The 55475-nt window shown below is 65.5% G+C and carries 61 protein-coding genes (2 of these 61 running past the window's edge); 12 read left to right on the top strand and 49 right to left on the bottom strand.

The genetic code is table 11. The features are described from left to right. The 5 genes in view from QM741_RS14965 to QM741_RS14945 are tightly spaced (at most 22 nt apart) and all read right to left on the bottom strand, a layout consistent with a single transcriptional unit that may run on beyond the window. Nucleotides 1–373, bottom strand: partial view of an SDR family oxidoreductase gene (locus tag QM741_RS14965; RefSeq protein ID WP_415208467.1) — the 5' portion only. 539 nt of this gene lie to the left of the window's left edge; the window shows 373 of its 912 coding nt (coding positions 1–373); its start codon is at nt 371–373; its stop codon lies off the left edge, out of view. 19 nt (nt 374–392) lie between these two features. Then, a complete protein-coding gene (locus tag QM741_RS14960) occupies nt 393–1565 on the bottom strand; it encodes an acyl-CoA dehydrogenase family protein (protein ID WP_415208466.1) in 1173 nt (390 codons plus the stop codon). 16 nt (nt 1566–1581) lie between these two features. Further along, nucleotides 1582–2748, bottom strand: a complete 1167-nt coding sequence (locus tag QM741_RS14955) for an acyl-CoA dehydrogenase family protein (protein WP_415208465.1) — start codon at nt 2746–2748, stop codon at nt 1582–1584. 22 nt (nt 2749–2770) lie between these two features. Then, entirely contained in the window at nt 2771–3643 is an 873-nt protein-coding gene (locus QM741_RS14950) for an HpcH/HpaI aldolase/citrate lyase family protein (RefSeq protein ID WP_415208464.1), read from the bottom strand. Continuing rightward, nucleotides 3640–4254: a MaoC/PaaZ C-terminal domain-containing protein gene (locus QM741_RS14945; RefSeq protein ID WP_415208463.1), complete on the bottom strand. Its 615-nt coding sequence runs from the start codon at nt 4252–4254 to the stop codon at nt 3640–3642. The genes QM741_RS14950 and QM741_RS14945 overlap by 4 nt, the downstream gene beginning before the upstream one ends. A gap of 123 nt (nt 4255–4377) precedes the next feature. On the opposite strand from QM741_RS14945, the gene QM741_RS14940 reads away from it, so the two are divergent. Both QM741_RS14940 and styC read left to right on the top strand, forming a co-directional pair. Continuing rightward, nucleotides 4378–5406, top strand: a complete 1029-nt coding sequence (locus QM741_RS14940) for an NADP-dependent oxidoreductase (protein WP_415208462.1) — start codon at nt 4378–4380, stop codon at nt 5404–5406. 20 nt (nt 5407–5426) lie between these two features. Beyond that, on the top strand, nt 5427–5903 hold the full coding sequence (gene styC / locus QM741_RS14935) for a styrene-oxide isomerase StyC (RefSeq protein ID WP_415208461.1): 477 nt from the start codon (nt 5427–5429) through the stop codon (nt 5901–5903). On the opposite strand, the gene QM741_RS14930 is transcribed toward styC, so the two are convergent. The 9 genes from QM741_RS14930 to QM741_RS14890 are packed head-to-tail and all read right to left on the bottom strand — an operon-like array spanning nt 5900 to nt 15433. Further along, nucleotides 5900–7150: an acetyl-CoA hydrolase/transferase family protein gene (locus tag QM741_RS14930; protein ID WP_415208460.1), complete on the bottom strand. Its 1251-nt coding sequence runs from the start codon at nt 7148–7150 to the stop codon at nt 5900–5902. The two genes, styC and QM741_RS14930, sit on opposite strands and share 4 nt — an antisense overlap. Beyond that, nucleotides 7147–7548, bottom strand: coding sequence for a MaoC/PaaZ C-terminal domain-containing protein (locus tag QM741_RS14925; RefSeq protein WP_415208459.1), 402 nt, complete (start codon nt 7546–7548; stop codon nt 7147–7149). Before QM741_RS14925 ends, QM741_RS14930 begins: the two co-directional genes overlap by 4 nt. After that, nucleotides 7545–8000: a MaoC family dehydratase N-terminal domain-containing protein gene (locus QM741_RS14920; RefSeq protein ID WP_415208458.1), complete on the bottom strand. Its 456-nt coding sequence runs from the start codon at nt 7998–8000 to the stop codon at nt 7545–7547. The genes QM741_RS14925 and QM741_RS14920 overlap by 4 nt, the downstream gene beginning before the upstream one ends. Further along, nucleotides 7997–9535, bottom strand: a complete 1539-nt coding sequence (locus QM741_RS14915; protein ID WP_415208457.1) for an enoyl-CoA hydratase-related protein — start codon at nt 9533–9535, stop codon at nt 7997–7999. Before QM741_RS14915 ends, QM741_RS14920 begins: the two co-directional genes overlap by 4 nt. Before the next feature lie 28 nt (nt 9536–9563). Beyond that, complete coding sequence (locus tag QM741_RS14910; protein ID WP_415208456.1) at nt 9564–11120, bottom strand: long-chain-fatty-acid--CoA ligase; 1557 nt, start codon at nt 11118–11120, stop codon at nt 9564–9566. 25 nt (nt 11121–11145) lie between these two features. Further along, nucleotides 11146–11943 (bottom strand): enoyl-CoA hydratase-related protein, encoded by a 798-nt coding sequence (locus QM741_RS14905; RefSeq protein ID WP_415208455.1) that lies wholly within the window; start codon nt 11941–11943, stop codon nt 11146–11148. Between the two features lie 24 nt (nt 11944–11967). Beyond that, the gene (locus tag QM741_RS14900) at nt 11968–12735 is read right to left on the bottom strand and encodes an SDR family oxidoreductase (protein ID WP_415208454.1); all 768 of its coding nucleotides are present in this window, start codon (nt 12733–12735) and stop codon (nt 11968–11970) included. A gap of 40 nt (nt 12736–12775) precedes the next feature. Then, the gene (locus tag QM741_RS14895; RefSeq protein WP_415209135.1) at nt 12776–13984 is read right to left on the bottom strand and encodes an acetyl-CoA acetyltransferase; all 1209 of its coding nucleotides are present in this window, start codon (nt 13982–13984) and stop codon (nt 12776–12778) included. A 3-nt stretch (nt 13985–13987) separates the two neighbouring features. After that, nucleotides 13988–15433 (bottom strand): 3-oxoacyl-[acyl-carrier-protein] synthase III C-terminal domain-containing protein, encoded by a 1446-nt coding sequence (locus tag QM741_RS14890; protein WP_415208453.1) that lies wholly within the window; start codon nt 15431–15433, stop codon nt 13988–13990. Between the two features lie 163 nt (nt 15434–15596). On the opposite strand from QM741_RS14890, the gene QM741_RS14885 reads away from it, so the two are divergent. From QM741_RS14885 to QM741_RS14875, 3 genes are all read left to right on the top strand, one after another. After that, nucleotides 15597–17603, top strand: a complete 2007-nt coding sequence (locus QM741_RS14885; protein ID WP_415208452.1) for an acetoacetate--CoA ligase — start codon at nt 15597–15599, stop codon at nt 17601–17603. 32 nt (nt 17604–17635) lie between these two features. After that, a complete protein-coding gene (locus tag QM741_RS14880) occupies nt 17636–18550 on the top strand; it encodes an SDR family NAD(P)-dependent oxidoreductase (RefSeq protein WP_415208451.1) in 915 nt (304 codons plus the stop codon). Nucleotides 18551–18624: 74 nt separating this feature from the next. Continuing rightward, nucleotides 18625–19095 (top strand): MarR family winged helix-turn-helix transcriptional regulator, encoded by a 471-nt coding sequence (locus QM741_RS14875; protein WP_415208450.1) that lies wholly within the window; start codon nt 18625–18627, stop codon nt 19093–19095. A gap of 21 nt (nt 19096–19116) precedes the next feature. On the opposite strand, the gene QM741_RS14870 is transcribed toward QM741_RS14875, so the two are convergent. The 29 genes from QM741_RS14870 to QM741_RS14730 form a co-directional block, all read right to left on the bottom strand. Then, the gene (locus QM741_RS14870) at nt 19117–19437 is read right to left on the bottom strand and encodes a type II toxin-antitoxin system RelE/ParE family toxin (protein WP_415208449.1); all 321 of its coding nucleotides are present in this window, start codon (nt 19435–19437) and stop codon (nt 19117–19119) included. After that, nucleotides 19434–19712 carry a YlcI/YnfO family protein gene (locus QM741_RS14865; RefSeq protein WP_415208448.1) on the bottom strand — a complete coding sequence of 93 codons (279 nt, stop codon included), beginning with the start codon at nt 19710–19712 and terminating at the stop codon, nt 19434–19436. Before QM741_RS14865 ends, QM741_RS14870 begins: the two co-directional genes overlap by 4 nt. 100 nt (nt 19713–19812) lie before the next feature. Then, on the bottom strand, nt 19813–20958 hold the full coding sequence (locus QM741_RS14860; protein ID WP_415208447.1) for an acyl-CoA dehydrogenase family protein: 1146 nt from the start codon (nt 20956–20958) through the stop codon (nt 19813–19815). A 19-nt stretch (nt 20959–20977) separates the two neighbouring features. After that, entirely contained in the window at nt 20978–22090 is a 1113-nt protein-coding gene (locus QM741_RS14855; RefSeq protein ID WP_415208446.1) for a hypothetical protein, read from the bottom strand. A gap of 22 nt (nt 22091–22112) precedes the next feature. Then, on the bottom strand, nt 22113–22373 hold the full coding sequence (locus tag QM741_RS14850; RefSeq protein WP_415208445.1) for a cytochrome C oxidase subunit IV family protein: 261 nt from the start codon (nt 22371–22373) through the stop codon (nt 22113–22115). 5 nt (nt 22374–22378) lie between these two features. Beyond that, nucleotides 22379–23023 carry a cytochrome c oxidase subunit 3 family protein gene (locus tag QM741_RS14845; protein WP_415208444.1) on the bottom strand — a complete coding sequence of 215 codons (645 nt, stop codon included), beginning with the start codon at nt 23021–23023 and terminating at the stop codon, nt 22379–22381. Next, nucleotides 22992–23735, bottom strand: coding sequence for a hypothetical protein (locus QM741_RS14840; protein WP_415208443.1), 744 nt, complete (start codon nt 23733–23735; stop codon nt 22992–22994). Before QM741_RS14840 ends, QM741_RS14845 begins: the two co-directional genes overlap by 32 nt. 39 nt (nt 23736–23774) lie before the next feature. Further along, complete coding sequence (locus QM741_RS14835) at nt 23775–24212, bottom strand: hypothetical protein (RefSeq protein ID WP_415208442.1); 438 nt, start codon at nt 24210–24212, stop codon at nt 23775–23777. 29 nt (nt 24213–24241) lie between these two features. After that, nucleotides 24242–24397, bottom strand: a complete 156-nt coding sequence (locus QM741_RS14830; RefSeq protein WP_415208441.1) for a hypothetical protein — start codon at nt 24395–24397, stop codon at nt 24242–24244. Next, entirely contained in the window at nt 24342–25283 is a 942-nt protein-coding gene (locus tag QM741_RS14825) for a phosphotransferase family protein (RefSeq protein ID WP_415208440.1), read from the bottom strand. Before QM741_RS14825 ends, QM741_RS14830 begins: the two co-directional genes overlap by 56 nt. Nucleotide 25284: 1 nt before the next feature. After that, nucleotides 25285–26184, bottom strand: a complete 900-nt coding sequence (locus QM741_RS14820; RefSeq protein WP_415208439.1) for an SDR family oxidoreductase — start codon at nt 26182–26184, stop codon at nt 25285–25287. A 14-nt stretch (nt 26185–26198) separates the two neighbouring features. Continuing rightward, a complete protein-coding gene (locus tag QM741_RS14815; RefSeq protein WP_415208438.1) occupies nt 26199–27011 on the bottom strand; it encodes an enoyl-CoA hydratase/isomerase family protein in 813 nt (270 codons plus the stop codon). Nucleotides 27012–27069: 58 nt separating this feature from the next. Continuing rightward, the gene (locus QM741_RS14810) at nt 27070–27597 is read right to left on the bottom strand and encodes a MarR family winged helix-turn-helix transcriptional regulator (RefSeq protein WP_415208437.1); all 528 of its coding nucleotides are present in this window, start codon (nt 27595–27597) and stop codon (nt 27070–27072) included. 142 nt (nt 27598–27739) lie between these two features. Then, nucleotides 27740–29179, bottom strand: coding sequence for an aldehyde dehydrogenase (locus QM741_RS14805; protein WP_415208436.1), 1440 nt, complete (start codon nt 29177–29179; stop codon nt 27740–27742). Nucleotides 29180–29198: 19 nt separating this feature from the next. Further along, entirely contained in the window at nt 29199–29459 is a 261-nt protein-coding gene (locus QM741_RS14800) for a cytochrome C oxidase subunit IV family protein (RefSeq protein ID WP_415208435.1), read from the bottom strand. Continuing rightward, on the bottom strand, nt 29456–30031 hold the full coding sequence (locus QM741_RS14795; protein ID WP_415208434.1) for a cytochrome c oxidase subunit 3: 576 nt from the start codon (nt 30029–30031) through the stop codon (nt 29456–29458). Before QM741_RS14795 ends, QM741_RS14800 begins: the two co-directional genes overlap by 4 nt. A gap of 16 nt (nt 30032–30047) precedes the next feature. Continuing rightward, nucleotides 30048–30806: a hypothetical protein gene (locus tag QM741_RS14790; protein WP_415208433.1), complete on the bottom strand. Its 759-nt coding sequence runs from the start codon at nt 30804–30806 to the stop codon at nt 30048–30050. 66 nt (nt 30807–30872) lie between these two features. Next, a complete protein-coding gene (locus QM741_RS14785) occupies nt 30873–31679 on the bottom strand; it encodes a tyrosine-protein phosphatase (RefSeq protein WP_415208432.1) in 807 nt (268 codons plus the stop codon). Nucleotides 31680–31700: 21 nt separating this feature from the next. Then, nucleotides 31701–32645, bottom strand: a complete 945-nt coding sequence (locus QM741_RS14780) for a hypothetical protein (protein WP_415208431.1) — start codon at nt 32643–32645, stop codon at nt 31701–31703. A gap of 55 nt (nt 32646–32700) precedes the next feature. Then, a complete protein-coding gene (locus tag QM741_RS14775) occupies nt 32701–33237 on the bottom strand; it encodes a hypothetical protein (protein WP_415208430.1) in 537 nt (178 codons plus the stop codon). Between the two features lies 1 nt (nt 33238). After that, nucleotides 33239–34489, bottom strand: a complete 1251-nt coding sequence (locus QM741_RS14770) for a phosphotransferase family protein (protein WP_415208429.1) — start codon at nt 34487–34489, stop codon at nt 33239–33241. Further along, nucleotides 34489–35802: a DUF1329 domain-containing protein gene (locus QM741_RS14765; protein ID WP_415208428.1), complete on the bottom strand. Its 1314-nt coding sequence runs from the start codon at nt 35800–35802 to the stop codon at nt 34489–34491. Before QM741_RS14765 ends, QM741_RS14770 begins: the two co-directional genes overlap by 1 nt. Continuing rightward, on the bottom strand, nt 35799–38213 hold the full coding sequence (locus QM741_RS14760; protein ID WP_415208427.1) for an efflux RND transporter permease subunit: 2415 nt from the start codon (nt 38211–38213) through the stop codon (nt 35799–35801). Before QM741_RS14760 ends, QM741_RS14765 begins: the two co-directional genes overlap by 4 nt. Continuing rightward, entirely contained in the window at nt 38210–39190 is a 981-nt protein-coding gene (locus tag QM741_RS14755; protein ID WP_415208426.1) for a WD40/YVTN/BNR-like repeat-containing protein, read from the bottom strand. The genes QM741_RS14760 and QM741_RS14755 overlap by 4 nt, the downstream gene beginning before the upstream one ends. Next, nucleotides 39190–40545 (bottom strand): DUF1329 domain-containing protein, encoded by a 1356-nt coding sequence (locus QM741_RS14750; protein ID WP_415208425.1) that lies wholly within the window; start codon nt 40543–40545, stop codon nt 39190–39192. The genes QM741_RS14755 and QM741_RS14750 overlap by 1 nt, the downstream gene beginning before the upstream one ends. A gap of 13 nt (nt 40546–40558) precedes the next feature. Next, nucleotides 40559–42454: a DUF1302 domain-containing protein gene (locus QM741_RS14745; RefSeq protein ID WP_415208424.1), complete on the bottom strand. Its 1896-nt coding sequence runs from the start codon at nt 42452–42454 to the stop codon at nt 40559–40561. A 119-nt stretch (nt 42455–42573) separates the two neighbouring features. After that, entirely contained in the window at nt 42574–43665 is a 1092-nt protein-coding gene (locus tag QM741_RS14740; protein WP_415208423.1) for a 2Fe-2S iron-sulfur cluster-binding protein, read from the bottom strand. Between the two features lie 16 nt (nt 43666–43681). After that, nucleotides 43682–44797 carry an alkane 1-monooxygenase gene (locus QM741_RS14735; RefSeq protein ID WP_415208422.1) on the bottom strand — a complete coding sequence of 372 codons (1116 nt, stop codon included), beginning with the start codon at nt 44795–44797 and terminating at the stop codon, nt 43682–43684. 12 nt (nt 44798–44809) lie between these two features. Continuing rightward, nucleotides 44810–45946, bottom strand: a complete 1137-nt coding sequence (locus tag QM741_RS14730; RefSeq protein ID WP_415208421.1) for an NAD(P)-dependent alcohol dehydrogenase — start codon at nt 45944–45946, stop codon at nt 44810–44812. Nucleotides 45947–46312: 366 nt separating this feature from the next. Between QM741_RS14730 and QM741_RS14725 the strand changes: the two genes are divergently transcribed. Both QM741_RS14725 and QM741_RS14720 read left to right on the top strand, forming a co-directional pair. Further along, nucleotides 46313–47290 carry a hypothetical protein gene (locus tag QM741_RS14725; protein ID WP_415208420.1) on the top strand — a complete coding sequence of 326 codons (978 nt, stop codon included), beginning with the start codon at nt 46313–46315 and terminating at the stop codon, nt 47288–47290. Then, nucleotides 47214–49079, top strand: coding sequence for a LuxR C-terminal-related transcriptional regulator (locus tag QM741_RS14720; protein WP_415209134.1), 1866 nt, complete (start codon nt 47214–47216; stop codon nt 49077–49079). Before QM741_RS14725 ends, QM741_RS14720 begins: the two co-directional genes overlap by 77 nt. A 63-nt stretch (nt 49080–49142) precedes the next feature. Here the strand turns inward: QM741_RS14720 and QM741_RS14715 are convergent, their stop codons facing one another. Genes QM741_RS14715 through QM741_RS14705 form a run of 3 tightly spaced genes read right to left on the bottom strand, consistent with a single transcriptional unit; the run spans nt 49143 to nt 50754 of the window. Then, nucleotides 49143–49424 (bottom strand): cytochrome C oxidase subunit IV family protein, encoded by a 282-nt coding sequence (locus tag QM741_RS14715; RefSeq protein WP_415208419.1) that lies wholly within the window; start codon nt 49422–49424, stop codon nt 49143–49145. Continuing rightward, on the bottom strand, nt 49421–50011 hold the full coding sequence (locus tag QM741_RS14710; protein ID WP_415208418.1) for a cytochrome c oxidase subunit 3: 591 nt from the start codon (nt 50009–50011) through the stop codon (nt 49421–49423). Before QM741_RS14710 ends, QM741_RS14715 begins: the two co-directional genes overlap by 4 nt. Then, the gene (locus QM741_RS14705) at nt 50008–50754 is read right to left on the bottom strand and encodes a hypothetical protein (RefSeq protein ID WP_415208417.1); all 747 of its coding nucleotides are present in this window, start codon (nt 50752–50754) and stop codon (nt 50008–50010) included. Before QM741_RS14705 ends, QM741_RS14710 begins: the two co-directional genes overlap by 4 nt. Nucleotides 50755–50821: 67 nt before the next feature. Between QM741_RS14705 and QM741_RS14700 the strand changes: the two genes are divergently transcribed. The 5 genes from QM741_RS14700 to QM741_RS14680 are packed head-to-tail and all read left to right on the top strand — an operon-like array spanning nt 50822 to nt 53291. Next, nucleotides 50822–51187: a hypothetical protein gene (locus tag QM741_RS14700; RefSeq protein ID WP_415208416.1), complete on the top strand. Its 366-nt coding sequence runs from the start codon at nt 50822–50824 to the stop codon at nt 51185–51187. Nucleotides 51188–51191: 4 nt separating this feature from the next. Continuing rightward, entirely contained in the window at nt 51192–51620 is a 429-nt protein-coding gene (locus QM741_RS14695) for a YeeE/YedE family protein (protein ID WP_415208415.1), read from the top strand. Further along, entirely contained in the window at nt 51617–52036 is a 420-nt protein-coding gene (locus QM741_RS14690; RefSeq protein ID WP_415208414.1) for a DUF6691 family protein, read from the top strand. The genes QM741_RS14695 and QM741_RS14690 overlap by 4 nt, the downstream gene beginning before the upstream one ends. A gap of 27 nt (nt 52037–52063) precedes the next feature. Then, complete coding sequence (locus QM741_RS14685; RefSeq protein ID WP_415208413.1) at nt 52064–52930, top strand: MBL fold metallo-hydrolase; 867 nt, start codon at nt 52064–52066, stop codon at nt 52928–52930. A 22-nt stretch (nt 52931–52952) separates the two neighbouring features. Beyond that, on the top strand, nt 52953–53291 hold the full coding sequence (locus QM741_RS14680; RefSeq protein ID WP_415208412.1) for an ArsR/SmtB family transcription factor: 339 nt from the start codon (nt 52953–52955) through the stop codon (nt 53289–53291). Between the two features lie 13 nt (nt 53292–53304). Here QM741_RS14680 and QM741_RS14675 read toward each other — a convergent pair whose 3' ends face one another. The 3 genes in view from QM741_RS14675 to QM741_RS14665 are tightly spaced (at most 51 nt apart) and all read right to left on the bottom strand, a layout consistent with a single transcriptional unit that may run on beyond the window. Further along, nucleotides 53305–54087: an SDR family NAD(P)-dependent oxidoreductase gene (locus QM741_RS14675; RefSeq protein ID WP_415208411.1), complete on the bottom strand. Its 783-nt coding sequence runs from the start codon at nt 54085–54087 to the stop codon at nt 53305–53307. Between the two features lie 23 nt (nt 54088–54110). Continuing rightward, nucleotides 54111–55289: an acetyl-CoA C-acetyltransferase gene (locus QM741_RS14670; protein ID WP_415208410.1), complete on the bottom strand. Its 1179-nt coding sequence runs from the start codon at nt 55287–55289 to the stop codon at nt 54111–54113. 51 nt (nt 55290–55340) lie between these two features. Beyond that, nucleotides 55341–55475, bottom strand: partial view of an acyl-CoA synthetase gene (locus tag QM741_RS14665; protein ID WP_415208409.1) — the final stretch only. Its footprint extends 1425 nt past the window's final position; the window shows 135 of its 1560 coding nt (coding positions 1426–1560); its start codon lies off the right edge, out of view; the stop codon is at nt 55341–55343.

Genomic DNA, 55475 nt, shown 5'->3' with positions numbered 1-55475 from the left:
TCGAGCGCACCGCGTCGAAGCCGCGCGGGCTGATTTCGGCCGACGGGGAAATGAAGTTCGCCGCCGCATTGTTGATCAGGCCGGTCAGCGGGCCCTGCTTCCAGATCGCATCGACCATGCCATCGATCTGCTCCGGCTGGCGCACGTCGCAAATGTGGTAGTGGACCGAACCGCCATGCGCCGCGGTGGCGTTCAAATCCGCCACCGTGGCTTCGAGCACTTCCCGGCGGCGTCCGCAGATGTGGACGGCAGCGCCGTGCGCGCTGAACGTGCGGGAGAATTCCTTGCCCAATCCCGTCCCGCCGCCGGTGACGAGAATGCGTTTGCCCTGTAGCACATCGCCGCGGAACGGCCCTTGCGCGTTCGTGTTCATGCACTTTCCTCTCGTCGTTTCAGTGACCGCCGCCGTGGTGCTTGCGGTAATCCGCAAACAGCTTGCGCCCGATGATGTGCTTCATCACCTCGATCGAGCCGCCGGCGATCTTGACGATGCGCGCGTCGGCGTAGGCGCGGGAAATCGGGTATTCCCACATGTAACCCCAGCCGCCGAACAGTTGCAGGCACTCGTCGACGATCTTGCAGTGCAGGTTCGACAGCCACATCTTGGCCATCGCGGCGTCCTCGGCGTCGAGTTCGCCGCGCATGAAGGCTTGGATGCAGCGGTCGGTGAAGACCCGGCCGATCACGGCTTCGGTTTTTAGTTCGGCCAGCTTGAACTGGGTGTTCTGGAAATCGCCGATGGTCTTGCCGAACGCCTTGCGCTCGGCCGTGTAGGCCACCGTGTAATCGACGACGTGCTCGGAAACCACGGCCGAACGGATCGCCTGCGCGAGCCGTTCCTGCGCGAGCTTGGTCATCATCAGCTCGAAGCCTTTGCCTTCCTCGCCGAGCATCGCCGAGGCCGGCACGCGCATCTCGTCGAAGAACAGTTCGGAGGTGTCCTGCGCCTTCATGCCGAGCTTTTCCAGGTTCTTGCCGCGGCGGAAACCCGGCAGGCTGGTATCGATCAGGAACAGGGTCACGCCCTTGGCGCCGGCGGTGCTATCGGTCTTGGTCGCCAGCACGATCACGTCGCAGAGCTGGCCGTTGGAGATGAACACCTTCTGCCCGGAAATGACGTAGTGGTCGCCATCCTTGACGGCGCGCGTGCGGATCGCCTTCAGGTCGCTGCCGGCGTGCGGCTCGGTCATGCCGAGAGCGCCGATCGCCTCGCCCGTGACCATCCGCGGCAGCCACTGTTTCTTCTGCGCATCGCTGCCGAAGGACTTGATGTAGGTCGCGACCAGATCCGCGTGGATCAGGAAACCCGGACCGGTGAAGCCGGAGCGCGCCAGTTCCTCGAACACGACCACGTCGAACAGGTAGTCAAGCCCGAGGCCGCCATATTCCTCCGGCACCGTGCAGCACAGCATGCCTGCCTCGCCGGCCTTGCGCCACAGCTCGCGCGGCACGATGCCGTCATGTTCCCACTGGGCATGGAACGGCGCGACTTCCTTCTCGAAGAAGCGCCGCACGCTGTCGCGGAAGGCTTCGTGTTCTTCCTGGAAGAGCTCTCGCTTGATCATTTCACGCCTCCGGCGTTCAGTAGGACTTCGGAAGGTCGAGAACCTTCTCGGCGATGAAGGACAGGATCAGTTGCTCGGTGATCGGCGCGATGCGCGTCACGGTCACTTCGCGGAACAGACGCTCGACGTGGTATTCCTTCGCGTAGCCAAAACCGCCATGGGTGAAGATCGCGCGCTCGGCCGCCTCATAGCCGGCGCGCGCACCGAGGAACTTGGCCGTGTTCGCCTCCGCGCCGCAGGGCTGGTGGCTGTCGTAGAGCCACGCCGCCTTCATCGTCATCGCCCACGCCGCTTCGAGCGCCATCCAGCGCTCGGCCAGCGGATGCTGGATGCCCTGGTTCTGGCCGATGGGCCGGTCGAACACGACGCGCTCGCGCGCATACTTCGCCGCGCGGCGCAGCGCATCCTGGCCGATGCCGATGGCCTCGGACGCAATCAGGATGCGCTCGGGATTGAGGCTGTGCAGGATGTAGGAAAAGCCCTTGCCTTCCTCGCCAATGCGGTCTTCCTCGGGAATGAACAGGCCGTCGATGAAGATCGAATTGGAATCGACCGCCTTGCGCCCCATCTTCGGGATGCGCTGCACTTCGATCCGGCTGCGGTCAAGGTCGGTGTAGAAGATCGTGATGCCGTCGGTCGGGCGCTTGCAGTCTTCGAGTTTCGTCGTGCGGGTCAGCAGCATGATCTTGTTGGCGACCTGCGCGGTCGACGTCCACACCTTCTGCCCGTTGACCTTGTAGCCGCCGGGCACCTTCTCGGCGAAAGTCTTGATCGCCGTGGTGTTCAACCCCGCGTTCGGCTCGGTGACGCCGAACGCGACCTGATCCTTGCCTTCGATCAGGCGCGGAATCCAGCGCTGCTTCTGCTCGTGGCTGCCGAATACCACGATCGGGTGCGGGCCGAACAGGTTGATGTGCACGGTGGAAGACGCCGCCATGCCGCCGCCGTGGCTGGCGACCTCGTGCATCATGATCGCGGCTTCCGTGACGCCGAGGCCGGAGCCGCCGTATTCGACCGGCATGGTGATGCCGAGCCAGCCGGCTTGCGCCATCGCTTGATGGAACTCGAACGGGAACTTGCCGTCCTCGTCGCGCGCCAGCCAGTAGTCGTCGCCGAACGACTTGGCCACGGCGGCGACGCCGTCGCGGATGGCCTGATGATCTTCGGAAATCGAGAAGTCCAAGTAATGCTCCCGTTGGTTTCGCTCAGGATTCCAGGCCCAGGGTCAGGCGCGCCTGCTTGAGATGCGGCAGGTCGTACATGACGCCATCGATGCTGACCACCCCGGCGCCCGGTCCGGCGTCGAACGCGGCGACGACGCGGCGCGCCGATGCCAATTCGTCTTCGGTCGGCGAATACGCGGTGTTGATGATTTCGACTTGATCCGGATGGATCGCGATGCGTCCCTTGAACCCGCGCCGACGCGATTCGCGGCAGGCGCGTTCGAGGCCGGCGGCATCGCGGAAGTCGGCATGCAGCGTGTCGATCGCGCCGACGCCGCTGGATGCGGCAGCACACAGGCACATGGAACGCGCCAGTAGATACAAAGACGAATACGCGCCATCGTCCTCGCGGTTCGAGGCCGCGCCGATGGCGGCGGACAAATCCTCCGCGCCCCAAGTGACGCCAACCAGGCGCGGCGGCGGCGTGCGGTAGCCATCCATAGTCAACATGGCCTGCGCGGTTTCGGTCGCCACGGGCAAGATGCCGATTTGCCCCGCCGGCAAGCCCGCGTGTGCTTCGAGAGCATCCAGATAATGCGCCGCGCGCACGATGTCGGCGACCTCGCGCGTCTTCGGCAGAACGATGCCGGCTAGCCCCGCGCCGACGACGGCGGCGAGATCGGCCAGCGCAAGGCCGGAGCACAGCGGATTGATGCGCACGAACAGGCGGCTCTTGGCGCGGTTCGCATGCTCGGCCACGAACGCGGCGGCGGCGGCGCGCGCCTCGAGCTTGCGACTCGCGGCGACGGCATCCTCCAGATCGAGGATCAGCACGTCCGCGGCCGTCTCCAGCCCACGGGCGAGCTTGCGCGGCGAATCTGCCGGAACGAACAGCAGCGAGCGCAGTGCGTTCATGCCGGCTTGCGCAGCATCAGCGCCTGGCGCTTGCAGGTCGCGATTTCGATGTCGCGCTGGTTGAAGCCCTGGTGCAGGAAGGTGACGATGCCGGCATTGGGGCGCGACTTGCTTTCGCGCAGATCGAGCACCGTCGTGCGCGCGTGGATCGTGTCGCCGGCGAACACCGGCGCGGAAAACTTCACGTCGGTCATGCCGAGGTTCGCGATGGTCGTACCGAGCGTCGTATCCTGCACCGACAGGCCGATCACGAGTCCCAGCGTGAAGATGCTGTTCATCAGCGGCTTGCCGAATTCCGTGCCCTTGCAGTATTCGGCATCGATGTGGATCGCCGCTGGATTCATCGTCGCGTTGCTGAACCACATGTTGTCCGATTCGAGCAGCGTGCGGCGCAGTTCGTGCTCGAAAACCCGATTCATTTCAAATTGCTCGAACCACAGACCGGCCATTGTTGGACTCGCTCGATCGTATCCATTCCACGCGTACGCCTGGGCCGGGACGAGCCGACGCGCTGCCGGGTGAACCTGCCCAGTGGGCGGATCACGTGGCGTACGTCGCCATTCCCGTGGGATCGGATGACGCGGTGGCCCCGCATCCGAAGTCCCTCCCATTCACCTCGTCGACGTCCCGGTTTTTTGCGCCGCGTTGCAGCCCGAACGGTGCCGCCGGATTCTGTTTCTGGTCAACATCGTTTATTATACGCATGTGTACTATCTACGCAAGTGCCGCCACCCGTGACGACCACCGCAACCAACCGCCAGGTCATCCTGAAGGAACGCCCCGTGGGCATTCCGCAGGCCCGCCATTTCGAGATCGTCGAGCGCCCGGTTCCGCAACTGGCGCCCGGCACGGTTCGCGTGCGCAACATCTTCCTCTCCGTCGAGCCGGCGATGCGCGGCTGGGTGAACGCGGTCGGCAACTATTCCGAGCCGGTCGCAATCGGCGCGGTGATGCGTTCGTTCGCCGCGGGCGTGGTGCAAGCGTCGAATGTGGCGCACCTACCGGTCGGCACCTGGGTCACGGGAATGTTCGGCTGGCAAGATCATGCGGTGGTGCTGCCGGAAGAAATCGGACGCATCGTCGAAGAACGCGACCTGCCGCTCTCGCTCTCGCTCGGCGTACTCGGCATCAACGGCGCCGCCGCGCATTACGGCCTGACGCGGATCGGCCGGCCGAACCCGGGCGAGACGGTCGTCGTGTCGACGGCGGCCGGCGCCGTCGGCTCCTGCGTGGGACAAATCGCGCGCATTCTCGGCTGCCGCGCCGTCGGCATCACCGGTGGCGAAGCGAAGCGGCGGCTCTGCCTCGACACGTTCCACTTCGACGAGGCCGTCGACTACAAGGCTCCGGATTTCGAGGAAGCATTGGCGCGGGTCTGCGCGGGCGGCGTGGATGTCTACTTCGACAACACGGCCGGCCCCATCAGCGACGCCGTGCTCAAGCGCCTCAACCGCGGCGCGCGCGTCGTCGTCTGCGGCACGGCCTCGATCGCAAACTGGGATCCACCGCCGCTCGGCCCGCGCGTCGAACGGCACCTGCTGGTCAAGCGCGCGTCGATGCAAGGCTTCGTCATCTTCGACCACAAGGAATGTGAGCAGGAGGCGTTCCAGCAGATCGCAAGCTGGTTGCGCGAGGGAAAGCTGTGTCATGTCGAGGAAATCCTCGACGGCATCGAGCACGCGCCCGATGCGATCGCCGGTTTGTATCGCGGCGAGAATCTCGGCAAGCGGCTCATCCAGATCGGCGACATCACATCCACATGATTTTTATCCGGGAGGAAACCATGTTCAGTCCACTTCAACGCAAGCTCGTGGCGCACGGCGCGCTGATCCTGCTCATCGCGATGCTGGCTGGGGTCGGCCTGCTCGCTTCCTTGGTCGGCGGCATCGAATTGTGGCCGGGCCACATCGTGAACTTCGGCCTGCCGGGCAACCCTTCCTCATGGGCGCGCACGCACGTCGGCGGCATCCTCAACGCGCTGCTGATTTTCGTCGTCGCACTGCTGCTGCCGGGGCTCGGCGTCACGGAAAAGAAAGCGGGCCGGATCGGTTGGCTCATCGTCGGCACCGGCTGGGCGAACACGGTATTCTACTGGGCCGCGATGTGGGCGCCGAACCGCGCGCTGACGTTCGGCGACAACCACTTCGGCCCGGCCAGCCTCGCCGGAGTGGTCGGCCTGCTGCCCGCGCTCGTGTTCGCGATCGTTTCGCTCGTCGCAGTGGGGATGATCGCGGCGCAGGCGTGGCGCAAGTCGCCTTAGAATTTTTTGCGCATCTGCGCCCACGCATCCACCAGCGCCGGCCGATGCGCCGGCGCTGCGATGCCGATCAACGCCTCGGCGCGTGCGTCCAGCGACAGGTCGCGCACGCGCGCGACGCCATTCTCGGTGATGAAGACGTCGGCGCAATAGCGCGGCAAGGTACACAGTGCGCCTTCGCGCAGCCGCGGCACGATGCGCGAAACGCCGCCGCCGGCGGCCGTTGACCGCAGGCAGATCAGCGAGCGCCCGCCCTTCGAGGCCAATGCGCCATGCGCGAAAGCCGGCAAGCCGCCCGCGCCCGCGACGAGCTTGCCGTCGATCGCCTCGGAGTTCACCTGGCCGAACAGGTCCACTTCGACCGCGCTGTTCACTGCGACGAAATTTTCGATCGCGGCGATGGCGCGGCTGTCATGCGTCTGGCCGACGTCGGTGAACCACAGGTTCGGCAGCGTGCCGACGAACGCATGGAACATCTCGTCGCCGAGGGCGACGCCGGTGGTGATGCGCGCGAAGCGGTCGAGCGCGCCCGCCTCCCACAGATCGGCGTGCGCGCGGGTCACCATGCCGGTGTGCAGCTTCAGCCGGCGATGGCTGCGCAAGGCGGCGGCGAGCGCCAGCGGTACCGTGCCGATGCCGAATTGCAGCGTGTCGCCGTCGCGAACCAGCGTGCTCGCGTATCCGGCGATCGAGCGCTCGGCGTCGCCGATCGCGGGATCGCTGTAGGCGAGCAACGGCGCATCGGCCTCGACGTGGCCGTCGAGGTTGGCGTAGCAGACTCGGAACGTGCCCGCCGTGCGCGGCAGGCGCGGATTGATGTGCGCGATGCGTCGCTTCGCGCGCGCCCACGCCAGCGGCAGGAAATCGGCGCTCAGGCCGGCCGAGCAAAAGCCGTCGGCGTCCGGCGGACTCAACTGCGCGATCGCGACGTCCGCGGTGAACTCCGTGGACAGGTAGCGCGCGAGGCTTGCATAGTCGTGATGCAGGAGTTGCGCGCGGTTCTCCGCAAGGCCGCGCCGGATCGACGACGACATGAAGAACGCCGTCGCCCTCGCCCGCGGATGGACGGCGAGATAGTCGATCGTGTCGATGCCAGGAAATTGCACGCCGACGAAATCGACGTCGCGCGCGCGCTCCGGGTCGGCTTGCAGTTCGGATGCGAGCAGCGCCGACTCGCCCGCCAGCGCCGGCACGAACACGCGCTCGCCGGCGCAGAACGCATCAGTGAGTCGGCGCAGGGCTCGCGTCATGACGCCGGCGGCAAGGCGATGGCGGCGCTGCCGGTGACGACTTCGCCTCCCGCATGGGTCTGCCCCTGCACCTGATAGGTGGCCGTGGCGCCATTGTGTTGCACGAGTCGGGCAACGAAACGCAGTCGTTCGCCGAGCTTGGCGACGCCGGTGAAGCGCGTGTCCAGCGATTTCACCGCGGCCGGTCCGAAATGCGAAGTGAACAGGCGGCCGGCGCAGGCCATGCTCAGCATGCCGTGGATCAATGGTTTGTCGAAGCCGGCCGCGCGCGCGACGTCGGCGTCGAGGTGCAAGGGATTGTGGTCGCCCGAGGCGGCCGCGAACAGGGCGAGATCGACGGCGCCGATCGGGGCCGTTTCCATTTCGATGCGCTCGGGAAAGAATGGCGTTGCGTTCACGGCTTCCCGCTCCCCGGATTGCGCACGGCGACGTTCTGCATGCTGCGGCAGGCCGATTCGCCGCGCAGGCGGAACCGCGTTTCGATGACGATGAAGTGCAGCGCGCCGTTGCGCTTGTCGTAGATGTCGAGGATTTCGCGTGACACTTCGAGATCGTCGCCGGCATGCACGGCGTGTTCGTGCTCGAAGCGCTGCTCGGCATGCAGCACGCCGCGTAGCGGCACGCCGATGATTTTGAGCAGGTCGGCGCTGTTGCAGTGTTCGCTTTCGATCGCCTTGAGGAACGTCGGCGGCACGGGGCAGGCGTCGAAGCCGCGCGCGCGCGCCGCTTCGCGGTCCCAGAACACTGCATCGGTTTCGCCGATCGCCTCGCAGAACAGCTTGACGCGCCACGGTTCGACGCGGTGGATCGTCGGCGTGGTGCGGTAGCCGATGTAGCTGCGATCGATCATGCCGGTCCGACGCCAAGTTTGGGCGCGATGCGAACCCACGCCTGCTTGAGCGCAGGTTCCAGCGTTTCGAGCAGGCGTGCGCGATGGTTCACGAACCACGTCAGCGGCCCGCCCGTATAAGCCGGCGAGACGCTCGCGGCGCAGGCAGCCACGTCGAGGAATACCGGCTCGTCGATGCCGCCCGCATCGACGAGACGCAGTGCAAGAACGGCTTGTGCGTCGAGCGTCGCCGGCGTGGGGCGATCCGTCGCCGCGGTTTTCAATGCGGCCAGCACGCTGCTCGCGCCGTGCGTCGGCCAGGGTAACGCGCGCAGCCGCGCCGCAAGCGCGGCGAGCACGGCCACGGCGCCTTTTCCGACGCCAACGATCTCGAGCGCGCGCCCGTACTCGCCCGCAGGCGACAGCACCGCTTGCGCATCCGCAACGGCGCCGCGCAGATCGGCGACGCGAATCTCTTGCGTCGCGCCCGCGTCGTCCTCGATCGCGATCGTGCCGGCGGGCAGCGCGGCATCCGGCGCGACCTGCAGCCCGGACTTGCCGAGCGCCCTGCCCCACTCGTCGGACAGCGCGCCGTGACGCAGCCTGGAAATTTCAACGCCCGCGGGCGCGACGAGTTCCTTGTCCGCGCGCTGGCGGTTGATGAAAAGGCTGCGCACCATGTTGCCGGCGACCGGATCGAACATCAGCTGCACGAACTCGCGCATTTCGATCGCCGACGCCCCGGCGAGATCGTGCCGCGCGCCGAGCAGCACGCAATTGAGAATCGCGCGATGCGCCGGATAGTGCTCGAAGCGCTCGTCGTCGATGCCGAACGAACGGGCCAGCTCGCGCACCTGTTGCGCGGAATGCGCCGGCACATCGGCTTGCGCGAGGTGCGCGAATTTCGCCGCTAGGTCGTAGCTCCGGCCGCACAGCGCCAACGCGCGCGACCGCGCCGATTCGACGAGATCGCCCGTCGGCACGGCCTGCGCGAACACGCCGAGCGCGACCGCTTCCTGCGGCGCGAGCGAGCGGCCCGTCAAGAGCAGTTCGAGTCCTTGCCGGAATCCCGCGAGCCGGGGAAGGCGCTGCGTGCCGCCGGCGCCGGGCAACAGGCCCCAGCGCACTTCCGGCAAGCCGATCTGGATGCGCGGATCGTCGGCGACGATGCGCTCGCGGCACGCCATCGCCAGTTCCAGTCCGCCGCCGAGCGCAATGCCGTTGACGGCCGCGACCCAGGGCTTCGCCGAATCTTCCAGGCGCACGAACACCCGGCCGAGACGGCCGCACAGCTTCACCATGCCGGCTTCGTCGAGCACGCGCGCGGAATCGGAAAAGCCCGCGACCATGACCAGGTCGGCGCCGGCGAGGAAGGTCGACTTGGCCGAAGTCAACACAACGCAGCGCACGGCGGCGTCGCCCTCGACGCGGTCGAGCAGCGCGTCGAACGCGTCGATCAGATCCGCCGAGAACACGTTCATGCGCCGGCCGGGCATGTCGATGGCCGCGAGCAGCACGCCTTGCTCATCGAGGCGGGTGCGAATCAGTTCATCCACTTTCTTCTCCATCTCGTGGCGCGGCCGATCACGGCTGCGTCAGCGTTTCGCGCAGCACGCGCTTCAATATCTTTCCGGTGTTGCTCAGCGGCAGGGTCGGCGCGATGCGCACCTGCTTGGGAATTTTGTAGCCGGCAATCTGGCCGCGGCAGAAGGCGATAATCTCCTCCTCCGTGGCGACCGCGCCCTGCTTGAGCACGACGACGGCGACGACGCGTTCGCCCCAGTACGAATCGGGCGCGCCGACGACCGCGCAGGACGACACGGCCGGATGCTTCTGCACGACTTGTTCCACTTCCGCCGAATAGACGTTCTCGCCGCCGGTGACGATCATGTCCTTGACCCGATCGACGAGGTAGAGCAGGCCGTCGGCGGGGTCGCGGTAACCGGCATCGCCGGTGCGGTACCAGCCATCGTCGAGCACGGCCGCGGTCGTCTGCGGCTGGTGCAGATAGCCGCTGAACATCGCGGGCGTGCGGCAATGGAATTCGCCGATCTCGCCGTCGGGCAGTTCGTTGCCCGCCGCGTCGACGATCCTGAAGTCGATCAGCGGCAGCGGCCGGCCGCACGACTTCAGCCGCTCCTCATTGACGAGGTCGTGTTCCTCCGGGCGCAGGATCGTCATCGCGCCGCAGCTCTCGGTGGCGCCGTAGAACTGCATGAAATGGCATTTCATCTCGATCAGCCCACGCTTGAGCAACTGCGCGTTGATCGGCGACGAGGCATACATGACCAGGCGCAGCGAACTGAAGTCGGCGGTCTTCGCGGTCGGATGGTCGAGCACCATCTGGATCGCCGTCGGTGCCAGCACGAGGATCGTCGGCCGCGTCGCGCCGATCAGTTCGATCAGCTTGCCGGGCTCCATCACCGGCATGATCGACACCGTGCAGCCGTTGTAGAGCGACTGGATCGGCAGCGCCGTGCCGAGCAGGTGGAAGTTCGGCATGATCATCATCAGCACGTCGTCGGCATGCCATTGCAGCGTGGGCTCGAGGTGCTCGCACAGGCGCATGTAGTTCAGCGACTGGTGCGAGATCTCGACGCCCTTGGGATACCCGGTCGTGCCCGAGGTGTAGATGAGAAAGGCGGTATTGCGTGGATCGCCCGGCAGCATCGGATCGAGTGCGGGCGAATCCTTCACCCATGCTTCGAGCCCGCCGTCCGCGCTTGCGATCGAGTCGACCGGAATCACCTTGATCGGTTCGGCGCGGCCGGCGTTGACCTGTTCGATGACGGGCAGGAACTCCTTGTCCACGAACGCCAGCACCGGCGAGCAGTCGTCCGCGATCGGGCCGAGTTCGGTGGCCGGCAGACGCCAGTTCATCGGCAGCACCGTCGCGCCGGCCTTGCTCGCGCCGAACAGCACGTCGAAGAACGCGATCGAGTTCTTGCCGAGGAAGGCGACGACGTCGTTTTCGCGCACTCCCGCCGTCACCAGCGCGCGCGCGACGCGCGAGGTGAATTCGTCGAGTTCACGGAAGGTTCGCGTGAAGCTGCCGCAAAGCAGGGCCTGCTTGTCCGGCAGCGCCCGCGCGTAGTGCCGCAGGATGTCCGGCACCGATTGGATGTCCGCATACAGCCACATGTTTCCCTCCCGTTCGCTTCGATTCTCAGCCGGCGAATTTCTTGAAATCGGGCTTGCGCTTCTCGTTGAACGCGCGCACACCCTCCTTCGATTCCTCGCTCTGGTAGAAACCTTTCACCGCGGCAATGCCGAGGAAGGACAGGCCGCGAATGCTCTCGCTGTCGGCGTTGAACGAGCGCTTGGCGATGGCAATGGCGGTCGGCGAGAGCGCGTTGATTTCCGCAGCCCATGCCTCGCATTCGGCATCGAGTGCCTCGTGCGGCACGACCTTGTTGACCAGGCCCATCTCGAGCGCCTCCTGCGCCTTGTAGCGGCGGCACAGGAACCAGATCTCGCGCGCCTTCTTCTCTCCGACCACGCGGGCGAGATAGGCCGTGCCGAAGCCGGGATCGACCGAGCCGACCTTGGGCCCGACCTGGCCGAGCTGCGCCTTCTCAGAGGCGATGGCGAGATCGCACAGCGTCACGAACACGTTGCCGCCGCCGACCGCGAAACCCTGCACGCGCGCGATCACGACCTTGCGGCAATCGCGGATCGCGCTGTGCAGTTCCTCGATCGGCAGGCCGACGAGGCCGCGCGGGCCGTACAGGCCGTCTTCGGACAGATGCACTTTCTGGTCGCCGCCGGTGCAGAACGCTTTGTCGCCGGCGCCGCCGAAAATCACGGCATTGACCGACTTTTCCTCGTCCGCCGCGCGGAACGCGAGGATCAGTTCCTCCACCGTCTGCGTGCGAAAGGCGTTGAACACCTCCGGACGGTTGATCGTGATGCGCACGGCGTTCTCGCCGACTTCGTAGGTGATGTCTTTGTACTCATGTGCCATTGGAATGCTCCTTGGATGGAATTTTCAGCCGTGCATCGTCAAGCCACCGGACACGCTGATCGTCTGGCCGGTGATGAACGCGGCGTCGTCGCTAGCGAAGAACGCGACGAGGCCGGGATAGTCCTCGGCGACGCCGATGCGACCGAGCGGCACGCCCTTGACCATCGCGTCGCGGATTTTCTGGCCCTGCTCGCCCGTGCCGACGAAGGCGCTCATCGCCGGCGTATCGGTCGGGCCCGGGCAGATCGTGTTGATCGTGACGTTGCTGCGCGCGAGTTCGCGCGCCAGCGCCTTGCCGAACGCGATCGTTGCGCCCTTGCAGCCCGAATACACGACCTCGCCCGAGCTGCCGACGCGGCCCGCATCCGAGGCGATATTGATGATGCGCCCCGCCTTGCGTTCGGCTAGGCCCTGCGCGACCGCGTGCGTGACGTGCAGAGGCCCGAACCAGTTGATGCCGACGACCTTCTTCCAGAACGCCTCGTCGGTCTTGAGGAACGGAATCGGCGTGTCCCAGCCGGCGTTATTGACGAGCACGTCGGTCGGTCCCGCGGCGCCCTCGAATTCCTTGACGGCGGCGACGACCGCCGCGTAGTCGGTGATGTCCGCCGCGACGGCGACGGCCTTGCCGCCGGCCGCTTCGATCGCCTTCGCGGTCTCGCCCGCGGCGTCCTTGTTGATGTCGAACACGCCGACGGTCAGGCCTTCTTCGCCCAGCCGCAGCGCGATCGCCTTGCCGATGCCGCTGCCGGCGCCCGTCACGATTGCCTTCTTGCCTTTGAGACCTCGCACGTTGTCCTCCAAAATGAAATGTGGGAAATGAGTCGTTGAATCATGCGCCGAAGCGGCCGATCAGCGCGACCGCGCTGACGTTCTGGTGCGGATGACCGCCCAGGTTCTGGGTGAGCCCGACGTCAACTTTGGCGAGCTGGCGCTTGCCGGCACGGCCGAGAATCTGCTGGTAAACCTCGTAGACCATGCGCAGGCCCGACGCGCCGATCGGATGGCCGAAACATTTCAGGCCACCGTCGGGCTGCACCGGCAGCGCACCGTTCAAGTCGAACACACCGTCGAGCGCGTCCTGCACGGCCCTGCCCGGCGCGCTGAAGCCCAAGTCTTCCATCAGCACGAGCTCGGTGATCGAAAAGCAGTCGTGGACCTCGGCCATCTGGATCTGCCTGCGCGGATCGGTGATGCCGGCGTCCTTGTAGGCACGCGCCGCGGCGGTGCGGGCGGTGGCGATGTGCGCGCCGTCCCAGGTGTTGAAGCTCGCCTCTTCGCCGTTGCTGACGGAAATTTCCAGCGCCTTGATCGTGACGATGTCGGCGCCGGGCTTCAGGCCGCGCGCGATGTCCGGCGTGGTGACGATGGCGCAGGCCGAGCCGTCGCTGACGCCGGAGCAGTCGAACAGTCCGAGTGGCGCGGCGATGGTCGGCGCCTTGAGCACGTCTTCCTCGGTGATGACGTTGCGCAAGTGCGCCTTCGGATTGAGCGCCGCGTTGGCGTGGCTCTTGACCGAGACGCGCGCCATCGCGCGCTTGAGCGTGCCCGCGTCGATGCCGTGGCACGCGGAATACGCCGAGGCGAGCTGCGCGAACGCGCCGGGCGCGGTCGAGTTCGGCAGCCACAGATCGTTGCTGATGCCGCGCGTGCGCACGGGCAGTCCGCCGTAGCCGGTGTCCTTGAGTTTTTCCACGCCGAGCGCGAGCACGATGTCATAAGCGCCCGCGGCGACCGCGTAGACCGCGCCGCGCAGCGCCTCGGTGCCGGTCGCGCAGGCATTTTCGACGCGCGTCGCGGCGATGCGCGGCAGGCGCAGCGCCTGCGCCAATGGGCCGGCAGTCTTGCCGACGTTGTTTTCTTCGAGGCACACGCCGAACCACGCGGCGTCGATCTGCTTCACGTCGATGCCGGCGTCGGCGATCGCTTCGTTGAACGACTCGGCCATCAGAATCCTCGGGCGAAGCGTCCCAGCGCTCGCCGAAGCGCGTGCAGCCCATGCCGAGAATGGCGACCTTGTCGCGAATGCCGCTGGCCATATCGTTCAGTCCTCTTTGCGCACGGGAGTGGCCTTCCAGAAATAGCGCCGGAAGCCGCGCTTCGAGTCGTAGTCCTTGACGCGATAGACCATGCGCAACGGCGTGCCCACCGCGATTTCGTCGGGTGTCGAGTCGGCGAATTCCATCAGCACGCGGCCTCCGCCTTCGAAATCGACGTGGCCGAACAGGAAAGGCGGATGCGGCGTGTAGCCGAGATAGTCGCAGGTGAACGAGAGCACGCGCGCGGGCGCGTCGGCGAGGCTTGCGGGCTCCTGCGAATCTTCCGCGCGGCAGTCCGGATTGACGCAGAAGCGCAGCGACGGAAACTGCACCGTGCCGCACTTGCTACAGCGTCCGCCCTCGAAGCGCGCGATGCGCGCATGGTCGCGCCAAGCGGCCGAGAGCGCGGTCTTGTTGTCCATCTCCGCGCGCATGCCCCAGTCGAGCGCGATCTGGCCGGTGAAGGACAGGTACTTCATGTACGCGGTTTCCGCGCGGCCCGCGCCGGGCTTTCCGCCTGGACAAGGGACGCCGGTGCGCCGCAGCAGGATGGCATCGCAGCCGTTGCCGAACGCGGCGAGCAGGATCAGGTCGCCCTCTTTCGCTTCGCGCACGGCGACGTCGAGCATTGCGAGCGGCTGCGCGCTGCCGAGGTCGCCGACGTTTTCCGACTCGGTCGACACCAGCGCAGTCGCCGCAATGCCGACGCGCCTGGCGACGACTTCGTTGGTCTTGCCGGTCGGCGCCGGCATGGCGAACCGCGTGACCGCCGCGGGCTCGACGCCCGCCTGTTTCAGGCATCGCGCGATGGCATCGACCGCGATCTTGGAGTAGCCCTCGTCGCGCACCCAGCGTTCTTCCCATCCGTAGTCGGCATCGGCGCCGGTTTCGCGGAAGCGATCGACGAAATCGGCCTGCACGGACACCGACGCCACGTGCGTCGCAATTGGATTGCCCGTGCCGACGACGGCCGCGGCCGCACCGTGGCCGAGCACCAGTTCCTGCGCGCTGGCTGGCCGCGGCACGCGGCGCTCGGAAGCGACGAGGAGTTCGATGCCGGCCTGCGGTTCGCGCAACGCGCGCAGCAGTTCCGTCGAAGCGGCGCGCAGGGACGAGGCGACGTCGCGTGCGACGGCGTCGGCCGGCGCGCCGATCGCTGCGGCGACAATGCCGCCGTTGAGGCGGTCGGCGAACGGCAGCGTGGTCGAAGCCAGCGAGATCGACGAAGGCGCGACGCCGGGCAGGCCGCGCAGCACGTCGCGCGCGGCTTCGACCGCCATCGTGACGGCGTCCTCGTCCCAGTTCGCGATCGCGCGCCGGCCCCTGGCCAGGCCCTTCAGTCCCGGCGCCATCCAGCGGTGCGCGGCAAAGATTTCGGCGCGCTCCAAACGAAGAAGCGGCACGTATCGGCTCGTGGCGAGCAGGCCGAAGCCGGCGTCGGTTGCGTGCATGACCTCGACTGTCCCTCCCCGAATCGTCGCGATCGGGTCTTGAATTATTTAGTGTGGCATATGATACACTAGCGAACTATAAACATTCAAACCCTATTTTCGGGGCGCGGCGATGCGCTCCCCGGCAAGGGTCGGCGAAGAACGACGGAAGGGAGGGCACGACGTGCCGCAAACGCGCGCGACGAGCGCGAACACGATAGAGCTGCGCGACTGGATCCACCGCCGCGACGGCACCCTTCTGGACGATTACGCCGCGCTGCATGCGTGGTCCGTCGAGGACATCTCGCGCTTCTGGCGCACGCTGTGGGACTACTTCGATCTGCGCTCCCCGTCCGTCCCGGACCGCGCGATCACCACGACCGCGATGCCGGGCGCGAAGTGGTTCGAGGGCGTGCAGGTCAACTACGCCGCACAGGTGCTGCGCCACGTCGCCGCGAACTCCGCTCCCGGCGCGCCGCCGGCGATCGTGTTTCGCAACGAGGCCCTGCAGCGCGAAGGGCGCACGCTCGAAATCGCCTGGCCGGAACTGGCCGCGCGCACGGCCGCCGTCGCCGCGTCGCTGCGTTCGCTCGGCGTGAACACTGGCGATCGCGTCGCGGCCTATCTGCCGAACACGCCCGAAGCGGTCATCGCCTTCCTCGCCTGCGCGTCGATCGGCGCGATCTGGAGCGTGTGCGCGCCGGACATGGGCGCGGCCACCGTGCTCGACCGCTTCCGCCAGATCGCCCCGAAGGTGCTGATCGGCTGCGACGGCTCGGTGTACGGCGGCAAGGTCAACGATCGCCGCGCGCTGATCGCGCAACTGCTCAAGGAACTGCCGAGCATCGAATCAGCCGTGATCGTGCCCAACCTTGCCGACAGCGGCGCGCCCGCGGCGCCGTTCGATGCGGGCGAATGGAAAGGCCGCGTGCTGGGCTGGCACGAGTGCGTCGAATCGCGCGGCGCGGCGGCGCCGACCGCGTTGCCGTTCGACCATCCGCTGTGGATCCTCTACAGCAGCGGCACGACCGGCCTGCCCAAGCCCATCGTGCATGGCCACGGCGGCGTGATCCTCGAGATGCTGAAACTGCATCGTTTCCATCTCGACCTCGGGCCGACCGCGGAGACCGGCGACCGCCTGCTCTGGTACAGCAGTTCCGGCTGGGTCATGTGGAACCTGCAGATGTCCGCGCTGCTGCTCGGCACGACGGTCTGCATCTACGACGGCCATCCCTCGTATCCCGAAGCGGACACGCTGTGGCGCGTCGCCGACGGACTCGGCGCCACGCTGCTCGGTGCCGGTGCGGCCTACTACACGAGCTGCATGAAGAACGGCGTCGACCCGCGCGCCGCCTGCGACACCACGCGCCTGCGCGCGCTCGGCTCGACCGGCTCGCCGTTGCCGCCGGAAGCCTACGTCTGGGGCCGGGAAAAGGTGAAGGCGGACCTCTGGTGGGCCGTTATCGCCGGCGGCACCGACATCGCCAGCGCGTTCTTCGGCGGCACCCCCGAGTTGCCGACCGTGCCGGGCGAGATGCAGGCGCGCTGCCTCGGCGTCGACGCGCAGGCGTGGAACGAACAGGGCAAGCCGGTGATCGGCGAGGTCGGCGAACTGGTCTGCGTGCAGCCGTTGCCGTCGATGCCGCTGAAGTTCTGGGGCGACGAGGAAAACAAGCGCTATCTCGCCAGCTACTTCGATGTCTATCCCGGCGTGTGGCGGCACGGCGACTGGGTCGAGATCACCGCGTGCGGCTCGGCGATCATCTACGGTCGCAGCGACGCGACGCTCAACCGCCACGGGCATCGCATGGGCACGAGCGAACTCTACCGCGTGGTCGAGGCCGTACCCGAAGTGCTCGACAGCCTGATCGTCGACATCGAATACCTCGGCAAGCCGAGCTTCATGCCGCTGTTCGTTGTGCTGCGCGAAGGCAACACGCTCGACGATGCGCTGCGCGAGCGGCTCAAGCGCGAGATTCGCGACAAGCTCTCGCCGCGCTTCGTGCCCGACGAAATCGTCCAGCTCGCCGACATCCCGCGCACGCTGACCGGCAAGAAGCAGGAATTGCCGGTCAAGAAGCTCATGCTCGGCAAGGCGCTCGCCGAGGTCGTCAACAAGGACGCCTGCGCCAATCCCGCTGCGTTCGATCCGATCGTCGCGTTCGCGCGCGAACGGCTTGGTGCCGCTTGAGTTCCCATTCCTCATCATTACCCGGAGAAACAATGTCTCGATTGCTTGAAGGCAAAGTCGCGCTCGTCACCGGCGGCGGTCGCGGCGTGGGCCGCTGCATCGCGCTGGACCTCGCGCGCGCCGGCGCCCACGTCGTCATCAATGACCTCGGCGCAAGCCTCGACGGCCAAGTCGGCGCGGAACAGCCCGCCGTGGAAGTCGCCGCCGAAATCGAGGCAATGGGCGGTCGCGCCATCGTCGACGGCGGCTCGGTCGCGAGCTGGGACGCCGCGCACCAGATGGTCGATGCCGCGCTCACCAAGTTCGGCCGGCTCGACATCGTCGTCAACAACGCCGGCATCCTGCGCGACGTGTTCTTCCACAAGATGACCGAGAAGGATTTCGACGACGTCGTTGCGGTGCATCTCAAGGGCAGCTTCAACGTCAGCCGCGCCGCGGCGCCCGTGTTCAAGGAGCAGGGTTCCGGCGTCTACGTGCACATGACGTCCACTTCGGGCCTGATCGGCAACTTCGCGCAGGCCAATTACATGGCGGCCAAGCTCGGCGTCGCCGCGCTGTCGAAGTCGATCGCGATCGACATGCAGAGGTTCGGCGTGCGCTCCAATGCGGTTGCACCGTTCGCGTGGACGCGCATGATCGACTCGATTCCTGCCGAAACCCCGGAACAGAAAAAGCGCGTCGAGGGCCTGAAGAAACTCGTCGCCGACCGCGTTTCGCCTTTCGTCATCGCGCTCTGCGCCGACAGCGCGAAGCACGTGTCGGGCCAGGTGTTCGGCGTGCGCAACAACGAGATCTATCTTTTCAGCCAGCCGCGCCCGATCCGCACCGCGCATTGCGGCGAAGGCTGGACGCCCGAGAATATCCTCGAGACCGCGCTGCCGATGCTGACGCCGAGCTTTTTCCCTCTGGACAAGTCCGGCGACGTGTTCACCTGGGACCCGGTTTGAGAGGCAGGTCTGGGATTTACAGTACGCCAGTGTATAGTATCGACCTCGCATTGATCGCACGGGATACAACACCGATGAGCAACGGCGTCCATTCGACGGATTGGGAACTTCGCCTCGGCTTTGCCATCCACGACGTTTCGCGGCTGCGGCGCAGCGCGTTCGACCAGTCGCTCAAGCCGCTTAACGTGACCCGTTCGCAATGGTGGGTGCTCGCCTACCTGTCGCGCAAGGAAGGACTGACCCAGTCCGAACTCGGCGAGGAACTCGACCTCGGCAAGGTCGCCATCGGCGGGTTGATCGACCGCCTCGAGAAGGGCCAGTTCGTCCGTCGCGAGGCGGATCCGCAGGATCGGCGCATCAATCGCATCTACCTCGAGCCCAAGAGCAGGAAGCTGATCGCGCGTATGCGCAAGGTGAGCCATCGGCTCAACGAGACCATCCTCTCCGGGCTTCCCGACGGCCATCTGGAAACGACAGCGCGCACCCTCGACACGATGAAGAAGAACCTGCTGGCGTACCTTTCCGAGCCTGCGGAATCGGCTTGACCACGCGCCATCCGGCACGGATCAGTGGTAGTCCTGTTCGAGTTGATGCCGCACGGCCAGCACCAGCACCAAATCCGGCGGGATGATTTCATACAGCGCGATGTAGCCCGTGTTGCCGAACGGGATCGGCAATTCGCGGCGAAGGCCGTTCCTGCCATCGCCCGCCTTGCGATAAAGCATCGGCGATTGCGCCAGGTGCGTGTCCACAGCCGCCTCGATCGCGATCAATGCGCGCTCGGCGATTTCCAGATCCTCGACGTATCTCGCACGGTCGATCAGGAACTCGTACAGCCGCCGCAAATCTTCTTCGGCGGTCGGCGTGAACCCGACCTGGAACGTCATGGTCTGCGTTTGAGCTGCTTGCGCCTGGCTTCCAGATTGCCGCGCAATGCGGCCAGCACGTCACCGGCAGGGCGAGCCACGCCATCGCGCCGGAATCGCCGCAACGCGGCTTCGCCGCGCGCGTGGAAGGCTTCCTGCACGCGCCGGTACTCCAGCGCACCGCGCACGCTGGCCTCGACGAACCCGGACAAGGTCTCGCCTTCGCGCAGGATGCTGTCCAATTCGGCGCGCAATTCAGGGGCAACGCGCACTTGCGGCAATACGGCGGTTTTCATGCGCGCATTGTAGTGCATTTGCGTTGCATGTTCAAATCGACCGTTCGTATTGCCTAATACGGAAGTCCATGGCCGACTCTTCCCGTTTTCGTGAGGAGTGCTACAAACCGCGGCCGATTAGTTCGCGCATGATTTCCGAAGTGCCGCCGTAGATGCGCTGCACGCGCGCGTCGGCGTAGAGGCGGCAAATCTCGTATTCGCGCATGAAACCGTAGCCGCCATGCAGTTGCAGGCATTGGTCGACCAACCTGCCCTGCATTTCGCTGCACCACAGCTTGGCGATCGACGCCTGTTTGGAATCGAGTTGGCCGCTGGCATGACGATTCAGGCATTGATCGACGAAGGCCCAGCCTACGGCAAGGTCGGTTTTCAGGTCGGCCAAACGGTGGCGCGTACTCTGGAAATCCAGCACCGTCTGGCCGAAGGCCTTGCGTTGGCGCACGTAATCGCAGGTGATGTCAAAGGCGCGTTGCGCTGCGGCTATCGACGTAATCGCGATGGCAAGCCGCTCCTGCGGCAATTGCTGCATCAAGGCGGCAAAGCCGCCGCCTTCGACGCCGAGCAGGTTTTCATGCGGCACGTCGATGTCTTCGAGGAACAATTCCGAAGTGTCCGCGGACCATTGCCCGAGCTTGTCGAGCTTGCGACCGCGGTTGAAACCGGCGCGGTCAGCTTCGACCAATATCAGGCTGATGCCCTTGGCGCCCGGCGCTTCGGAAGTGCGTGCGACCACGATCACGAGATCGCAATGCTGGCCGTTGGAAACAAACGTCTTGCTGCCGCTGATGCGATAGCCGCCTGCCACCGGCGTGGCGCGGGTGCGCACCGCTTGCAGATCGCTACCGGTGCCAGGTTCGGTCATCGCCACCGCGCAGACGGTTTCCCCGCTGGCCAGTCGCGGCAGCCATTTTTGCTTCTGCGCCTCGTTGCCAAGATGCAGCAGATAGCCGGCACCGACATCGCTGTGCACGGTGAGGTCGGACAGGGGGCCGGCAAGCCCGGCGTAGGCGAACTCCTCGATCACCACGGCGTTGTGCTTGAAGCTGCCGCCGGGGCCACCGTAAGCCTGCGGCACCTGCGGGCACAAAATGCCGGCCGCTCCGGCCTGTTGCCAGAAGCGGCGCGAGACCATGCCGCTTTCCTCCCATGCGGGGAAATGCGGCGTTATCTCGGCCTTGATGAAGCCGCGCACGCCTTCGCGCAGCAGGGCGTGTTCTTCGTCGAAGGGTTCGCGGTTTTCAAGCATGGTGGTGGCTCCGTTGCTTTCAGATTGGCGGATGCTGCTGTACCTGCGGGTACTTCGCGTAACCTGCGCCAACGCCGTATTCCATGATTCCGTAGCCCACTTCATTGCCATCGCGCACCTCGATGACGTGATCGCAGAGCGTGCGCGCCAGCTTGCGGATTTCCGGCGCGTCCAGATCCCAACGCTCGTGCTCGATGTGCAGCTTCCCCTTGTCGTCACCGTGGAACCAGCCGTTGAGGCCACCGTACAAACCACCCTTGAGGAAGTAGCGCGCCGGCAACGTGCGGATATGCAACACGCGGGTGGAACCATCGTCCAGCTTCACCTCGAATTTCCCGGCGCGCACGGTCTGGCCGTGTGGGTCATCGGCCCATTCGATCTCGTGATTGACGCCCGCCATGCGCCGCCCGCGTTGTGGTTTTTGCCCCAGCGACAGGACTTCTTCGCCGGACAGATATATGAACTCGCCCGGCGCACGCTCCTTGAAAAACACATGCAGGCCACGCCCGGCAAACTGCACCGTGGTCCATGCGTAGAAGAACGGCGGGTAGAAGGTCAGCGGCGGATGACTCTCGTCGGTGCGCATCTCGGCGCGGATGCCCCAAGAGTGATCGCGTTGGCCCAACCAATCCTGCGATTCGATGGCATGGCGCTGCCCGTCCACTTCCAGCCAGCCGCGATACGCGCCCAGTTGCTGGCCGCGCGCCATGTGCTCGGTGACGCGGCCATTGCGGCGGCGGAAATGCGGCTCCTCCTCGTGCGCATTCATCGTGCCGAGGAATTCGATGTCGAAGGCCAGGCCAGATTCGTTGGGCGCCAATTGCAGGCGATGCCGGCGCAGGCCGTCCAGCACTTCGATTTTCAGCGGGCCGACGGTGGTTTCCAGCGGATTGGGCCGCAAATGCCGCGATGCGCGGAAGTTGTACTGCGTGCCGTCAATCGTGACGCCGGCGAAGGCGTCCATGACGTTGCGGTTCGGGTGATAGCCCAGGCCGATGTCGAAGATGAGGCTGCCATCTTTCGGATGCCCGGTGTACCACAGCCGCTCCATCCACGCCGGGTCGCTGGACATGACGTGGTCGAAGGTCGTCGGCAACTGGTGGCCGATCAAATCGTCTTGTGCGGTCAACATGGTTCAGCCCCGAAGCGTTGGTTCACAGCAGATAGAACGCAATGACGGTACCCGCGGCCGCCACCACCCAAACCGCGCCGGCCAGCCGCCACCCCCAGGGCGCGTGGCGAAGCCCCATGAAATAGCCCATCACCAGCGCCACCTTGAGCGCGGCGATCAGCATGACCGCCAGCGTCGAAGTGGTCGGTTCCAGGATCGGGCGCGAGAACCACCAGGTCGATACCGCAGTACTCGCCATCAACACCAACCAGACCACGACGACGGAAACGACCGAAGACTTCATGCGCGTCATCTCACCAAGTACAGCAGCGGAAACATGCAGACCCACAGCAGGTCGACCATGTGCCAGTAGGTGGCACCGCCTTCTCCGGCGGCGAGGCTGACGCCTTCCGGCACGAATCTCGACCGGAACGCCAGCACCGCGACGATGACCGTGCCCACCGCGACGTGCCCCAGGTGCATGCCGGTCATGATGAAGTAGTACATGAAGAAGTCGTTGCTTTGCAGGCCGATGCCGGCGTCGAACTTCTGCGAATACTCGAACGCCTTGCAGACGATGAACGCCGCTCCACAGGCGGCGGCCAGGCCGAAGAAGTTGGAGGCCAGTCGCTGGCGTCCCTGCTTGATCGCATCGATGGCGAGCACCACCAGCATCGAACTGGTCAGCAGGATCAGCGTATTGATGCCGCCGAAGTCCAGGTTCAGCGCCTGCCGCGATGCCTCGAACAACTCCAGGTTCTGGCGGCGGTCGGCCATGAAGCAGCCGAACATCACCGCGAACACCGCCATGTCTGCAAAGATGAACACCCAGACGCCTTCGACGCCGGGCAGGCGGTGGCGCGGTTCGCCCTTCGCACCGCCCACGGCATCGTGTGGATTCTGGCGCATCGCCACAGCCGCCTCAGGCGCTGCCCGGCGCGGCTGCGCCGTCATCCTCGCCTTCGCGCACGCGGCGATTCATATCCTTGAGCAAGTAGTAGCTGGCGATGAACATCCAGACAAGCCAAGCCGGGTACGGCAGCCAGAAGCCGATCAAGCCATCGTAGGCGAACGGCCCGTTGCGCAGAACCGCCGTCAGGCTGGCAGGGAAAAAGGTCGCGCCACAGAAAATGGTGACGTAACAGGCCCAGTTCGGCATCACCGGCAACTTGCTTTTCTTGTCGTGCAGGAAGCACAGCGCCATGGCGAACATTTGCAGCGTGGTGCACATGTACACGTTGTCGTTCATCAACCAGCCGGCGTCGGTGAGCATCTGCGTGATCTCGGGCGAGCGCTCGGGCCGCTGCGCGGCGACGACCCAGCACCACATGCTGATCGACACCACCATCACCGTCAGGCAGCCGCCGAGCAATTGCAGCCAAGACAGCACCGGGTAGTAGCCGCGCTCGATGCGCATCATCCGTGCGGTCACGTAGCCGGTCCACGGCAGATAGAAGCAGATGGTGACCAGCCCGACCAGAAAGCCGACGCGGATCGACGTGAGGTGTTCGAGGTAGCGGTCGGTGAACGCCTGGGCCGGCCAGTCCGGGTGCTGCGGCGGCAGGTTGTGACCCAGATAGGCCCAGAAATACACGAAGGTCGTGACGAAGACCGGGCCCAGGTAGATCGACCACCGCTGGTACATGATTTTGGTTTGCTCATCCATTGCACATTCCCTCACTGAAAAAAGACGACCGCGTCGATATCATTCCGCCCCGCTGGACATTTCCGCGAACATCGGCCGGGCCGAAGTTTGCAGTTCATGGCGAAGCTGGCGGTCCATGTACAGGCGCAATTGCCGTTCGATTTCCGCAGCCAGTGCAGCGTCCAGCGTGGCCGCGCCATGCCACTGGATCAGCGCGCAAATGCGGTTTTCGTTTTCGTCGCGCAACGCTTGCAGTGCATCCACGCTGGCAGCATTGGTCGCAGCCTGTGGCAGTGGCGGCGCATCACGCCCGGCCAACAACGGTGCCAGCGCATCGCACAGCGCCTGTTGCGCGGCGAGCTGCTCGCCGACGAACTCCAGCGACCAACTGGTGCGCAAGGCGATGCTGTTCAACATGTAGATCACGCCGAACGCCTGGCCGCGTGCGAATTCGGTATCCACGTGCGGAACCACCTCTTGCCGCAGCGTCGCGGCCATGCCTTCGAGCATGCGCTCGAGCGAGTTGTTCACGGCTCCTCCGTCGGCAGCATCTTGGAAATCTGCCGCAGCACCGGCGCGATCTGCGTGCCCATCGCCGGCATGCGCATGTCGTCGAAGCGGCCATCCTCATAGCAGCGCACCGCCGCGATATGGGTGATGGCCAGCTTGACCAGCGCAAACACGATGTAGAACTGCAACGCGGCCGGATCGACCTTGAAACCGGCTTCGCGCTCGTACTGGCGGATGAAATCGGCCTTGGGCAACAAACGACAGACCAGCCCGGAACCGCCGCTGTATTGCGGCAAAAAAGCCCAACCCAGAATCCTCGTGCGGGTCGCCCGGATGCACGAGTTCCCAATCCAGGATCGCGGTGATGCAGCCATCGCGTTCCAGAAAATTACCCAGCCGGTAATCGCCATGCACCAGGCTGACGCGCGGCGCGCGCGGCAGGTGGGCGCGCAACCAGCGGAAGGCCCAGGTCAGCATCGGATACGGTTTGAGCGCCCAGCGTGCCTGATTGCGTTCCCATTCCTCGACCTGACGCAGCGCGGCGTTTTCAACCGTGGTGCCGTCGTTCTCGAAACCCGGTCGCCCGTGCCATTCGCAGTTGTGCAAACCGGCCAGCGCCGACACGAATTGCGTGCCGAGTTTGAGCCGATAGGCATCCTCGAAACCGGAACCGTTCTGGCTGACCCACGGCACCGGCGCGCTGCCGGCGACACGTTCACTGATGAAGAACGGCGCGCCCAGGATCGACGCATCATCGCTCCACCAATACGAGCGCGGCGTGGGTACACCGCTGTCTTCCAGCACTTTCAGCGCGGCATGCTGCGGCAGCGCGCTGTACGGCGCGAACAAGCCATACGGCGGCCCCAGGCGCAGGATCAGGCCGCGCTCGGGCTGGCCTTGCTCGGTGGCGCCAAAGCCGTAGGTGATCCACGAAAAACCCACCGCGTAGCGGGTGAAACTACCGAGGTTCCATTCACGCCGCGTCTGTTTTTGCAGGTAAGCCTGCAAGCGTTCGCGCAGCAGCGATTCGTCGGCAAGCGTGGCGTCCGGCGCAGACATATCAGGCCGGCTTGCAGCTGGAATGTTGCTTCGGGCCTTCGGTCAAAAGCTTCGGCGGTTGTTCCAGATGAAAGCCATCGAACGGCGTCGAATTGCATTGCTCGCGCAGCGGCCCCCAGCACACGCGCGCATTCGGCGCACCGCCATCGATGCGGATGCACGCGCCGGTGATGTAGGCCGCGCCGGGTGAGAGCAGATAAGTGATGGCGCTGGAAATCTCCGAAGCATTGCCCCAGCGCTGCAAGGGAATTGCCTTGGGGAACTCCAGGATCTGTTTTTGTGCTTCCGGCTCGTAGGTATCCAGGCCGCTGCTGGCGATGCCGCCGGGCGCAACGGCATTCACGCGCACGCCGTAGCTGGCCCATTCGGATGCCGCGCTTTCGGTCAATGTCCACATGCCGCCGCGTGCCGAGGCCGAATGCGCATAGTTGGGCCAGCCGTTCCAGATGTCAGCGATCATGTTGACGATGGCGCCGCCGTGCTGCTCCATCCACAGCTTGAAGGTTTCGCGCATGAAGATGAAACCGCCGGTGAGGTTGTTGCGCACGACCGCCTCGAAACCCTTGGTGCTGATGTCGCGCAGCGGCATGCGGTACTGTCCGCCGGCATTGTTGACCAGGCCATTGATGCCGCCGTGCCGCTCGATGATCGCGCCGATCGTCTCGATGACTTTGGCTTCTTCGCGGATGTCGCACACCCAGATCGAGACCTTGCCGCCGACTGCTTCGATTTCAGCCTTGACGGTTTCCAGCTTTTCAAGATTGCGGCCGACGATGGCAACCGTCGCGCCCAACGACGCCAGCTCGTGCGCGGTGCAACGGCCGATGCCGCTGCCGCCGCCGGTCACGATGATGGTTTGCCCGGCGAAAAGATCCGCCCGATAAATCGAGTTGTAACCCATGATGGCTCCCCGATTCAGAGCGAACTGGCGGTTGCGCCGGAGCGGCCGCGGTCGGTCTTGTCGAAGAACTGCTGCGAGCGCGCCATCACCGTCTGGTTGCCGCCGCACAGCGCGTAGCCCCACATCGCCTCGACGCGCAACTGGTCGTGCAGCGTGCGCCCCACGCATTCGAGCAGCGTCTCCTTGGCCGACTCGGTCGCCGCCTGGTCGCAGCGCAGGATGCGCGCGACGAGCGCCTCCGTCTCCGCCATCAAATCGTCGTGCGGCACGACCTTGTTGACCATGTTCGCGGTCAGCGCGCGCTGCGCATCGAACGGTTCGCCGGTGAGGATCATTTCCATCGCGAAGCCGACGCCGCAGGTGTTGAGCAGGCGCACGATGCCGCCGTCGGCGGAGTGCATGCCGCGGCGTACCTCGAACGTGCCGAACTGCGCGCGCTCCGAGGCGACGCGGATGTCGCAGGCCATTGCGAGTTCGATGCCATGGCCCAGGCACCAGCCGTTGATCGCGGCGACGATCGGCTTCTTGATGCGCGACAACGGCCCGCGCGTGATGCCGGACAGCCCGTCCTCGATCCGCTCGCGGCCGACCATCGGCCCGACCTTCTGCCATTCCGGCGCGTGCGTCTTGAGGTCGGCCCCGGCCGTGAAGGCGTCGCCCGCGCCGGTCAGGATCGCGACGCGCAGCGCCGGATCGTCGCGGAAATCCTTCCACGCCTCGCACAGCAGCAGGTGCGTTTCGTAATCGACCGCGTTCTTGCATTCCGGCCGGTTGAGCGTGACGTATGCCACCTCGCCCTTTTTTTCGTACAAGACTTTTTTCGACATGGCAGTACCTCCCCGCCTGGTGTTTCTTGTTGCGACGATTTCGTGGAATGGATCGCGATCACGCCGCGGCCCGCAGTTCGCCGGCGCCCTTGTCGAACGACACGACGAGCTTGCGCAGCAGCTTGCCTAGCAGCGCCAGTTCGTCGGGATCGAGGTCGGCAAAGGCGCGGTTGATCGGTTCGGCGACGCGCGGCACCGTGTCGCGCACCTTGCGGCGGCCCGCCGCAGTGATACGGATGATGTGGCGGCGCCCATCGCGCGGCGCGACCGAGCGTTCGATCCAGCCGTCCTGCGTCAGCTCGTCGAGGATGCGAGTCATGTTCGCGCGGCTCGTGCCGACCATTTCGCTCAGTTCGCTCGGCGACGCCGTGCCGGCCTCGCTCGCCAGCAGCAGGCAGAGCACGTGGAAGTTGTGCTCCGACAGGTTCAGCGCGCGGAACACCGGCTCGAAGAAGTTGCCGAGGCCGAACTGGGCGATGCGTAACAGCCGCACCATCGTCGTGCCGTCCATCGGCATGCCGGGCAGCGCCGCGGCGAGACGCGGGGTGCTCGAAGCGACGTTGGCAAGACGCTGTTGTCCGTTCATGGATAATTAATGATTTACCAATGAACTATTAGCATATGAGAAACGGCAGGCTCTGTAAAGCGGCCACCCGATCGCGAAGGACGATCGAGCGGCCGCAAAAAGACGAGAACGCTGCCGCTTCCCTTTGACACCTGCGGGTCGTTCAGCCGAAGACGTACGTCGACTTGTATTGCAGGTAGCCGTCGATGGCCTCGGGACCGAGCTCGCGGCCGAGGCCGCTGCCGCGCACACCGCCGAACGGCGAGCCGATCGACGGCAGGTAACCGTTGATGCCGATCGTGCCGGTGAAAACGCCCTTCGCGACCGAGAGGCCGCGCTCGCGGCTCGACGTCCACACCGAACCGCCGAGCCCGAAGGCGGAGTCGTTGGCGATGCGCACGGCGTCGGCGTCGTCCTTGTACTTGATGACCGAGAGCACCGGGCCGAAGATTTCCTCCTGCGCGATGACCGCGGAGTTGTCCACGTCGGCGAACACGGTCGGCTGGACGAACCAGCCGCGCGCCTGCCCTTTCGGGCGGCCGCCGCCGGCGACGAGGCGCGCTTCGGTCTTGCCCTTGGCGATGTACGACTCGACGCGGTCGCGATGCGCGGACGAAGCCATCGGCCCGACGTGCGTGGCCGGGTCGAGCGGATCGCCGACGACGAGCGAGGACGCGAGCCCTGCGAGCGCTTCGACGACTTCGGCGTAGCGGCTTTCCGGTGCGAGTACGCGTGTGCCGTTGTAGCAGGCCTGGCCGTTGTTGAGCAGCGAGGCCATCGGCAGCCCCTGCATGACCGCGTTGAGGTCGGCGTCGTCGAGGATGATCGCCGCGGACTTGCCGCCGAGTTCGAGCGTGACCGGGCGCAGCAGTTCGCCGCAGGTCCTGGCGATCAGCTTGCCGGCCGCGGTCGAACCCGTAAATGCGACCTTGTCAACGCCCGGATGTGCGACGAGGTAGGCACCCACATCGCGATCGGCCGCGACCCAGTTGATGACGCCGGCGGGAATCTGCGCTTCCTGCGCGGCCTCGGCCATCACGTAGCTGTCGAGAATCGTCCCCGGCGAGGGCTTGACGACGACGGTGCAGCCGGCGGCGAGCGCCGGCGCGATCTTGCTCAGGGCGAGCGTGACCGGGAAATTCCACGGCACGATCGCCGCGACGACGCCGATCGGCCGGCGCGTGACGATCGTTTCCGTGCCCATCTGCGAAGGCCGCTTCTCCTCGGCCTGCACGCTCGTCGCAAGCCCGGCGTAGTAATCGACGAGGCCGATCGAGAACTGGCCTTCGAGCATCTGGCTCAGGCCGATCGGCATGCCGTTCTGCGAGCTGACGGCACGGGCCAGGTCCGGGCTGCGCTTGGACAGCGCGGCGACGAAACGCTTGAGCGCGGCGGCGCGGTCGGCGGCCGGCAGCGCGGCCCAGCCGGAATGGTCGAACGCATGGCGCGCCGCGGCGACGGCGCGGTCGATGTCCGCATTGGACGCTTCCGGAACGCTGCCAATTTCCTCTTCGGTCGCGGCATTGATGAGGTGGAAGCGACTGGAAGAAGCGGGCTTGGCCCACTTGCCGCCGATGTAAAACGCGTCGTAGCTGTTGCTCATGTCGTACTCCGGAATATCTTCAGGAAAGAAGGCAGAAAAGAAAGATCATCGCGACGACCGCCGCGATCCATGTTTCAAAGGCGATGCGCCAGGGCAGCGGCGCATGCCGCAGCTCCATGAATTCGAGCACGACCAGGCGCGCCTTGAATCCGGCGAGCAGCAGCACGAGCGCGACCATCGCACGGCCGCCGGCCTCGTGCTCGGCGGCCCACGTGCTGGCCAGCGTCGCGGCGACCAGCAAGGCGAAGGCGACGTGCGCCGCGCGCAGCGATGCGTTCATGGCGACCTCAACAGGTAGAGCAGCGGAAACAGGAACAGCCACAGCAGGTCGACCATGTGCCAGTAGAGCCCGGCCGATTCGATCCACGGCAGCAGCGCGCCGTCCACGCTTTCGCGCCCCGCCCTGATCCAGACGAACGTCCACGCGCCCATGCCGACGAGGAAGTGCAGGAAATGCACGCCCGTCAGCAGGAAGTAGAACGTGAAGAACTCGCTGGTCACGATGGAAATGCCATGCGCGAACTTGTCGCCGTACTCGATGCCTTTGGTGACCGCGAAGCCGCAGGCGACGAGCATCGCCAGCGCCAGCGTGCGGCGCATGCGCGCCCGCGCGCCGGCACGGGCGGAGTGCACCGCGATGACGACCAGCCAGCTGCTCGTCACCAGGATCAGCGTGTTGAGCACGCCGAGGGCGAGGTTGAGCGATCGGGCCGATGCCGCGAACGCCTCGCGATGTTCCGCCCGCGTCGCCATGAAGCAGACGAAGAAGATCGCGAACGCCATCAGGTCGGCGCCGATGAACACGAGGATCGACAGCGCCCGGCCGGGGCGCCTGCTTGGCGTTGGCGTCATGCCCGGACATCGCCCTTCAGTGCGCCGCGGCGATGCGCCCCGAGCCGGCCGGCACGGCCGAACGCGCGACGCCGGTCGCTTCCTGCTCGACCCGCGCGACCGCGCGCAGCACGGCCCAAGTCAAGACGAGGATGAAGAAGAACCAGATCAGGAATTCGATCCAGAAATTGAGAATGCCGGAGCGCGCGAGGAAACCGCCCTTGAAATACGGCATCAGCACTTCGATGACGAACATGAAGCCGACCCAGATCGAGTACCAGCTCACCCACTTCGGTACCAGCGGCACTTCGCGTTCGTCGGCGAGGAAGCCGACGCCGAGCGCGAACATCTGCAGCGTGGTGACCGCGTAGGCCAGGTCGATCAGCAGCCACGCCATGTCGTAGATGAGCTGCAGGATGCTCGCATCGAGCGCCTCGGGACGATACGCGCCGGCCAGCCAGAACGACGAGGAGACGAGGATGGGCACGACGGTGAGGCCCGCGCCCCACAGCTGCAACGTGGACATCACGTTGTTGCGCCCCGCCTCGACGACCTCCATCACCTTCGTGATCGACAGACCCCAGACCACGTAGAGGCAGGCGAAGGTCATGCTGCCGACCATGCCGGCGCGCACCTGGTTGGCGTGCAGGCGGAAGTGCTGGGCCATGTCCGCGGCCGACAACTCGGCCGACAACGGCGGAATGTTGTAACCCAACACGCCCCAGCAGACGATGAAGACCAGCAGGAACAGCGGCCCCGTCCATGCGCAGAAGCGAACGTACTTCAGTTGACTCATGACTTGCCCTCCGATGCTTGCTTTCGTGGATGCCCTGCCGCGTCGTGCGAACCGCGGCAGACCGGTTCAATTCTTCGTGCCCGTTTCGAGAAGCGATTCGCGGAAATCCCTCAACCCGTCCTCCGGAATGCCCAGCCCCTCGATCAGGAACCGTGTGTCGCCACCCCAATTCGCATCGATGGTTGCGAACGCTGCGGCGAGATACTCCGGCGCAGCCGCCTTGATCCGGTCCAGGACCTCGGGGTCGACGTCGTTGCCGAGCATGAACGCCAAATCACGCCGATAGGCGTTGGTCAAGAGGTAGTCGCGCAGGATCGTTTCCCGCGGCACGCCCAGTGCGGACAGCACAATGGCGATGCCGAAGCCGGTCCGGTCCTTTCCACTGGTGCAATGCACGAGAGCGGGAAGCGCGTCCGGCCTCAGAAGCGCGTGCATCATCCGTGTGTAAACCGGCGCGTTGTCCAGCGGAAAATGCGCATACAACTCGCGCATCGCCTGGTGCGCTTCGTCGGCACCGATGCTGCGCGAGCGAACCCGCTTCATCATCGCTTCCCCGCCATGCGGGTAGAAGCCGATGGCGTGCACGCGCAAATCCCACTCCGGTCGCAGGCGATCGGGCGCGACGCTGCGCTCTTCCGCGTGGCGCAAATCGCACAGAGTGCGGAGCCGCAAATTCGCCACCGTATGCAAATCCGCTTCGGTGAGATTCGCCAACGAGTCGGAACGATACAGATGCCCTGGCTTGATCCGCCGGCCATCGATGCCGCGATAGCCGCCGAGGTCGCGGAAGTTGACGGCACCTTGAAGCACGATGCGCCGACCGCCCGGCGACGAGTCGCCGAACATGCCGCTTTCTGACGTGGTCGCGTTCATGGCCGCAAGCGTCCCCGAAAGTCAGAACGGCCCGGCGGCGCCGATGTAGTTGCGATAAGCGTCGGGCCAGAACATCTCCGCCCATGCCACGCCCTGCTTGTCGTCGATCACGGCGTAGCCGGCGCTTTCGTTGAGGCAATAGGCCGGATCGGGATAGAGCTGATAGCGCGAGACGATCTTTGCGGACAACTGCGTGACGCGCCCATCGGTGTCGGTGATCGTCGCCTTGAACGTCTTGACGTCGAGCTTGCCTTCGAAATCGAAATCGAAATCGACGTGCGTGACCTGGGCCATGCGGCCGCCCTTGTAGACGTAGCCGCGCAACTCGATGCCGCCCATCGCGAAGACCTGCCAGAAGTGCACGGCGATGTCGGTGCCCGCCTGCGCCTGCACCCACTTGTAATGCTGCAGCACGCCCCAGTCGCGCGTGCCCCAGCTGTGGTCGCGATGGCCGGTGCCGTCGAGGGAAAAGACCTTGCCGCCGAGCTTGAGCGTGCCCGTCAAGCGGCCGCTCTGCTCGATGCGGTCGTCGGCGATGTACGGCATGCAGCCGCGCGCGTGGCTGCCGTAGGCGTAAGGCGGATGGAACGCCTCGAAACTCATGTGCAGATCCACCGTGGCCGTTTTCCAGGCGATCTCGGCGCGGTCGAACTTCAAATCCTGTTTCATCGACAGGCCTTCGAGGCGCCAGTCGTCGAAGCCCATGTCGGCGGGCACGGGGCGATCCTTCAGGACGTCGACGATCGGCGTCGGGCCGATCGCCGGGCCGAACAGCGCGAGGATCGCGCCGGCCTCGCTGGCGCGGCTCACCCAGGTGTAGGTGAAGCCCGCGATGCCCTGCTCGGGAAGATTGAACAGATAAGGAACCGACTCGCGCGCCTTCGGTGTGTCTCGCAGCGCGTGTCTGCCGTCGTGGACGATGTCGAGTGCGAGCGACGGATCGGCGAGTACTTTGTTGTCGAACATGATGACCTCTTTGAAACGGTTTGCGAATAAGAAAATGGCTGTGCGTCGCGCCCGGCTACGCCTGCGCGGCGCCGATCAGGGACTCGATCGGCGGCAGCGCCTTCGGGTCCGCTTCCCAGCCCTGCGGGAGCACCCACGCACGGTCGCGAAGCAACTGCGCGCCGCTGGCATCGAGCACGGCGCGCTCGATCTCGCGGATCTCGTCCGGTTTTGCCTCGGCGCAGGATTGGCTCACCACGGCGCCGGTCGACGCGCGCAGGGCGCGGATCGCATCGACCAGTTCGCCCGGCTCCGCGCCGGCGCGCGCGAGAACGTCATTCGCCCCGTCGATGTCGGCGGCCAGCGCCTGGCGCGCGTGCGTATCCGCGCCCGGCGTCGCGCCCAGGCGCTGCCCGAGATCGACCAGGCGGGCCAGTTCGTCCTTGTCGAAGCGGAACTGTAGCGGCAACTGCGTCGCCATCAACGACAACATACCGATGCACAGGCGTGTTTGTTCCTGTGCCAGCGGGTTGCCCGGATCGACCGCGGGCAGGACGACTTCGGTCAGCGCCTTGAGCATGCTGCGAATCTGGATGTCGGGACGAAGCTGCATGTCAGGCTCCCTGTTCGAGCAGTTGATGAAGGTCGTTGAGCAGCGAGCCGCCGATGCCGATCAACCAGGTGACCAGGATGTCCTGATGGGTCTTGCCGTTCCATGCGATGCGATAGCCGGTGGCGACGATCAGGATGGCGAGATAGTACGCATTGAATACCTTGTACCAATGCAGCGTTTTTCGGTCGATCTTGCGGCCGCTCGCCTTCTCGTAGACCTCGAAGAATTCGTTTTCGCTCATCAGGCCGTTGAGCAGGATGTTGCCGTTCTCGTCCGGGCTGCGGAACGCCGAGCAGGAGATGTACGCCAGGTCGCGGTGGCGATTGCCGATCAGGCCGTTTTCCCAGTCGAGCCATGCCGTGATCCGGCAGCCGTCGTCCTCGTCGAAGAGGAAATTGCCGACGCGATAGTCCCCATGCACGACGCTGGGCACGTCGAGCGCGGGCAGGTTGCGGCGCAACCAGGCGGCGGCGAGGCGAAGCAGCGGCACGTCCTCGTCGTGATCCTCCTCCCAGATGCGCTCCCACATGTTGAGTTCCTTGAGCGCGCAATCGGTTCCGGGACCGGGCATGTCGAACGCGGAGAAGTCCGCGGTGCGATGGTCGAACGCATGGATGCGCACCAGTTGCTCGATGAACTGCGGTTTGAGCTTCTCGCGCACGTCCTTGGGCAGGCGCATGCCGAGGCCGGTGACGCCGCTGGAACCCGTACTCGGCTTGGTGACGCCCTTGGCGAAGCCGTAGACCAGGCTCGGGTACGGCAGGTGTTCGCCGAGGGAGTCGCACCAGAACACCGGCGGCACCGGGACGACGCCGTGCATCGCACGGATCAACTGGAATTCGCGCAGGCGGCTGGTTTCGACGATCGACTCGGCGGGTTCCATGCGCAGCACCATCGGCGTCTTCTCGCGGCCCGCGCCGGGGCGCTCCCGGTCGAGGACGAAGCGCATCTGCAATTTGGACGCGCCGCCGGAAAGCCAGCGTGGCTCATCGATCGTGAACGTGCCGCCCGATTGCGCGGAGATGAGCGAGCGCACGCCTTCGACCAGTTTGTCGAGCGGCACCGGAGTGAAGCGCGAGGTGGCGCGATGCTCGAGCTTGCGCGTCAGGACGCGGTCGATCTCCTTCTCCACCGGGAAGCGCTTGCGCAGTTGCGCGATCCATTCGGCGGACGGCTTGTTCTTGTCGGCCGCCGCAACGGCGGCGGCGTCATGAAGCCGAAGCGTGGGTTTTCTCAAGGTCGTCGTTTTCATCAGTGCCCCGCTCGACGCAATGCGTCAGGTTGGAAATCCGCCATGCGCCCCTTGGCGCCGAAGGTCCAGGAACTCTTGTATCCATTGTCCAGCCCGGTCAGCACGTAGGCGCCGTCGGTCAGGTCGAACCATGCCTCGAAGCGATACCACGGCACGTGCGCGTCGTAGTATTCGATCAGCGAATGCAGCCCGACGCGCCAGAGCTGGCCCTTGGAGTCGTAGGCTTCGCTGATCAGCACCGACCAGCTGTCCTCGTCGAGGTAGAACATGCGGCGTGCGTAGACGTGGCTGAGGCCGGGCTTCAGCTTCGCCTCGATGACCCAGACGCGGTGCTTCTCGAAACGCAGGTGGTCGGGATTGGGCGAACCGGGCTTGATGATGTCGTCGTAGGCGAGTTTCTTGTCGCCGATGGCGTAGTCGTTGTACGGAACGAATAGTTCGCGCTTGCCGACGAGCGTCCAGTCGTAGCGATCGGGACTGCCGTTGTAGCCGTCGTATTGATCAACCACCGCGAGGCCATCGGAACCGTCCTGCACACTGTCGTAGGCGAGGTCGGGCGCGCGGCGCACGCGGCGCTGGCCGGCGTTGTAGATCCACGCCTTGCGCGACTCGCCGGACAGCGGATTGGGTTCGTGCACGAGGAAGATCGTGCCGACCAGATCGGCGGGACTCAGGAAATAGCCGATGTACGAGAACAGCCGGTTCGGCACGTGCTCGTCGAAATTCTCGTCGTAGATGCGCCGGTCGTGAAAGCCGATCTTGAGATAGTGGCCGTTGGGCCGCACGAGGAACGCATCGAAGTCGCGCTCCACGCCGGAGCCGAGATAGCGCACGAGATGGTTGGAGATCGCCTGCAGGCCGTCCTTGGGCTCGGGAAACGGCACGCCGCCGTGGTTGGCGACGCCGCCGGATTCGAACACGGATGGCGGCAGGTAGGCGGTCCGGTGGGTGGGATACACCGGCATGCGGAAGCCCTTCACGCGCGTCACGAGCGCCTTCGTTCCGGCGGAGAGGTTGGCCTCGAACGAGGCCGCATTCGAGGCATCGACCGTCACAATGGGCTTCTCCGCGGCGAACGGATCGACGTAGCCCTGGGCCAGGCTCCAGCCGGGCGGCGGCGCCGTCATCCCGCCCGTCCAGGCGGGGATGCTGCCGTCCGCGTTTCCCGCGACCTCGGCGCCTACGGGAGTGAGCGTGCCGTTCGCCGCCGTGGCCGTGGCGAACGTCGCCAGCAGCGCGCAGGCACTCAACGCTACCAGCGGCAATGTCGGCGAGATGCGCCCGCGCGCCACGGCTGGCGACGCCGATGTCATGCCACCGCCTGCTTGCGGTCCCGGTCCCCTACCAGCCACGCCGCAAGGCCAGGCAACAGAATGATGGCGCCGAACACGTTCACGAGGAACATGAAGGCGAGCAGGATGCCCATGTCGGCCTGGAATTTCAGCGACGAGAACGCCCACGTCAGCACCGACACGGTCATCATCACCGCAGTGAACACCGACGCGGTTCCGCGTTGCTTGAGCGCGGCGACATAGGCCGCCTTGAGCGACAGTCCGCGATGGATCATCTCGTGGCGGATGCGCTCGAACAGATAGATGCCGTAATCGACGCCGACGCCGACGCTGATGGCGATGACCGGCAGCGTGTTCACCTTCACGCCGATCGACAGCAATGCCATGGTCGCATTGCACAGCAATGTCACCAACGCCAGCGGCAGGATCACGCAGAGCGTGATGAGGAACGAGCGGAACGTGACCAGGCACAGCAGCGCGACGGCCAGGAACAGCGTGAAGTTGACCCACTTGTCCGATCTTTCGACGACTTCGTTGGTCGCCGCCATCACGCCGACGTTGCCCGAAGCCAGGCGGAATTCGATGCCGCCGCCATCGTTGGTTTTCTTGAAGTCCTTGATCGCCGCGACGATGTGGTCGATCGTCGTCGCCTGGTGGTCGACCGGGTAGACGTACAGCGGAATCGCGTTGCAAAGTTCGTTCTTGTACTCGTTGCCGAGGCGCGTCGCCATGCCGGTGCCCTGCGCGATCTGTGCCTTCGTTTCGGGCAGCACGCGCCACTTCATCCAGCCTTCCGAATAATCCTGTGTCACCGAGGCGATGAACGAAGTCAGGCTGCGCACGGCCGCCACGTCGGGCAGGTGACGCATGCGCATCTCGAAATCCTCGACCTTGGAGAGATAGTCGCGGTTGAGGCACGGCGAATCGTCGCCCTTCATTTCGGCGACGACGAGCAGCACATCGAGACCCACCGAAAACTTGTCGGTGATGACCGCCACGTCCTGGTTGTAGCGCGTGCTGGAACGCAACTCCGGCACGCCGGCGCCGAGGTCGCCGATCTTCAAATGCCGTGCTTCGAGCACGCCGAACACCGCGAGCGCGAGACCGATGGCCAGCGGCAGCAGTGAGCCTTTCTTCGTCGCCAGGAATCCCAACCGCTCCCACAGGGCATAGCCGACGGTTTCCTTGCCGTGCAGCCGTTCCGCGCTCTTCGGCGAGAGTTTCATGTACGACAGCAGAATCGGCAGGAGAACTTTGTTCGTCGCGATCATCACGGTGACGCCGATCGTCGCCGTGAGCGCCAGTTCGCGCACGATCTGGATGTCGACGATGGCGATGACGAGGAAGCCGACCGCATTCGCCAGCAGCGCCGTCGCGCCAGGAATGAACAGGTTGACGAAACAGTTGTGCGAGGCGGTCAGGCCGTCCGCTCCATGCAGCGTCTCCAGCTTCCAGGCATTGGTCATCTGCACCGCATGGGAGACGCCGATGGCGAATATGAGGAACGGCACGAGGATCGACATGGGATCGAGTCCCAAGCCGAGCAGCGGCAGGATGCCGAGCAGCCAGATGACGGGAATGGCGGCTGCGAGCAGCACCCAGCCGGTCAGCATCGGCGAACCCGAATACCACAGCAGCATCACCGCGGTGATCACGAAGGCGATCACGAAGTACTTGAAGACGTCCGTCGCGCCTTCGGCGATGTCGGCGCTGGCCTTGGCGAAACCGAGGACGCGGATCGAGAGGTCGCTATCCTCGTATTTTTTGCGTATGCCCTCGAGTTGCGCGCCGATGCGGCGCAGATCGAGGCGGTCGCCCGTATCCGGATCGCGGTCCTGCAGCGTGGCGGAGACCAAGGTCGTCGTCAGGTCGTTCGAGACGATGCGACCGATGTAGTCCGACTTGTACAGGTTGGTGCGCACCGCGGCGATCTGTTGCGGCGTGCCGGCGAAATCCGCCGGCATGACCGGGCCGCCGCGGAAGCCGTCCTCGACGACTTCGTTCCAGCGCACGTTGGGCGTGCTCAGGGAAGCGAGCGAACTGCGCTCGACCCCCTTGATGTAAAAGACTTCATCGGAAATCTTGCGCACGGCGTCGAGCGCCTTCTTGTCGAAGATGTCGCCGTGCTTGACCTCGATCGCCACTAGCACGCGGTCGGCGCCGCCGAAGACGTCCTCATAGGCCTTGAAGGTTCCCATGTACTCGTGGTGCAGCGGGATCATCTTCGTGAAACCCGCGGTCACGCGCAGATGCGTAGCCGACCAGGCGAGCAATGCGGTCAACGCGATGCCGACGACGAGCAGCGGCAGACGATGGTCGAAGATCGCCTTGCCGATGCGGACGATCCAGCGCTCGCCTTCCGGCGGCGTCACGAAGTCGTCGGTCACTTCCCGCTCGACCAGAGCGTCGAGTATTTCGTTCTCTGCTTTCATGAGCCGCCGGGATTGCCGTTGGAAGTGCCGGCCACGGATTTGCGCCCGGAGTTGAGGTAACCGACGTACATCAGCGCGCCATCCTGCGTGAACAGGGCCTGCGCGATCGGAAGGCGTTGCGGGACGTCGTCGGACGTGAACGATCGCCCGGCGTCCTTGCTGACGAACATCGCGCCGTTGTTGCCGACCAGCACCACGCGGCCGTCGGCCGTGACGGATCCCGCGTTGATCGCAGACAGCGTATGCAGTTCGATGGCGTTCCAGTTCTGCCCCTGGTCCGTGCTGCGGAAGACGTGTCCGCGCATGCCGTAGATGAGCCACGCGCTATCCGGGAGCACGACGGCGCCGAACAGGGAGCCGTCGTAGGGCGAGGTGAGCTTCGTCCATGTCTGGCCCTCGTCGCCGGACGTCGCCAGCGTTCCCGATTCGCCGACCAGCAGCAATTTGTCGCCGGCCTCGACGATCTGCGAGATGTGCCGGTCGAAATCGCCATCGAAAAGCGGCGCGCGGGTCCAGGTGACTCCGCCGTCGCTCGATTTCATGTACAGGCCGAACGCGCCGTAGACCAGGAAATTACCGTCGTGCAGCGCGGTGACGCCGAGGAACGAATCGCCCTTCGCGTCCGGCACGGCAATCCGCGTCCACGTCGCGCCGCCATCGGTCGTGCGCAGGATCGTGGCACCGTGCCCCACAGCGACGCCGACCTTGGGGCCGGCGAAGGCCACCGCGGTGAGGGTCCGGTCCGAGACGGGCGATGCCTCGCTCCAGGACTTGCCCTGGTCGGTCGAGCGCAGCACGCTGCCGCGCTCGCCGACGGCAACCAGCGCATCCGGGGTGGAAGTCAATCCGTACAGCGCCAGACGCGACGGGTCCACCGCGTTCGCGGCGGCGCCGGCCACCTGTGCGACCGCCAGTGCGCACAGCGCGGATCCCGCGATCCACGCCGTGCGCCAGGGTTGGCGCGTGCCTGAGGCCACTAGCGCACGCCTCGGCGGCGAATCGCATCCACTTGGAAGTCCGCCCACTTGTGCGGGGTGTTCCACTCGTACAGCTCATTGCGCTCGTTGTGCACGCCGATCACGTGATACTGGCCGTTGAGCACGTCGTGCACGATGCCCACCAGTTGCAGCATCGCCTTGGCATCGTAGGCTTCGACCAGCGCCAGCGACTGCGTGCGCCACAACGCGCCGTGGCCGTCGTAGCAGTCGCTCAGCGCAACTTCATGGCTGTCTTCGTCGAGATAGAAGGTCTTCTTGGCGCAGATGTGGGACATGCCCGGCTTGAGCGTCGCCTCGACCACCCAGACGCGGTGCAGTTCGTAGCGCATCAGGTTCGACTTCAACGATCCCTTGTCGATCATGTCCTTGTACTTGAGCGAATGGTCGAACGTGCTGTACTCGTTGTAGCGGATGTACATTTCCTTCTTGCCCGCCAGCTTCCAGTCGTAGCGGTCGAACGCGCCATTGAAGCCAAAGTAGTCGTCGACGACGCGCATGCCCTCGTAACCGTCGTTGGTGCCGTCGTAGGCAAGGTCGGGGGCGCGACGCACGCGGCGCTGGCCGGCGTTGTAGATCCACGCCTGGCGGCCGCCCAGGGTTTGGTCGATCGGATCGTGGACGAGGTAGATCGTGCCGACCAGTGTCGCCGGGGCGTCGTAGCCGCCATAGAACGAGAACAGGTGGTTGGGCTGCTTTTCGTCGAAGACCGCGTCCTGGGCGATGTCCTCGCAGAAACCGACCTTGTAGAAATCGCCGTTCGCGCGCACCGGCAGCCAGTCCTCGCATTCCTTGTAGCTGCCGAAATAACGCAGCGTGTGGTTGTACATTTCCTCGACGCCGTTCGAGGGCACCGGGAACGGCACGCCGGGCTCCGTATAGCCCTTGATCGACAGTCCGTCGAGCTTGACGTTCGCCGCTTCCGCCTTCGTCGCGTCGTACACCGACTGCGGATTGGCGAAGGTGCGATGCGTCTTGTAAACGGGCATCGACAGGTTCGGGTTCTTCTTCAGGAGCGCCTGCAGACCCGCCGAAACCTTGTCCTTGTATTGGTCGAGGTTCTGCGCGGTGATCGTGAACAGCGGCTTCTCGTCGGGGAACGGGCTGACGTAACCCTTTTCCTTCGTCCAGCCCGCCGGCGGACTGGTCATGCCGCCCGTCCATTCCGGGATCGAACCGTCCGCGTTCCCGGCTTTTTCGGCGCCGCTGGGCGTCAGTGTCTTGCCCAGATTCGCAACGTCCGCGGGAGAGGTCGCCTGCGCCAGCAGCGGCGCTGCGAGCAGGCATGCGAGCAGGCGGATCTTTGTCGCCGCCGGAATTTTCAGTTCAAGTTTCATGGTTTCCTCCCGATCAGAATTGGACGTTGAAATTGGCGAACCAGTAGCCGCGGTCGCGGTAGAGGTCGTACTGCGCCGTGCGGTCGTAGAACACGGTGCCAACCTCGACGCTGTAGCGCTTGTCGTAGACGAACTTCGACGACAGGCCGAGCGTCTTGTGGCCTTCTCCGAACTGGCTGTCGAGCGACACGCCCTGCACGTCCTGGGCGAAGAAGACGCTCGGAATCGCCGTGACGCCGGTACCGAAGACGCCGTTGTAGGTCAGGTCGAGCTTGAGCCGGTAGCCCCAGGCGAAATGGGTCACGTAGCCATCGTTGATGCAGCCTTCGGCCGAGACGGTGAGCGAGCCGCAGGTGTTTCCGCCGGGCAGCCCGAGAATGGCGTAGGTGGGCGATGAGCCGGCGCCGAAGATGAAATTGCGGCCGTAACGCAGCGCGGTGGGATCATCGCGATAGTCGGGAAGGTTGTTCGTCTGGAAACCCGCCTCGGCGACGAACAGGTATTGGTCCGAACCGAGAAGATGGCTGCCGACCTTGATGCCGTTGACCTGGAACTGCGACTTGTTCGCGCGCGACCAGCCCTGCAGGAAGCCGTTGCCGCTGTACGCCGCGAGTGCCCGCGACCCCAGCGGACCGACCGACAGCCCTTGCGGAGCGAACAGCGAGGAATACAGCAGATCGACGCCGCTGATCTGCGCGGGAACGCCGATCTGCTGGCTCAGCTCCGCGCTGATCGACCAGCCGAAGAGATTGGTCGCGGCGGAAAGGCCGAGAAGCTTGATGCCATTGGGATAGTTCCAGCTCGCCGCGGCCGGGCTGTACGAGCCCATGCCGGTGTAGTTGCCGTACTGGACATTGAGAACGGGCGTGCGCGAGTTGAGCCGCTGCGCGTAGACGCCGAATTCCGTATCCGCCAGCGACGCCACCGAGATGTGGTACGCAAGGCCGAACTGCCCGCCGTTCGACCCCTTCTTGCCGTCGACATACGGATAGTAGAGGCCGCTCGCGCCGCCGAACGGCTGGTCCTGCGGATAGGTGGGCGCGGGAGCGATGGTGACCGCGTAGTTGCAGCTTCCCGGACGCGCGGAAATGCTGCCGTCCGAAGCCGACCAGTAGTTGCCGCAGCCCGCATCGACCGGCGTCGCGATCCACTTGAACTGGTAGAACGCCTCGAGCGAACCGGCGTCGCCGAGGCTCTGGTTGAAGTACACCATGGGAACCGGCAGGAACACTTCCTTCAGTTCGACGCCCGGCTTGCGGAACGACGGCACGTCGATCGGCGCGGTCTGGTTGATTCCCTGGATGAAAAGGCTTTCGCCCCAGTTCACGACCTGGTTGCCGAGGCGTACCTGCAGGGGCTGCCCGCCGACGCTGAATGTGTCGTAGATATAGGCATCGAGCAGGTAGACGCCGGAGAACTTCGAGAGCGTGTCGAAACCCTTGTCCGACAGCGGCTTCTTCGCGCCGAGCGAATCGGTCGCGATGTTGTAGTTGTTGTAGCCGTTGGGCTGGTTGCCATAGTTGACGTCGGCGTTCTTCAGCGTGATGTCGTACCACGCCTTGGCGCGCACGAAGGCGCCCATGTCGCCCTTCTGCACGGAAACTTCCGAGATGATCTTGAACGGGCTGGAGTACGGATCGCCCGCGCTGTAGTTGAGGTTGCCCTCGTCCAGCGTATTCGCGCCGGTGCCGTACGGAAGCCCGACCAGAGCGCCGTTCGCGGCGCCGTACAGACGGGTAGACGGTTTGCCCGCGCGCACCGCGGTTCCCAGCGATATCGATGTCGTCCAGCTACCCTTCCATCCATCTCCGAATTGAAAATCGACCGCCATGGCCTGCTCGCCGCAGACGGCGGCCAGGGCAGCAACGATGCCCTTGAACAGCGCGGAGCGCCTCGCTTGTGTAGACATGCTTCCCCTCCCAGGTTGGATTTGATAATAGGTACGCATACATATAGTCAGCATGCGCATTAGTTATTGATGCGTACTATACATAATGTGAAACAAATCCCAAGTCGCAGCGCAGCAAATCAGCCGGCGGCGAGTTCGATCGCCTCGGCCAGCACGGCACCGTCGGTGAACTTGTCGTAGTAGATGCGTTCGAGCGGAACGCCCAGGGCCACGAGCTTCTCGATGCCCGAGTCGATCATCGGCGGCGGCCCGCACATGTAGCCCTCGAACGCCGTCCATTGCTTGCGCGCGGTCGCATCGGCAAGATGTTCGGTCACGAATCCGCGCGCGCCGGTCCAGTCGCTGTCTGCGGGCTCCTGCGAAAGGATCGGCAGGAATTCGAAATCGTCGAGCCACGAGCCGCGCAGGTCCTTGATCTGATCGAGCGCATACAGGTCGGCCTGCGCGCGCGCGCCGAACATGAGCAGGCACGGGCGCTTGACCCGGTTCTTGCGCATGCCCTCGAGCACGCTGAGGATCGGCGCGAGCCCGCTGCCGCCGGCAATGCATACCATCGCATCGTTGCCCGGCCGCAGGTGGAAACTGCCGTGCGGGGCTTCTACGTCGAAACTACGATCCGCCAGCTTTCCGGCGAACAGCGCCTCGGTGAATTCGCCACCGGGGATCTTGCGGATGAAGAACGAAACGGAGCGGCGACCCTCGCGCACGGGCGGATCGGCGAACGAGTAGTAGCGCGCCCTGCCAAGCTCGGGAAGTGCGAAGCTCGCGTACTGGCCGGCGACGAACCGCAACGGACGGTCGAAGTCCACGGTGACCTTCAGGATGTCGTGCGTCAGCGGTTCGGTGGCGATGATGCGGCCCTGGAATTTCTCCGGCGCGGGCAGGTCGGCGCCCGGATCGGCGATGTGAACGATCGTGTTCGCGCCGCGCGGTACGGCCTGACAGGCGAGGATGTAGCCCGCTTCCAGTTCCAGCTTCGAGAGCGTGTAGCCGAAGTCGCTGAGCGCCTTGACCTCGCCTTCGACAAGTTTGGATTTGCACGAACCGCAAGTGCCGACCGTGCAGTTGTGCGGATAGGCAATCCCGTTGGCGAGCGCACACTCGAGGATCGTTTGCCCCGCCGAGATTTCGATGGTTTCCTTCTGCGGCAGGATTTCGACGCTCTGTCGCGTCGATTTCCCGCGGAACAGCGGTTTGAGAAAGTTGCGCATCGGCGGCGGACTCGGCTCAGGCCGCCTTGAACGAGGTGGTTGGGCCCGCGCTGTCGCCGAACCAGTCTTCCCAGCCGGCCTTGCGGTTCTGCGCCGCGGCGAGCTTGCGCTCCTCGCCGTTGGCCCAGTTCAAGTCCCATTCCTTCAATGCGGGCTTGATGATGCGGTTGAACCACAGCGGCGGGACCAGCGCGGCGAAGAAACACAGGAACACGCTCGGCATGCGGATCGCCTCGCGATGCGGCACGAGCGCATAGAACGGCTGGTACGTGTTGAGGTGGTGGTCGGCGTGGTTGGTGATCTCGAACGCGGTCATGCGCGAGAGCGGGCCCAGGTGGTTCCAGACGTGGCGCTTCTCGATCGGCGAGCCGACGACGCGCACTTGCCCGTAGTGCTGGAAGTAGTTGAACGTCTCGATCCAGAAACGCGCGATGACCATCGCAGCGAGCGAGCACAGCAGCGCCTTGACCCCGCCGATCCAGAAGAGCGCGCCGAGGAACAGGACCAGCACGAGGATCGCGCGCCACAGCGCATGGCGGATCGACCAGCGCGCGTAGCCCTTCTTCGCGAGCGCATCGGAAATGAACTGCTGCGCTTCGATCGTCGTCTTCCAGACAGCGCGCGGCGAGAAACTGTAGATCGTCTCGCCGCGCGCCGCGGTGTCGGTGTCGTCCACGGTCGCCACGAAGATGTGGTGGCCGACGACATGCGCTTCCATGCGCGTGCTGTCGAGATAGCAGACCTGCACGTAACGGCCGACCGTCTTACCGATCGGGTTGCGACCGTGGTACAGCTCGTGCGAGGCTGGCACCAGCGGCAGTACCGACATCCATGCCACGCCGATGATCGCGCCGGCAATCTGCACGGGAGTGAGTACGTTGTGCGCGAGACTCCAGGCGAAGGCGACGTAGATCGCCGGCCCGAGCAGGCACGACAGCCACACCGGGACCAGCGCCCAGCTGCGGCTCCTGATCTTCCGCGCCGCGAGATCCGTCGGCAGCATCGCGTCGAGAATCGCGAGCGCCGGCAACCAGGCGATCGCGATCCACACGTAGTGGCCGCCCATGAGCAAACCCCACAGGGCCAGCGCCTGGGTGAACGGCGCGACGTAGTATTTGAGATAGTCGACCATGTCGATCTCCATTTATTGCCGGAAAGTCAGGATCGGTTTGATGACCGAGCCGTCCGCCGCCGCCGCGAAGGCGTCGTTGATGCGCTCGAACGGAAATTCCCTGATCAACTTTTCGAGCGGCAACCTGCCCTCGCGATAAAAGCCGATCAGGCGCGGAATGAATTCGTGTGGATCGGAGTCGCCTTCGACGATGCACTTCACACCGATGCCGCGCGTGTAGATGTCCATGATCGAGAACGGGAACGGCGCATCCGGCGGCGGAATGCCGATCACGCCGAGCGTGCCATTCGGCAGCAGCAGGTCGACGGCGCTTTTCATCACGGCCGGAATGCCGGTGGTGTCGAACGCATAGTCGAGTCCGCCGATCGCGGCCTTGACCGCTGCCACGACGTCGCCCGCTTGCGGATCGAAGGCGTGGCTCGCGCCGAGCGCCAGCGCGAGCGCGCGGCGCTGCGCATTCGGTTCGACGACGACGATGGCGCCAGCGTCCGCGATCCTGCCGGCCATCACCGCGGAAAGACCGACCGCGCCGGCGCCGAAGACGCCGATCGCGCGGCCCTTCTTCACCTTGAGTGCGTTGAGCACCGCGCCGGCGCCGGTCTGGATACCGCACCCGAGCGGCGCGAGCGTCGCCAGCGGCAGCGCCTTGTCGACCTTGACCGTGTTCACCGCGCGCGAGACCGCGAACGTCGCGAATGAAGACTGGCCGAAGAACTCGCCATGCACGACGGACCCGTTCTGGCTCAGCGGCGAACTGCCGTCTTCCAGACGCACGCCGGCGAAGTTGCGGCCCATGAACTGATGACAGTAGGCGGGCTCGTGATCCGCGCAGTTGGCGCAGGCGCCGCACGAGTTGAACGACAGCAGCACATGGTCGCCGACGGCGAGGCCCTTGACGTCGGCACCCAGTGCCTCGACGACGCCGGCGCCTTCGTGGCCTAGCACGATCGGCATCGGTACCGGAAAGCCGTGCAGGCAGACGAGGTCTGTGTGGCAAATGCCGGTTGCGACGAGCCGCACCAGTACTTCGTCGGCGCGCGGAACGGCGACGTCGATTTCCTCGATCGTCAGAGGCGCGCCCTGACTGCGCGCGATGGCGGCGCGGGCGCGCGTGGATTGCGGATGCGTTGCAGGAATGGAAGCGGCCATGTCTTTCGTGCGTGGTAGCTGCGTGGGCCGTGAGTAGACATCCTCGAATACTTGGCGTGACCAACCGAAAGGATGGATTTTTGATGCCATCGATGTTGCTTCGCAACGCGAAAAGCAGGCCCGACGGCGCCACTCGTCATTGTGCATTGCGCCATTTCCGGATGCGGAAAATGCGGCGGAAATTTGCGCTCGCCGCGATCCAGTTGTCGGACATGCGCAGACCGGGCTCCACATCGTCATGCCGCACCGCGACATTTCTTTCTGGCGCATCCGCGCAATAATTCCCGGTAGCCGTGCGGCAGGAATACACCCTTACCGTTCGCTAGTTAACCAAATTCCGCTTTTTTCACCCGGGTTTTGGCCAGCATGAGTTCCAGATCGACCCAATTTCGCGATCCGCCCGCAGCAGCGCCGTCGTCGGCGACTCGCGATTTGCCCATCCACAGCGGCGTCACTCCGCCACGATTCGATTTCGACGTCGTGGTCACGCCGACGCTGAAAATGCTCCTTCGCCTGGAATCGCTGCCGAAGCTCCTGTCGATCAGCGCGCCGCCTGGCTACGGCAAGTCCATCGTGCTCAGCCAGCTCCACGTCCATCTGCAAAAGCAGGGCATCCGCTGCATCTGGGCGACGCTCGACGACCGCGACAACGATCTGTCGTCCGTGGTTTATCGGTTGCGCGCCGCCGTCGAGAAGCTCGACGAGGCCGGCGACTTGCCGCCCGAGCCCGCCTCGCCGTTTGCCGATCGCGTCGCCGCTTCCGACAGCGTGATCGCGCAGATCGACAGCCTGCGCGGCCCGACGGCGGTGTTCATCGACAATCTCCAGTTCTGCGCCGATGCCGACCTGGCCGGCTTCCTCGACCGCCTGGTGTTTTCGACCGATGCCAGCGTGAAGGTGCTGCTGTCGAGCACCAAGGACATTCCCGTCGACCTCGCGCGCGCGAAGCTCGAACTGGGCGCACTCGATCTTCAGGCCGCGGATCTGTGCTTCGACAAGGAGAGCACCGCCCTGCTCCTGCGCCAGGCCGGCATCGAGTCCGCCGCGGACGAGGATTCTGGAAAAGATTCTCGCGCAGACCGAGGGCTGGCCTGCCGCGCTTCGCCTTCTGCAGGTGCTTCTCGCGCGCGAACTGGCCAAGTCGGCGGGCACGACGCGCCCGAACATGGAAAAGGCGCTGCTCAAGTTCGGCGGCGACCAGGCCGACATCTCGCAGGTGCTGACGCGGCGCGTGCTGGCGGGGTTCCATCCCTCGCTCCTGCAATTCATGCTCGAGATCGCGCTGGTGCGCGAATTCAGCATCGAACTGGCGACCTTCGTGACCGGCAGCGAACAGAGCCATGAATGGCTGCAATCGCTGATCCAGCGCAACGTGCTGATCTTCCAGATCGACGGTCAAGGGCGCTGGTTCCGGTTCCACACGCTGTTGCGCGAATTCCTGCTCGCCGAAGGGCACGAGAAATTGCGCGGCGAGCGGCGGCGCCAATTGCTCAACCGCGCGGCGCAGTGGCACATGGAGCACGGCGACAACGTCGCGGCGATCGGCTACGCGCTCGATGCGGACTCGACCATCCTCGCGCAGAAGCTGCTCGACCGCGTGGCCCACGTGGTCGCCGGCAATCGCGGACAGATGACCTCGCTGATCCAATGGGTCGATCGGCTCGTCGCGGCGAACGGCGTGCCTTCGCTCGAAGCGCACGCCTGGTATGTCTGGGCGCTGGCGGATTCGCTGCAATACGAACGTGCGCGACGCGCTCTCGACGAGTTCGATCGTCGCGTCGCCGCCTCGAACGTGCTGCGGATCGACGACGAGTTGCGCACGCGACTCCAGTTCATCCGCATGGTCGTCAACGTCTTTCTCGATCGCCTCGACGCCGCCCATACCCAGTCGCTCGCGTTGTCGGACATCGACCCTTGCGCCGATCCGCTGACGCTCGCCACGATCACCTCGATCGCGGGCATCGCCGAAATCGACCGCGGCGAATTGCACGTCGCGCGCCAGCGCTTCGAAAAGGCGACGGCGCAGATCGAGCGCTCCGAGAGCGCCTATGGGCACGTATGGGTCGCCGTCCTGTTCGCCTGCACGGCGATCGGGCGGGCGCACCCGCGTGACGCGGCCGAGCGCCTGGCCGAAACGCGCCGGCGCGTGGTTCCCGACGTCGGCGAAGACGCGAACCTCGTGGCGACGCTGGACTTCGTGCGCGCGCGCGCGCTGCTCGATCTCGGCGATGCGCAAACGGCCCTGGCACTGGTTCGACGCAATCTGGACCAAGCGAACCACCACGGCATCATCGCCACCTTCGAGCAAGGCATGTCGGCGGCGATCTCGTTCTGGAACGATGCGCCGGATGACGCCATTCCGACCAAACTGCTCGATCGCGTGGCCTTCAGCTATTCGCCGCGCGCGCAAGGGCTGCTGGCCGCGAGCAAGGTGCGCCGCCTGCTGCATCTCAATCGTTACGGCGATGCGATGGCGGTGGCGGCGAGCAACGGCATCGGCAGCCGCCAGGCGGCGTCGAACGATGCGTCATCGCAGGACATGCACGAGCGCGGCGAGTGGTTGCTGGCCCGACTCGAACTCGAAGTCGCGCACGGAAACTGTCAGGGCGTGCTCGACGCAATGGAGGCACACCTGAAAGCCGCGCGCGCGAACGAACGGCATCGCGACCAGATCGAACTGTTGTTGATCGCCGCCGATGCGCACCAGCGGCTGAATCAAACCAAAGCAGCGCTGCGCAGCTTGAGCCTGGCCCTCTCCGTCGCGGCGCCCGGCCAGGTACTTCATCCTTTCATGGCGAAACAGGCGCTCGTCGAACAACTGTTCGCCGCAACGGACGGTCGCAGACTGGGAATGTCGTCGGACCAGGAACGCGAGTTCGTGGAACGGATTCGCGCGCATTCGACAACAAGCGGCGCCGAGAGCAACACGACGCTCTCCGGCGTGCCGACGATGCGGGAAATCCAGTTGCTGAGCCTGCTCGACCAGGGCCTCAACAACGAGCAGGTCGCCGATCGTCTTTCCCTTTCCGTTGCGACCGTAAAGTGGCATCTGCACAACGTCTACGAAAAGCTCGGCGTCAGCAGCCGCTCCGCGGCGATCGCGCGCACGCGCGCCCTGAACCTGATGCGCTGATCCGGCCAGCCGCGCATGGCGGATGCTTCGCCGCGCGCATCCCGTCGAAGCCGATGGCGTGGATTACAAGCCCGGCGCGACCATCGCGCGGTAGACCAGCGCCAGGCAGACTGCGCAGGCCACGAGCAGCCAGATGTCGAACATCCGTATCGCGCGGGTGCCGCGCAGGCCCATGAAATCGCCGATCACGAATCTCGCCTTGACGAAGGCGATGAGCGTGGCCAACACCGCCACCGTTCCGCCTGGAATCCAGTGGCCCGAAACCAGCGCCAATCCGAACGTGAAGAATGTGGCCAGGACCAGAGCGATGAAAACGTTGCGCGGGCGCTTCACGACGTCGTTCATGCCTTGTCTCCCACGTAAACCAGCGCGACGATCAAAAGCCAGAGCAGATCCACCATGTGCCAGTAGGCCCCGGCGCTCTCCGCCCAGCGTGGCGAACAGGTCTGGCCGCGCAACGCCTGTCCGCGCCAGTGCGACAGCAGCAGGCTGCCGATGCCCACGTGCAGCAGATGCAGTCCGGTCAGCACGAAATACCAGGTGAAGAAGGTCGAGCTGGTCAGCGTGTGACCGGCACCGATTTCCAGCGTGTATTCCACGACCTTGACCGCGGCGAACGCGCCGCCCGCGGCCAATGCCCAGCCCAGCCGGCGCGCCGCCGCCGCCGCGTCGCCCGCGCGGTTGGCGACGCTCGCCAGCACCACGGCATAGGACGAGGCGAGCAGCAGCAGCGTGTTCGCCAGGCCCAGCGGGAGCAAGAGGTGGTCCGCGTCGGCGACGAAGGCTGCGCGGTTCCCTCCCATCTGCCAGAGGAACATGCCGAAAAACAACATGAACACGCTCATGTCGAGCAGCAGGAAAGCCCACATGCCGCCGTCCACGCGGGTTTCCGCGGCATTCCCGTTGCGTTGCGCGGAGTACACGGCGCTCATGCCAGCGCATCCTCGATGACGGCGCGCGACGGCACGCCGGCCGCGGCTGGCACGGGCGCTTGCGCCGGCACGGCATGCAGGATGCCCCAGCCCATCGCCAGTACCCACAGTGTGTAAGTGGTCAGCGCCAGCCAGAAGATCAGCAGGCCGTTCCAGGCCAGCGGACCGCCGTGGAAAACATAGGCCAGCACGTCGAAGGTGAAAGTGAAGCCGACCCAGAAGTTGAAGTAGGCAAGCCAGCGCGGAAACAGTGCGCGGCGCGAATTGAGGATGCAGGCGCCGATCGCCACGTCCTGCACGATGAACGGCGTGATCGGCGTGATGAACAGCAGCCACGACAAATCGTTGAGCATCACCGTGATCTCCGGGTTGCGTTCGGGCCGGAACGCGGCGACGGTCATCATCATGATCGGCAGCATCAGGCACATGACGGTGACGGTGCCGCTCACGCCCTGGATCAAGGTCAGGATCGGCGCTTCCTCCTCGCTGCGCCACATGACATAGGTGATGCCAGCGATCAGCACGCCGATCAGCGCCAGCCCGACGAAGGTCATGACCAGGCCGAGCACCACGTGCAGTCCGCCGGAGTAGAAGGCGACGACCTGTTCCTGCGTATTGTCCGGACCGAGCGGAAACGGCAACACGCCGGCCAGCAACATGCCGGCGAAGGCCGTGGCAATGGCGATGAACGCAAACCACCCGGTCAGGCGCAGCGTGCGCCGCGCGGCGGAATCGAGATTCATGGGCAGCCCTCCCGGACGGGCCGCGCGGCAGCATCCGACCGAAACACGGTCCTGCCGGATACACGAAATGGTGACGCTGTTTTCATCGTACCCCTCCCGAGGCGTGCCTACCATTGGATACGGCGGCGGCTTCATTGAAGGCCGGATTGAATCCCGCAGCACGGCGCGTGGCACCAATCGAAAGGATGGTTCTGCGCTCCGCAATGCAATGCTGCGATGCAATGAAAACATTGCGCCCTGCTTTGGCGTTGCTCTTGATCCGGCTCTTGATCTTCGGGTCCCCGTTTGCCTCGGCATTATTTTTTTTGCCGTCATTCCCGAGGCGAACATGTCGAACACGCCGATCGCGCGGCCTCGCCATGCCGATGCGGGGACGCGATTGAATTCATTTCCCGTTGCACGTATATTTGAAATATCGAATATGCGAATATGACAATATGGAAACCTGGATCATTGCATTGCTCGGCGGTGTCTTGATCGGCCTCGCGGCCGTATTGCTGATGGCGGCGCTCGGCCGCATCGCCGGCATCAGCGGCATTGCCGGTGGCCTCGCCACAGGCGCCGCCGCGGGCGACCGTGCCTGGCGCGTGGCGTTCGTCGTCGGTCTCGTTCTCGCACCGCTGCTCATGTTCGCGCTGCGCGGTGACAACGGCATCGGCGCGGCCGACGCAGGCGGGTTCCGACTCGCGCTCGCCGGCCTCTGCGTCGGCCTCGGCACACGCATCGGCGGCGGCTGCACGAGCGGCCACGGCGTCTGCGGCATCGCGCGCCTGTCGCCGCGCTCGCTCGCGGCGACCGCGGCGTTCATGGCCTGCGGCATCGCCACCGTGTTCGTCGTGCGCCATTGCCTGGGAGCAAATCCATGACGCGCATCGCCATCGCCCTGCTGGCCGGGCTGCTGTTCGGCCTCGGCCTCGACCTCGGCGGCATGACCCGGCCGGCCGTCGTGCTCGGCTTCCTCGACATCGCCGGCGCGTGGAATCCGCAATTGCTGTTCGTGATGGCCGGCGCCGTGGCGACGACGGCGGCCGGTTATTTCTTCGTGCTGCGCCGCCCGCGCCCGCTGCTGGAAGAACGCTTCCGTCTGCCGTCCGCGCGCGCCGTCGATGCGCGCCTGCTCGGCGGCGCGGCGCTGTTCGGCATCGGCTGGGGTCTCGTCGGTTACTGCCCCGGTCCCGCGCTCGCCTCGCTCACCGCCGGATCGCCATCGACGCTGCTGTTCGTCGGGACGATGACGCTCGGCTGGTGGCTCGGCGCGCGCCTGCCCGCTTCATCCGCCTGAAACCGCGCGCAACTGAAGGGAACCGACATGCAACGTCCCGAGGTGAAATCGTTCTTCGACCCGGCCACCCATACCTACAGCCACGTCGTCTGGGATCCGGCGACGCTTGGCGCAGCGGTGATCGACAGCGTGCTCGACTACGATGCCGCCTCCGGCCGTACGCGCCGCATCTCGGCCGATGCGATCGTCGCCTTCGTGCGCGAAGCCGGCCTGCGCACCGAATGGGTGATCGACACGCACGTGCACGCGGACCATCTCTCCGCCGCGCCGTATGTCCAGCAACAGCTCGGCGGCAGGCTCGGCATCGGCGAGCACGTGCGCACGGTGCAGGGCACGTTCGGCGCATTGTTCAACGCCGGCGACGAATTCTCCCGCGACGGCAGCCAGTTCGACCATCTGTTCAAGGACGGCGAACGCTACACGGTCGGCGGCATCGAGGCCGTGGCGCTGCATACGCCGGGACACACGCCCGCGTGCATGACCCACGTGATCGGCGACGCAGCCTTCGTCGGCGACACCTTGTTCATGCCCGACTACGGCACCGCGCGCTGCGACTTCCCGGGCGGCGACGCGCGCGCCCTGTACCGTTCGATCCGCCGCATCTTCGAACTGCCCGAGGCGACGCGCCTGTTCCTCTGCCATGACTACAAGGCGCCCGGACGCGACGCGTTCGTCTGCGAGACCACGGTCGGCGCGGAACGCCACGGCAACATCCACGTGCGCGACGGCGTCGGCGAAGACGCATTCGTGGAACTGCGCAACGCGCGCGACGCCAAACTGGCGATGCCGGCCCTGATCCTGCCGTCGGTGCAAGTCAACATGCGCGCCGGCCACTTCCCGCCCGCCGAAGGCAACGGCATCCGTTACCTGAAAATTCCGCTCGACGCGCTGTGAGCGCGATATCCTCGGCACGCCGATGAAAACCGCCAAGACGACCAGGAAAAAACCCGCCATCGACACCGCAGCCGCGGCGATGCAGCGCCACGCGGACGAAGTGGTCGCCGTGCTCAAGGGCCTGGCGAGCCGCAACCGTCTGCTGCTGCTGTGCCAGCTCGTCGACGGCGAACGCTCGGTCGGCGAACTCGCGCAGGCGCTCGGCCTCGCCCAGAGCGTCGTCTCGCAGCACCTGTCGCTGCTGCGCCGCGAAGGCGTCGTCGCCGGGCGGCGCGACGCGCAGTCGATCCGTTACCGCATCGCCGATGCGCGCGTGCGCAAGCTCATGGCGACGATGTTCGCGCTGTTCTGCAAAGACTGAAAAGCCCTGCACCTCAGCGCGGCGCCATGCGGATGGCGCCGTCGAGGCGCACGACTTCGCCGTTGAAATAGCCGTTGCGGCACATCTCGGCGACCAGGGAGGCGAATTCCGGCGGATGGCCGAAGCGCTTCGGGAACGGTACGCTCGCCGCGAGCGCCGACTTCACGTTTTCCGGCGCGGCATTCATCAGCGGCGTCGAAAAGATTCCGGGCAGGATCGTGTTGACGCGGATGCCTTCGCCGCAAAGATCGCGCGCGCAGGTCAAGGTCAGGCTGACGATGCCGCCCTTCGAGGCCGCGTAGGCGGCCTGCCCCGTCTGCCCGTCCTCGGCCGCGATCGAGCCGGTGTTGACGACGACGCCGCGTTCGCCGTCGTCGAGAGGCGGCAGGGTCAGCATGCCCGCCGCCGACTTGGCGATGCAGCGGAACGTGCCGACGAGGTTGATCTGGATCACCTTGTCGAATGCGGCGAGCGGGAAATGCTTGACTTCGCCGCTCTGCCTGTCGCGCGAGGCCGTCTTGAAGGCGTTGTTGGTGCCCGCGCAGTTGACCAGGATGCGCTCCTGGCCGATCGCGGCGCGCGATTTCGCGAAGGCCGCGTCGACCTCGCTCTCGGAGGTGACGTCGACCTTGCAGAACGCGCCGCCGAGTTCGCGCGCGAGCGCCTCGCCGCGTTCCGCGTTGAGATCGAACAGGCCGACTTTCACGCCGGCCGCGGCGAGCGTGCGCGCGGCGGCTTCGCCGAGGCCGGATGCGCCGCCGGTGACGACCGCGGCGATGGACGAATCGAGTTTCATTGCGTTTCTCCCGGGATGGATGGTCAGAGTCGTTCGACGATCGTGACGTTGGCGAGCCCGCCGCCTTCGCACATCGTCTGCAAGCCGTAACGCCGGTTGCGCTGCCTGAGCGCGTGCACCAGCGTCGTCATCAGTTTGGTGCCGGAGCCGCCGAGCGGATGGCCGAGCGCGATCGCGCCGCCGTTGACGTTGAGCCGCGCCGGGTCCGCGCCGGTCGCCGCCAGCCACGCCAGCGGCACCGGCGCGAACGCCTCGTTCACCTCGAACAGGCCGATGTCGTCGATCGACAGGCCGGCCTTCGCCAGCGCGCGCTGCGTCGCCGGGATCGGCGCTTCGAGCATGATGACCGGGTCGTGGCCGATCACCGTCATCTGGTGGATGCGAGCGAGCGGCGCGAGGCCGTGCGTCTTCAACGCTTTCTCGCCGACGATCAGCAGCGCCGAGGCGCCGTCGCAGATCTGGCTCGCCGTCGCCGCGGTGACGCGGCCGTTCTCGGCGATCAACTTCACCGCCGCGATGCCTTCGAGCGTCGCGTCGAAGCGGATACCCTCATCGACGGTGTGCAGTTCGCCGCTCGCTGCGCCGTCCACACCGCGCACTTCGACCGGCAGGATCTCGTCCCCGAACGCGCCGGCGCGGGTCGCCGCGATCGCCTTCTGCGTGGTGTCGAAGGCGTAGCGGTCGAGCTGCTCCTTCGACAGTCCGTATTTTTTCGCCATCATCTCGGCACCGGTGAACTGGCTGAACTCGATGCCGGGATAACGCCGCCGCATCGCCGCGCCGACGTTGTCGCCCATGCCGGCCTTGCGCGCTAGCGAGAGCGTCGAGAACATCGGCACGCGGCTCATGCTTTCGGCGCCGCAGGCGACCACGACGTCCATCGCGCCGGACATGACGGCCTGCGCGGCGAAGTGCAGCGCCTGCTGCGAGGAACCGCACTGGCGATCGACGGTCGTGCCCGGCACCGATTCCGGCAGCTTCGAGGAAAGCACGCCGTTGCGCGCGAAGTTCATCGCCTGCTCGCCGATCTGGCTCACGCAGCCGGCGATCACGTCGTCGACGGCGGCCGGATCGATGCCGGCGCGCTCGACGACGCCGTCGATGACCTTGCCGAGCAGGTCGGCGGGATGCCAGCCGGAAAGGCGGCCGCCCTTGCGGCCCCCGGCGGTGCGGGTAGCGGCGACGATGTAGGCTTCGGACATGGATGTGCTCCTCAGGTTTCCAGTGGTTTCGTATCGTCGGATGCCGTCGCGTCAGTTGACCGCGCGCGTGCGTTCTTGCCAGTGCGGTTTGCGCAACTCCGACTTCAATACCTTGCCGACGCCGGACATCGGCAGCGATTCGCGCAGTTCGATGCTGCGAGGGCACTTGTAACCGGCGATGAGCGC

This window comes from Rudaea sp. (genome assembly GCF_047601565.1).
Classification (GTDB): Bacteria; Pseudomonadota; Gammaproteobacteria; order Xanthomonadales; family Rhodanobacteraceae; genus Rudaea.
This window is presented reverse-complemented; position numbering and strand designations above follow the sequence as displayed.

Bases quoted from the DNA above. Each gene is read 5' to 3' on its own strand.
- QM741_RS14840 (WP_415208443.1), bottom strand. From the start codon at position 23,735: ATGGATGAGCAAACCAAAATCATGTACCAGCGGTGGTCGATCTACCTG.
- QM741_RS14790 (WP_415208433.1), bottom strand. From the start codon at position 30,806: ATGAGTCAACTGAAGTACGTTCGCTTCTGCGCATGGACGGGGCCGCTG.
- QM741_RS14690 (WP_415208414.1), top strand. From the start codon at position 51,617: ATGACGCGCATCGCCATCGCCCTGCTGGCCGGGCTGCTGTTCGGCCTC.
- QM741_RS14685 (WP_415208413.1), top strand. From the start codon at position 52,064: ATGCAACGTCCCGAGGTGAAATCGTTCTTCGACCCGGCCACCCATACC.
- QM741_RS14930 (WP_415208460.1), bottom strand. From the start codon at position 7,150: ATGACGCGAGCCCTGCGCCGACTCACTGATGCGTTCTGCGCCGGCGAG.
- QM741_RS14950 (WP_415208464.1), bottom strand. From the start codon at position 3,643: ATGAACGCACTGCGCTCGCTGCTGTTCGTTCCGGCAGATTCGCCGCGC.
- QM741_RS14845 (WP_415208444.1), bottom strand. From the start codon at position 23,023: ATGACGGCGCAGCCGCGCCGGGCAGCGCCTGAGGCGGCTGTGGCGATG.
- styC (WP_415208461.1), top strand. From the start codon at position 5,427: ATGTTCAGTCCACTTCAACGCAAGCTCGTGGCGCACGGCGCGCTGATC.
- QM741_RS14815 (WP_415208438.1), bottom strand. From the start codon at position 27,011: ATGTCGAAAAAAGTCTTGTACGAAAAAAAGGGCGAGGTGGCATACGTC.
- QM741_RS14730 (WP_415208421.1), bottom strand. From the start codon at position 45,946: ATGGCCGCTTCCATTCCTGCAACGCATCCGCAATCCACGCGCGCCCGC.
- QM741_RS14880 (WP_415208451.1), top strand. From the start codon at position 17,636: ATGTCTCGATTGCTTGAAGGCAAAGTCGCGCTCGTCACCGGCGGCGGT.
- QM741_RS14715 (WP_415208419.1), bottom strand. From the start codon at position 49,424: ATGAACGACGTCGTGAAGCGCCCGCGCAACGTTTTCATCGCTCTGGTC.
- QM741_RS14920 (WP_415208458.1), bottom strand. From the start codon at position 8,000: ATGATCGATCGCAGCTACATCGGCTACCGCACCACGCCGACGATCCAC.
- QM741_RS14750 (WP_415208425.1), bottom strand. From the start codon at position 40,545: ATGAAACTTGAACTGAAAATTCCGGCGGCGACAAAGATCCGCCTGCTC.
- QM741_RS14820 (WP_415208439.1), bottom strand. From the start codon at position 26,184: ATGGGTTACAACTCGATTTATCGGGCGGATCTTTTCGCCGGGCAAACC.
- QM741_RS14825 (WP_415208440.1), bottom strand. From the start codon at position 25,283: ATGTCTGCGCCGGACGCCACGCTTGCCGACGAATCGCTGCTGCGCGAA.
- QM741_RS14710 (WP_415208418.1), bottom strand. From the start codon at position 50,011: ATGAGCGCCGTGTACTCCGCGCAACGCAACGGGAATGCCGCGGAAACC.
- QM741_RS14860 (WP_415208447.1), bottom strand. From the start codon at position 20,958: ATGCTTGAAAACCGCGAACCCTTCGACGAAGAACACGCCCTGCTGCGC.
- QM741_RS14725 (WP_415208420.1), top strand. From the start codon at position 46,313: ATGAGTTCCAGATCGACCCAATTTCGCGATCCGCCCGCAGCAGCGCCG.
- QM741_RS14835 (WP_415208442.1), bottom strand. From the start codon at position 24,212: ATGGCCGCGACGCTGCGGCAAGAGGTGGTTCCGCACGTGGATACCGAA.
- QM741_RS14795 (WP_415208434.1), bottom strand. From the start codon at position 30,031: ATGACGCCAACGCCAAGCAGGCGCCCCGGCCGGGCGCTGTCGATCCTC.
- QM741_RS14945 (WP_415208463.1), bottom strand. From the start codon at position 4,254: ATGGGAGGGACTTCGGATGCGGGGCCACCGCGTCATCCGATCCCACGG.
- QM741_RS14850 (WP_415208445.1), bottom strand. From the start codon at position 22,373: ATGAAGTCTTCGGTCGTTTCCGTCGTCGTGGTCTGGTTGGTGTTGATG.
- QM741_RS14865 (WP_415208448.1), bottom strand. From the start codon at position 19,712: ATGAAAACCGCCGTATTGCCGCAAGTGCGCGTTGCCCCTGAATTGCGC.
- QM741_RS14805 (WP_415208436.1), bottom strand. From the start codon at position 29,179: ATGAGCAACAGCTACGACGCGTTTTACATCGGCGGCAAGTGGGCCAAG.
- QM741_RS14910 (WP_415208456.1), bottom strand. From the start codon at position 11,120: ATGTGGCTGTATGCGGACATCCAATCGGTGCCGGACATCCTGCGGCAC.
- QM741_RS14705 (WP_415208417.1), bottom strand. From the start codon at position 50,754: ATGAATCTCGATTCCGCCGCGCGGCGCACGCTGCGCCTGACCGGGTGG.
- QM741_RS14695 (WP_415208415.1), top strand. From the start codon at position 51,192: ATGGAAACCTGGATCATTGCATTGCTCGGCGGTGTCTTGATCGGCCTC.
- QM741_RS14760 (WP_415208427.1), bottom strand. From the start codon at position 38,213: ATGAAAGCAGAGAACGAAATACTCGACGCTCTGGTCGAGCGGGAAGTG.
- QM741_RS14870 (WP_415208449.1), bottom strand. From the start codon at position 19,437: ATGACGTTCCAGGTCGGGTTCACGCCGACCGCCGAAGAAGATTTGCGG.
- QM741_RS14785 (WP_415208432.1), bottom strand. From the start codon at position 31,679: ATGAACGCGACCACGTCAGAAAGCGGCATGTTCGGCGACTCGTCGCCG.
- QM741_RS14810 (WP_415208437.1), bottom strand. From the start codon at position 27,597: ATGAACGGACAACAGCGTCTTGCCAACGTCGCTTCGAGCACCCCGCGT.
- QM741_RS14735 (WP_415208422.1), bottom strand. From the start codon at position 44,797: ATGGTCGACTATCTCAAATACTACGTCGCGCCGTTCACCCAGGCGCTG.
- QM741_RS14770 (WP_415208429.1), bottom strand. From the start codon at position 34,489: ATGAAAACGACGACCTTGAGAAAACCCACGCTTCGGCTTCATGACGCC.
- QM741_RS14855 (WP_415208446.1), bottom strand. From the start codon at position 22,090: ATGTTGACCGCACAAGACGATTTGATCGGCCACCAGTTGCCGACGACC.
- QM741_RS14720 (WP_415209134.1), top strand. From the start codon at position 47,214: ATGCTCGAGATCGCGCTGGTGCGCGAATTCAGCATCGAACTGGCGACC.
- QM741_RS14740 (WP_415208423.1), bottom strand. From the start codon at position 43,665: ATGCGCAACTTTCTCAAACCGCTGTTCCGCGGGAAATCGACGCGACAG.
- QM741_RS14680 (WP_415208412.1), top strand. From the start codon at position 52,953: ATGAAAACCGCCAAGACGACCAGGAAAAAACCCGCCATCGACACCGCA.
- QM741_RS14780 (WP_415208431.1), bottom strand. From the start codon at position 32,645: ATGTTCGACAACAAAGTACTCGCCGATCCGTCGCTCGCACTCGACATC.
- QM741_RS14765 (WP_415208428.1), bottom strand. From the start codon at position 35,802: ATGACATCGGCGTCGCCAGCCGTGGCGCGCGGGCGCATCTCGCCGACA.
- QM741_RS14875 (WP_415208450.1), top strand. From the start codon at position 18,625: ATGAGCAACGGCGTCCATTCGACGGATTGGGAACTTCGCCTCGGCTTT.
- QM741_RS14905 (WP_415208455.1), bottom strand. From the start codon at position 11,943: ATGGCACATGAGTACAAAGACATCACCTACGAAGTCGGCGAGAACGCC.
- QM741_RS14700 (WP_415208416.1), top strand. From the start codon at position 50,822: ATGGTGACGCTGTTTTCATCGTACCCCTCCCGAGGCGTGCCTACCATT.
- QM741_RS14960 (WP_415208466.1), bottom strand. From the start codon at position 1,565: ATGATCAAGCGAGAGCTCTTCCAGGAAGAACACGAAGCCTTCCGCGAC.
- QM741_RS14800 (WP_415208435.1), bottom strand. From the start codon at position 29,459: ATGAACGCATCGCTGCGCGCGGCGCACGTCGCCTTCGCCTTGCTGGTC.
- QM741_RS14670 (WP_415208410.1), bottom strand. From the start codon at position 55,289: ATGTCCGAAGCCTACATCGTCGCCGCTACCCGCACCGCCGGGGGCCGC.
- QM741_RS14775 (WP_415208430.1), bottom strand. From the start codon at position 33,237: ATGCAGCTTCGTCCCGACATCCAGATTCGCAGCATGCTCAAGGCGCTG.
- QM741_RS14675 (WP_415208411.1), bottom strand. From the start codon at position 54,087: ATGAAACTCGATTCGTCCATCGCCGCGGTCGTCACCGGCGGCGCATCC.
- QM741_RS14890 (WP_415208453.1), bottom strand. From the start codon at position 15,433: ATGCACGCAACCGACGCCGGCTTCGGCCTGCTCGCCACGAGCCGATAC.
- QM741_RS14745 (WP_415208424.1), bottom strand. From the start codon at position 42,454: ATGTCTACACAAGCGAGGCGCTCCGCGCTGTTCAAGGGCATCGTTGCT.